The following is a 57,671-nucleotide window of genomic DNA, read 5'->3' as shown; positions in this document are numbered from 1 at the left end:
GCAGCATCAGCCCGTCGGCCGCGCGGTCGATCCAGCGCTGCTGGCCGGTGGCGACCGCTGCGAGCACCGCCTCGCCGGTCATGATGCCCAGGCGCCGCGCGTCGTCCTCGTAGTCGGTGCGCACCCCTTCCCGCCAGAATCGCGTGTACTGGCTCAGCAGCGGGAACGGGAGGGGGTCATCGGCGACGGCGAGCGCCGGCGCGGTCATGGCCTCCTGCAGCGGAGCGGGCAGCTCCGGCGGGCCCTCTGCTGCCAGACGGGGCACCGGCAGGCGTTCGCGCACCTGGCCGAAGGCCTCCGACAGCTCTGGAGGCAGCTGCGCGCGGGCCGCCGCCTGGGGACCGACGCCGTCCGGATCATCGGACTCGACCGGCAGGCCCCAGGCACGACGCAAGGGTGCGGTCGGTCCCCGACCGTCCGGGTCAACGCTCATGCGTACGGCAGGACCAACTGCTCGAAGCGCTCGGCGACGGTGCGGATGGCGTCGGCGGCCGGGGTGGCCCACACGTCCTCGTGGAAGATCTCCACTTCGATGTCGCCGTCATAGCCGGTCGCGGCGATCATGCGGGTGATGGCGGGGAAGTCGATGTAGCCATCGCCCATGTAGCCGCGGGAGAACAGCGGTTCGGCGGCCAGTGGCAGGTTCCAGTCGCACACCTGGTAGCTCAGCAGGCGGCCGGCGTCGGCGGCACGCTGGATGGCGCGCTCGAGGTAGGGATCCCACCACACGTGATAGGTGTCCACGACGACGCCGGCGGCGGGGCTGCCGGTGGCCTCGGCGATGTCCAGGGCCTGGTCGAGGGTGGAGACCACGGCGCGGTCGGCCGCGAACATCGGGTGGAGAGGTTCGATCGACAGCGTGACCCCGCGCTCCTCGGCGTAGGGGGCCAGAGCCGCGATGTTCTCGGCGACGCGGGCGCGGGCACCGGCGATGTCCTTGTCCTCCTGGCTGATGCCGCCGACGACGAGCACCAGCGTGGGGGCGCCCAGAGCTGCGGTCTCGTCGATCGCGCGCCGGTTGTCCTCCAGCGCCGCGGCGCGGTCGGCCTCGGCGGCGGCGGTGAGGAAGCCGCCGCGGCACACGGTGGACACGCGCAGGCCGGCGTCATCGACCCGGCGGCGCAGGGCCTCCAGTCCGACCTCGGCGACGTCCTGGCGCCACAGACCGACGGCTTCGATGCCGGCGGCGGCGGTGGCCTCGAGGAACTCCTGGATCGGCGTGGTGCGGCAGGTCCAGCGGTTGATGGACAGACGGGGCGTGCCGGTCGTCTCCGGGGCGGGTGTGTTCATGCGGCGGATCCTTCCGTGAGGCCGTCCGGTCCGTCGGCTCCCCCGGCGGCGGCCCCAGCAGCGCCGGCGCCAGCGGCGTCGGTCCCGGCGGCGCCGGCGCCGACAGCGTCAGCAGCGTCAGTCCGAGCCACCTCGTATCCGGCCAGGCGCAGCATGGCGTGCCAGCGCTCGGCGGCCAGCTGGGGGCGCTCGAGGTTGCCGGTGCTCGCGGCCAGTTCGATGGTGCGCGAGAGGTGGGGCAGGCTGCGGGCGGAGTGCATCCCGCCCACCATGGTGAAGGCGGGCTGGTGCCCGTTCAGCCAGGCGAGGAAGGCGACGCCGGTCTTGTAGTGGTAGGTGGGGGCGGAGAAGACGTGCCGGGCGAGCTCCTCGGCGGCGTCGAGGATGCGGCGGGCCTGATCCGGCTCTCCGGCATCCAGTGCCTGGACCGCTGCGGAGGCGGCGGGCGCGGTGACGGCGAACGCGCCGAGCAGGGCGTGGGAGAAGCTGCCCTCCGGCTGGTCGGTGCGCGCCGTCGTCCCGTCGGCCCCCTCCCCCACGATCAGATGGGAGAAGTGGAAGTCGTCCCCGGTGAGCATCTGCACGCCGCGCGGCAGGCGTTCGCGCACGGCGACCTCCGCCTCGGCGTCCAGCAGGCTCATCTTCACGCCGCGGATCCGGGCCGGGTTCGCCTCGATGATCCGCAGCAGCGTCTCGGAGGCCTCGGCGGTGTCGCCGGAGCCGAAGTAGCCCGCCAGCTGCGGGTCGAAGGCGGTGCCCAGCCAGTGCAGCACGACCGGTTCGGTGGCGGCCTCGAGCACGCGGCGGTAGACGTCCTCGTAGTCCTCGGCCGACGTCGCGGCCCGGGCGAGGTGACGACTGGCCATGAGCACAGCGCCCGCGCCGGTGGCCTCGGTCGCGCTCAGCTGCTCGCGGTAGGCCTCGACGATCTGGTCCAGGCTCAGCTCGGGCTCGCTGCGGTGGTCGGTGGAGACACCGGCGACGACCAGGTCGCGCACCTGCGCGCCGTCCCGGAACAGGCCCGCGTAGGCGGGATCGGCGAGGGCCTCGCGGGCGGCGTCGGCGGTGCGGGAGATCAGTTCGCGGGTGGCCGCGGCGTCCAGCCCCATGTTGCGCTGGGCGGTGTCCATGGCGTCGGCGACGCCGAGTCCGCGCGACCACATGGTGCGGCGGAAGGCGATGGTCGCCTCCCAGTCGATGTCGGCCGGGGCGCCGGGGGTGTTGTCCCCGTGGACGGTCGGGACCACATGCACGGCGGCGAACACGGTGCGCGAGCGCAGCGGCGCGGTGGGCGCAGCGAAGGGGACCGCCTCCCCCAGCGGCATGGTGTGCAGATGGCCGTCCTCATCCAACAGGGTCAGATCGGTGCTCGTCATGGTGCTCAGACCTCCGTGAGCGGGTCGAGGGTGATGCGGCGGCCCTCGGCGGAGCTGGCGAGGCCGGTCTCGGCCAGGCGCACCCCGCGGGCGCCGGAGAGCAGGTCGAACGGATAGGGGCGGCCCTCGATGTAGTGGCGCAGGAAGTCCTCCCACTGCACCTTGAAGCCGTTGTCGAAGGTCTCGTTGTCGGGGACCTCGATCCAGTCGTCGAAGTAGTCGTGGCCGTCCTTGACGTCGGGATCCCAGACCGGCTTCGGGGTCGCCTCGCGCGGCTGGATGTGGGCGCTGTGCAGGCCCACGACGGCGGAGCCCTTGGTGCCGTCGACCTGGAACTCGACCAGCTCATCGCGGCGCACGCGCACGTCCCAGCTGGAGTTCATCTGCACCACGATGCCGTTCTCGAGGCGGAAGACGCCGTAGGCGGCGTCGTCGGCGGTGGCGGTGTACCGGGTGCCGTTCTCGTCCCAGCGGGCCGGGATGTGGGTGGCGGTCTGGGCGTAGACGTCGGCGATGCGGCCGAAGAGGTCCTCGATGACGTAGTTCCAGTGCGGGAACATGTCCGCGACGATGCCGCCGCCGTCCTCGGCGCGGTAGTTCCAGGAGGGACGCTGGGCGGCCTGCCAGTCGCCCTCGTAGACCCAGTAGCCGAACTCGCCGCGCACGGAGAGGATCTCGCCGAAGAAGCCGGAATCGATCAGGCGGCGCAGCTTGAGCAGGCCGGGCAGGTAGAGCTTGTCGTGGACGACGCCGGAGACGGTGCCGGCCTCCTTCGCCAGGCGCGCCAGCTCGAGGGCGTCGGCGAAGGACTCCGCCGTGGGCTTCTCCGTGTAGATCGCCTTGCCGGCGGTGATGGCCTTCTTGAGGTTGTCCACGCGCAGGTTGGTCACCAGGGCGTCGAAGTAGACCTCGTAGTCCTCGTCGGCCAGGGCGGCCTCGACGTCCGTCGTCCACTGCGTCAGGCCGTGGCGCGTGGCCACGGCGGTCAGCTTCTCCTCGTTCCGGCCCACCAGCAGCAGCTCGGGCAGCAGCCGGTCGCCGTCGGTGAGCTCGACGCCGCCCTGGTCCTGGATGGCGAGCAGGGAGCGCACCAGATGCTGGCGATACCCCATGCGTCCCGTGGCCCCGTTGACGATGATCCCGATCCTGCGTGTGGCCATGTGGCGGCTCTCCTTCATGTGCGGCCGCGGCCGGCGCGGCGGCAGTCCGTGCTGGGCTGACTGAGAGGAACGGCCGCGATCCCGGCTGCTCGCGCGCCACGTCGCGCACGAGCTGCATCCGTCGTGAGCGACGGATGACGGTAACCGCTTTCCGTTCCGGGGGCTCAGTAGATCATGTCACCGCCCGGGTTTCAAGCGCTTTCCCGTCGCGCCCGGCGCCGGACGCCCCCGCGCTCTCGCGCACGCCCTCTCGCTCCCGCGTGGACCCTCGACGCAACGGCCCCTCAGACATAGGATGTTTAGCGTTGCCGAGACGCGATGCCCGGCGCGCTGCCGCTGGGACCGCGGCCCCCGACCCTGAGGAGAAACCTGTCATGACGCCGCCCGATACTCTCAGCCGGCGTCACGCCGCAACGCGCTGGCTGGAGGCATTGCCTCTGGGAAATGGTCGGATCGGTGCCATGGTCTGGGGTGACCCCGAGGTGGCGCGCTTCAGTCTCAATGAGACCACCCTGTGGTCCGGCTCCCCCAGCACCACCCGGAACAGGTGCACCTCGCGCGAGGACGCGGCAGAGCTTCTGACGCGTGCCCGATCGCAGTTCGGCTCCGGGCAGATCGTCGAGGCGCAGAACTCGATCGAGGAGCTCGGGGCCGCATGGGCGCAGGCCTATCAGCCCGTCGGGGATCTGCAGGTGCGCCTCTCTCGCGCGGACGGGACCCAGCAGCTCGTCGAGCGCACACTCGATCTCACACGGTTCGAGCACACCGCACGGACGCCCGACGGCGAGCACCGCACCTTCGTCAGCACCGCCGACGAGGTCCTGGTCCATGCCGCCCCCTGCCCCGACGGCGCCGACGTCGCGCTCGAGTTCACCTCCCCCCTGGTCGAGGAACGGCGCACCTCCGGGCCGGACGGCCTCACCCTCGTCCTCCGCGCCCCGTCGGACGGCGTGCCGACCCGCCACGGCGATGTCGCCGAGCTCGCGTGGGACGCCGAGGGCGCGAGCCGAGCGGCCGTCGTCGTCCGCACCCGGCGCGAGAGGGGCCGCATCCTGGTCGTCTGCGCCATCGTCACCACGTGGCAGGGCATGGGCCGGCACCCCGACCGCCCCCTCGCCGACGCTCTCGCCGAGGCAACGGGCCAGGCCGACGCCGCGGTGGCGCGCGGTGAGCTCGACCTCCGCAGCCGCCACCTCGAGCGTCTCCCGCTCGGGGCCGGCGATGTCGAGCTGGAGCTCAGCGGCTCCGAGCACGCGGAGCTGCTCGCCACCACCTTCGCCTACGGCCGCTACCTGCTCGCCGCCTCCTCGCGTCCGGGCCTGCCGCCGGCGAACCTCCAGGGCATCTGGAATCCCCACGTCCTGGCACCGTGGAACTCGAACTACACGGTCAACATCAATCTGGAGATGAACCACTGGGCGGCGGGGGTCGCGCACGTTCCCGGCGCAGCCGGGGCCCTGGAGGGCTACGTCGCCATGCTGCGCGAGAGCGGGAGCGAGACGGCCCGCCGTGTGTACGGCGCCGACGGCTGGACCGTCCACCACAACTCGGACCCGTGGGGCTACACCGATCCTGTGCGCGGCAATCCCAAGTGGTCCTCGTGGCCGATGGGCGGCCTCTGGCTCGAGCGCGAGCTCTCCTCGATCGCCGCCTTCAGCGGGGAGCAGCCACGCTCGATCGCCGAGCGCCGCTTCCCCGCGCTGCGCGACGCAGCGGCCTTCGCTCTCGATCTGCTGTGGGAGACGGAGGACGGGGAGCTGGTCACCTTCCCCTCGACCTCCCCGGAGAACGAATGGGTCGCACCCGGCGGCACCCCGGTCGGGCTCAGCGAGGGCACGGGCATGGACCGCTGGCTGGTGCGGGAGATCTTCGAGCTCCTCATCGCGGCATCCCGCCTGACCGGCCGCGGTGACGACGAGATCGTCCGGCGCGCCGGGGCGGCACTGGACCGGGTGCCCGGGCCGCGGGCGGGGGCCGACGGCCGCATCCTCGAATGGCACGCCGACGGGCTCGAGGAGGTCGAGCCCGAGCACCGGCACGTCTCCCACCTCGGCTTCCTCTACCCCGGCACCGATCCCGTGCCCGATGAGCTCTCCCGCGCCGCCGCCGCCTCGCTCGAGGCCCGCGGGGACGAGGCCACGGGGTGGTCGCTGGTGTGGAAGACGTGCCTGTGGGCACGCCTTCGCCGCCCGGACCGGGTTCAGGCCCTGCTGGAGCTGTACCTGCGCCCGGCCGAGACCGCCGACGGCGTCGAGCGCAGCGGCCTGTACCCGAACCTCTTCTCGGCCCATCCGCCGTTCCAGATCGACGGCAACATCGGGATCGTCGCCGCCCTCGCCGAATGCCTGCTCCAGAGTCACCGTGGCGAGCTCGAGCTGCTGCCTGCGCTGCCACCGATCATGGCCGACGGGTCGGTCCGCGGGCTACGGGCGCGGCCCGGCATCGAGGTCGACATGACCTGGGCCGACGCCGACGTCATCGCGCTGCACCTGCGCGCGGTGGGTCCGGGGGCGCTGGGCACCCACACGGTGCGTCGTGGAGAGCGACTGCTCGACGTGGAGCTCAGGGATGAACGGCCCGTGGAGATCGACCTCTCACGGCTGATCTGAGGGCGCCGCCCCATCGGGCACACTGACCGTATGAGCCCGACGGACGATCATCGCGAACTGCTGCACATCGGAGCGGTCGCCGAGCGCACCGAGCTGAGCCTGCGTACGCTGCGCCACTACGACGAGATCGGCCTGGTCACCCCCTCGGAGCGCACCGAGGGCGGGTTCCGGCTCTACTCCGAGCAGGACGTCGAACGCATCCTGCTCATCCGACGGATGAAACCGCTGGACTTCAGTCTCGAGCAGATGCGCGAGCTGCTCGATGTCGCCGACGCGGCCGACGGGCCGGGCGCCCCCGCCGAGGCCCTCCGCACGCTGCGCGAGTTCGAGCAGATCGCGATCGAGCGGCGCAGTGCCCTGGAGAAGAAGGTGGCGATGGCCGATGAGTTCCTGGCGCGTCTGCGCGAGATCGCCGGCCCCGAGGAGAGCGGGACCGCCCTGGACGCGACGAATCGGTAGACCGTCGCTGCCTGCCACCCCTCGACCCTGTACCTGTGACCCATCGCGCAACGCCCGCCGGGTGCGAGAACCACTGAACCTCCCGTAACGTGAGGGTTGGTCGTCGGCCCTCGGACTCGTCCGCTTCCTCGGGCCTCCCTCCCATCTCCTCTCCCCAAGGATGCTTCGTGACGTCAGTCAGCCCTGCCCTCGGCGGCGCCCCCGCCGCCGCGCATTCCCAGCAGCGCCCGATGGGCGTCCTCGAGGCGCTCCGTGACCCCCGCCGCCTGAAGACCGAGGTGCTCGGCGGCCTCGTCGTCGCCCTCGCCCTGATTCCCGAGGCGATCGGGTTCTCGCTGGCCGCAGGCGTCGATCCGGCCGTCGGCCTGTACGCCTCGGTCACCATGGCGATCTCCATCGCGATCGTCGGCGGCCGCCCGGCCATGATCAGCGCCGCCACCGGCGCAGTCGCCCTGGTGGTCGCCCCGGTCATGCACCAGACGGGCGACCTGAACTACCTGGTCGCCACGGTGCTGCTGGCCGGCGTGCTGCAGGTGGTCCTCGGCGCGCTGGGCGTGGCCAAGCTGATGCGGTTCATCCCCCGCTCGGTGATGACCGGCTTCGTCAACGCCCTGGCCATCCTCATCTTCATGGCGCAGATCCCGCACCTGTACGGCCAGGGCGTGGGTCCGCTGGTCTACGCACTGGTGGCCGTCGGCATCGTGATGTTGGTGGTGCTGCCGAAGATCACCACCGCGATCCCCGCCCCGCTGATCACCATCCTCGTCATCAGCGCCGTCGTGTTCTTCTCGGGCTGGAGCGTGCCGACCGTGGGCGACGAGGGCGAGCTGCCCGACTCCCTGCCCAGCCTGTTCATCCCCGACGTCCCCCTCACCCTCGAGACGCTGCAGCTGATCGGCCCCTACGCGCTGGGCATGGCGCTGGTGGGGCTGCTGGAATCGCTGATGACGGCGAAGTTCGTCGACGACATCACCGACACCCACTCGAACAAGACCCGCGAGGCCTGGGGCCAGGGCGTTGCCAACATCGTCACCGGCTTCTTCGGCGGCATGGGCGGCTGCGCCATGATCGGCCAGACCATGATCAACGTGAAGCAGTCCGGCTCGCGCACCCGGATCTCCACCTTCCTCGCCGGCCTGTTCCTGCTGATCCTGCTGGTGGCCCTCGGCGACATCGTGGGCCTGATCCCGATGGGCGCCCTGGTGGCGGTCATGATCATGGTCTGCGTGGCCACGTTCGACTGGCACAGCATCCGCCCCTCGACGCTGCGGCTGATGCCCGTGCCGGAGACCCTGGTCATGGTGATCACCGTGGTCGCCACGGTCGCCACCCACAACCTCGCCGTCGGCGTCATCCTCGGCACCCTGGCCGCGATGGTCCTCTTCGCCCGGCGGGTGGCGCACCTGGTGCGCATCGAGCCGGTGTGGGAGAGCGACATCGACGACGACGGCGCCCCGGAGATCCGCCGCTACCGCGTGGTGGGCGAGCTGTTCTTCGCCTCCAGCAACGATCTGGTCTATCAGTTCGACTATGCGGGCGATCCGGACGTCGTGATCATCGACCTCACCGACGCCGACGTGTGGGACGCCTCGACCGTGGCGGCGCTGGATGCCGTGCAGTCGAAGTACACCGACCGCGGCAAGGAGGCCCGCATCATCGGGCTGGACGGCGCGAGCCAGGAGCGCCTGGAGCGCCTGTCCGGGAAGCTCGGCGACGCGGTCTGAGGCTCAGGCCAGTCGCTCGGCCAACAGCTCCACGGACCGCTCCCCGCGGAAGGCGTGGCCGCCGTCGGTAACGACGAGCTCGGGAGGCGCGGCGTCGAGCGCCTGCCACACCGGGGGCAGCTGCGCGAACGAGGCGCGCGTCGCCTCGATCGGGAAGATCGGGTCGTGCTCACCCGCCTCCAGCACCAGGGGCCGGGGCGCGACGAGGGCGGCGATGTCCGCCATCTCCATCTCCGGCAGCAGACCGGGGATGATGTTGCAGGGGCAGTGCCGGATCGAGCACAGGCTCGCCTCGAACGAGGAGAAGTAGCTCGCGACCAGTGCGCCGGCGACCGTCGGGTCCACCGCCGCCAGCAGCAGCGAGACGGCCCCGCCTCCGGAGCCGCCCGCGACGGCCACCCGCTGCGGCTCCACCCCGGGCACCTCGCGCAGCGCCTGCACGGCGGCGCGGGCGTCAGCCACACGGTGGCCCATCACCGGCCGGCCGTGCAGCAGGTGGCGGGCTGCGTCGATGCCGCACGAGTTCTCGGTGTCCTCATAGGGTTCGGCACCGTCCGGGCGGGGGACGCGGCGCCGTCCGAAGCTGATCATCTCCGGGCACAGCACGGTCAGCCCGGCGCGCACCAGCTTGTGGGCGAGGCCGTCGTGGTACTCGTCGGCCGGGTCAGTGCTGACCAGGTCGTCGATGCCGCGGCCGTGGCCGGCCACCAGCACGACGGCGGCGCCCGTGGCCACCTCCGGAGCGGGACGCAGGAGGAAGGCGGGGATCACATCGCCCTCGGCCGTGCGGATCCGGACCTCCTGGGGTTCCGTGCCGCTCGCAGCGGGGAGATCGTCCAGATGCGGCGTTGCGGCGGGGGCCGACGTCTCCGGGGATGCCGCATCCCCCGTCGCGCCGTCGGCCGTCGCGCCGTCAGCCGCCGCGCCGTCGGCCGCGCTGCCGGCGCGGGCGCTGCGCCGGCCCTGGCGGTCCTCGAAGTGATCGGCGAGTCCCAGCAGGAAGCGCAGACGGCGGCGGGCGGTGGCGGCCTCGGCCGTCGCGGTGGTCTCCACGGTGGCCTCGGCGTCGGAGTCGGCTCCGGTCAGGGGCGGTTCCATGTCGTCGTCCTTCGCTGAGGTGGGATGCGGCGGTGCGTCAGCGGCTCGCGACGGCGCGGTCGAGCCGGCCCGAGATGTCCGCGAGGACGTCGTCGACGGGCTGCTCGGCCAGCTCCTTCATGAACGGCTCGACCTTCACCGGCCCGGTGTAGCCGGCAGCATGGACGGCGCCCATGAATCCGGCGAGGTCGATGACGTCGGTCTGGTACGGCAGGCGACGGTCCAGGTCCTGCTGCTGGTCGCGCTCGCGATCGCTGCGGGCATCGTTGATATCGACCGAGACGAGGTCGGCGTCGGTGAGGCCGACCAGGTCCTCGGCGCTCTCGCCGGCGGTGTACCAGTGGTAGCTGTCCAGGATCAGGCCGACGTTGCCCGCGCCGGATTCGGCGATCAGCTCCCGTGCCTCGCGCAGCGAGTGGATGAAGGGGAAGCGTTCGGTGGACCAGAACGTCTTCGGGCCGATGTACTCCAGGCCGATGCGGATTCCCGCCTCGGCCAGGAGCTCGGCGACCAGGGCGAGACGGCCGGCGAAGAGCCGCCAGTTCTCGCGGTAGGTGCGCTCGTCGTGCATCGGGCGGATCCAAGTCCCCACCCGGGTGACCTCGGCGGCCTTCAGCAGCTCGAGCGCGGCGGGCAGATCGGCGAGGGATTGGCGGAACTCCTCGGCGGGAGCGTCGAGGCCGATCGGCAGGCCGGTCATTCCCCACTCCAGGCCGCGCTCGCGCACCGCCGCGGCGTGCTCGGCCACAGCTGCGGTGCTGCCGAGCGACCGGAAGTAGCCGAGATCCGGGTCGACGCCGCCGAAGCCGTGCGTCGCGGCGAGGTCGACGGCGGTCGGGTGGTCCAGGGAAAGGCCGAGCGCGCCGGCCGAGAGATTCGAGAACATCCCGAAAGCCTATGCGGAATCGCGGGTCTGACCGTGATCCACGGCACGGAGTCCACGTCGTGGGACCGCGCGCTCGGCAGTGGCCGATACTCGCGCCGTGGGGCGTTCCCGCGGGAACGGCCCGTCGGCCGACAGACGTTCCCGCGGGAGGGTCCGCACGCCCCAGAAGCGTTCCCGCGGGAACGCTGCTGGGGCGTGCGATGCAGCCGGACGGAGGTCAGCAGCCTCCGTGAAGACGGCCCGGCGCAGGACCGAACTCGGGACCGGCCCAGGCATCGACCACACCGGCCACGTGCTGGACCTTGTGCTCGCAGGCCCGCAGCGTCGGCTCCCAGCTGGTGTCCTCGGCGAGTTGTTCGTCCTCATCGGCGTTGGCGTTGTACTCGGCCAGCAGGTCCACCTGACGATGGTTGACGAGGTTGCCCTCGGTGACGATGACCTCGCCGCGCAGGAAGGACAGGAGCTGCCCCGGTTGCGTGTCACCGGTGATGTCGAAGGCGTTTGCCTCGACCCACAGATGCGATTCGTGGCCGACCCCGAGTGAGTAGCCGTAGTCGACGGTCTGGTCGTCAGTGATGACGTAGTGGTTGTTGTAGACGTCGACCTGTCCCCAGCGGGCGCGCGGTGCCCGCTGGCCCACGCCCTCGTAGAGGTTGTGGTGGAAGGTGACCCGGAGCTTGCCCGGGTCCCCACGGTCGGCGCTGTCGGTCGACCCGACCAGGGTCAGCTTGTCGTGGTCGGAGAAGCTGTTCCAGCTGACGGTGACCAGGTCCGAGCCGTTGTTGACGTCAAGAGCACCGTCGTGCCGCTGGAAGGTCTGTCCGAAGTACGTCGGCAGCTTGTCGTCGGTCATCGGCTCGTCGGTGAACGCGTTATGGTCGACCCAGATGTTGGTTGCGCCGTCGACGATCCGCACGCTGTCGTACTCGCTGTTCCAAGCACCTTCGTCGCCGTCGGTGGGATCCCACGACGGGAAGCAGTCATAGGTGTCGGCGAGCACGAGGTTGCGGATGATGACATTGTGGACCCCGCTCACGGTGAGGTTCGCGCCGGTCAGCCCGGCGCCCTCCTCGGCGCCGATCAGCGTCGTGTTCGAGGGGATGCGGATGTCGACCAGGGCGCGCTGCTTCTGCTCGGCGGCCTCGCGGGCCTCCTCCATCTCACCGTCGGGCTTACGGTCACGGCCCCAGGCCTCGGGGTCGTAGGCTTCGAGGTATTCCTCCAGGGTGTACCCGGTGCCCTCGGCGATCTCCTCGCAGGTGAGGGGATCACCGTTCTCGTCGGCGTTGACCTCGATGGTGCCGTGGACCCGGATGATCACGGGCTCGTCCCCGGAGTCGGCGAGAGCGTTGACGAGCTCGGTCCGGGTGGAGACGTCGTACACGTGCTCCTCGTTCGCCTCGGCGCCGCCGGTGGTGCCGCCGTCGGCGCTGGCCCAGCCGTCGTCGTCGGGAAGGACCTGCCGGTCGGTGATCACCGGATCGCGCGGGTGCGTATCGGGCGGGCCGTGGGTACCGCCGGGGCCGGCCACGGCGGTGGAGGGAATCATCAGCATCAGGGCGGCCGACGCGGTCACGAGTGCGCGGGCCGTGCGCCGGGTTCGGGTGGATGTGGCCATCATGATCTTCCTTGATCTGTTGTGTCGGCTGCTGGTCTTCCCTGGTCAGAGGCGCGGATCCGATATCTCCCAGGGGCCGCCCGTGAGCTGGACGTCCTCGAGCCGGAGCGTGTCGTCGATCGAGCGCAGCGGATAGGCGGCGCGGTCACCCCCGGTGTCGTCCTCGTAGGCGTTCTCCAGCGTGAGGGCGGCGAGCACGACGTCCCGGGCGAACACGGTGACGGTCGCCCAGTCCGTGGCAGGTTTGCCGTAGGTGACCACGACGTCGGCGGGATCACCGGAGGCACCGCGGATCTCCAGGCCGTCGCACCCCGGCCAGACGGAGATCACCTCGCGGTAGATCCCGGGGTGGACGATGATCTCCACGGGATGGGGGCTGCGCCACGCGACCCCGACGGCGGCATGGATGGAGGAGACGTCACCGGTCCCGTCCTGGGAGACATGCAGGCGCCGCGGCGTGCGCTCCGTGCGCCCATGGGGGCCTGCATGCCGGGTGAGCAGGTCGCGCACCTGGTCGACGGGGTCGAGGTCGTAGTCGTAGTGGTCGGCGGGGTCGACGTCGATGCCCGTGTCCTCCCAGTCGCCCCAGGAGTCGGTGCGCAGGTTGCCGTTCTGCGCGACCCGGGACTGCTCGTCACTGGTGCCGATCGGGTTGCGGACGGCGTCGAACACGCTGTGCTCGATGAGCAGCTCGGTGGCACCGCGGGAGGCCATGCCGTACGAGCTGGCGCCCGCGATCCAGCAGTTGTACACGTGCCCGATCCTCACCTGATCGATGCTGCCGTTGCGCTGGTGGACGTTGGAGAACCGGTTGTGGTGCAGCGTCAGCGTGGTGACGAGGTTGTCGGTCCAGCCCACGCCGAGCGTCTTGTTGTGGTCGCGGAAGAGGGACCAGGACACGGTCACGTCGGTCGAGTCCTTGCGGATGTCGACCTGACCGTCGCCGAGCCGGGCGAACTCGCAGTGATCGATCCAGACATGGTGCGAGGTATCCACACGGATGCCGTCGTTGTCGTTGGTCTCGAACTTGCCGTCCCAGTCCCCCGCGACGAAGGAATCCCGGACGGTGAGGTTGCGGATGATGACGTTGGAGACCTCGAGCAGCCGCAGCCCGCCCCCGACGATCTCCGCCTCGCGGCCGACGCCGAGGATGCTCGTGTTCGCGGAGACGTCCGTGATGGTTCCGCTGGGGAACTCGATCGTCCCGCTCACCAGCACCACCGTCGGCTCGTCGGTCGCGATGGCTTCGGCGAGCGCATCCGCCGTGGTGACGGTGACGACGCGACCGCCGAGTCCGCCCGTGGTGCCCTCCGGCAGCTCGGGGGTGGGCACGGAGGCGAATCCCGTCGGCCGCGGCGACCAGACGCGACCGCCGCCGGCACCGGACCTGCCGGTGGGGACCCGCATCAGGGCCAGCACGCCATCCGGCGTGGTCGCGGTGGGCCGGGCGAGAACGGGAGCGGTGCCGGCGAGCACGGCGGCGGCGCCCACGGAGGCACCGGCCAGGGCAGGGAGGCTGCGGCGGGGAACTGACGGCATGATCATCCTTTATCGGTGGGGTGCGGCTCAGCCCTTGACCGAGCCGATGAGCGCGCCCTTGACGAAGAAGCGCTGGATGAAGGGGTACAGCAGCAGCATCGGCATCGTGGCCACGGTGATGACGGCCATCTTCACCGACTGCGCCGGAGGCACCACGCTCACCGAGGAGGCGTCCGCGTTGACACCGCTGGCGACGATGACGATCTGGCGCAGCAGCACCTGGATCGGCCACTTCGAGGAGTCGTTGATGTACAGGATCGCGTGCATGTACGTGTTCCAGTAGGTCACGGCGTAGAACAGGCCGATGGTGGCGATCGAGGCGATGGACAGTGGCAGCACGATGCGCGCGAACACACCCAGCTCGGAGCAGCCGTCGATCCGCGCCGCCTCCTCGAGGCTGTCGGGGATGCCCTGGAAGAAGTTCCGCATGATCACGAAGTTGAAGGCATTGACGGTCACCGGAAGGATCAGCGACCACAGCGAGTCCAGCAGCCCCAGCGAGGAGACCACGATGAAGGTGGGGATCATGCCGCCGCTGAACAGCATGGTGAACACGACCAGGAAGTTGATGGTTCGGCGCCCCAACAGGTACGGCTTGGCCAGGGCATAGGCCATCAGCGCCGTGACCACCAGGCTGAGCAGCGTGCCCGCTGTGGTCACGAAGACCGACACTCCCATCGCACGGAAGATCGTCGGGGTCGAGAGGATGTAGCGGTAGGCGTCGAGGGTGACCTCCCGCGGGATCAGCAGGAAGTTGGTCGTGGCCAGCTCACCGGGGCTCGCGAAGGAGCTGCCGATGACGTGGACGAACGGGATCAGGCAGATCAGGGAGAAGCCGCTGAGGATGATCACGTTGATCACCCGGAATATCTGCTCCCCCGTGCTGAGGCGGCGCAGGCGCGGCCGGCCGTTTCGGCGTGGCGGGCGCGTGGCCAGGACGGCCTTGCTCCCCGCGTCGGTGGGAGGGCTGGGTGGTGCGGTGGTCATGAAGGGCTCCCATCCGTGAGCGGGCGCAGGGCGAAGAGGGCGGCGGTCGCGAAGAAGACGAACGCGAGCGGGAACAGGATCAGCTGGCTCCCCAGCAGCAGGACCAGCCCCGCGGCGAAGAACCACCAGCCGGTGGTGCGGCGGGTGGGCAGCCGACGGGCGAGGAAGAGCCCGGCCGTCGACAGCAGCAGCACCACGATCAGGGTCGCGCCGAACCAGGCTCCGAGGACGCGAGCCGCCTCGAACGCCTCCTGCGGGCCCATGCCGTGATCCGCGCCGAGCAGGGAGGGCATGACGTCGCGCTCGAAGGTCGCGGCATCCACCCCGTTCATGACCAGGCAGAAGCCGCCGAGGCAGAGAATCGCCAGCGCCATCCCGACACCGGCGATCCACATCTCGGCGGTGCGACGGCGGAGCCGGCGGGACTCATGCAGAACCGTCATCGCTCCCCCTGACCTCCAGCTCGAGACCCTCGCAGGCGTGTGTGGACACCGCGGCCCCGTCGGCGCCGGCCACCCGGACCCGGCTGAGCTCGCCGCCCCGCACGAACCCGAGCTCGATGCCGGATCGGGTCCGGGCCTCCACGGCGAGCGCCATCTCGGGCGCTCCCGGCCGCGGATCGGCGGCGAAGGTGACGTCGAGGTCGTCGAGGGTGACGTTCTCGAGGGGCGCCTCGGGCAGTCCGAAGAGGTGACCCGCCGAGGCGTGGACGTTCCTCGCGGTGACATGTGCGAGATGGAGCCCGCGGATCCGCGGGGTGCCCCCGTCGACGGCGCGCGCGGAGCGGTCCCCCACGTGGGGCTCCTTGCCCTCCGGCCCGCAGAAGTAGAAGGGGTTCACCGTGATCGGGCACAGCACGTCGTCCATGACCACGTTGGTCACCCGCACGTCCTCGATCACTCCCCCGCGCACTCGGCGGGTCTTCAGACGGATCCCACGATCGGTGCCCTGGAACACGCAGTTGCTGATCACGACGTTGCGGACGTCGCCGCTCATCTCGCTGCCGATCACCACCCCGCCGTGACCGCGGATCATGGTGCAGTTGCTGATGACGATGTTCTCGCAGGCGACGCGGTCCGGCGTGTGCTCGGTGCCGGCCTTGATCGCGATGCAGTCGTCGCCCACATCGATGTGGCAGTCGCTGATGCGCACGTTGCGGCAGGACTCCGGATCGATCCCGTCGGTGTTCGGCGAGTCCGCAGGGTTGCTGATCCGGATGCCGCTGATGGTGACGTCGTCGCACAGGGCGGGGTGGAGCGTCCAGGCCGGGGAGTTGCGCAGCGAGACGTCCCTGATCGTGACCCGTTCGCAGCCGTGCAGGCCGATCAGGGTCGGGCGCGGATGCTCGAGGTCGCCGCGCCGCTGCCGGAACGTCTCCCACCAGGTCGCGCCGCCCCCGTCGACGGTTCCCAGGCCCGTGATCGAGACGTCCCTCTCCCCGTGCGCGAACAGGCACGGGGAGTGGACGAGGCCTGCCGTGCCTTCCCAGCGCGCCTCGACGGCCGGGTACAGCGCGGGATCCGGGACGAACTGCAGCAGCGCGCCGGCCTCGAGGTGCAGATCGATGCCCGAGCGGAGCCGGATCGCTCCGGTGCGGTGGGTGCCCGGGGGCACGCGCACCTGACCGCCCCCACGGGCCGCCGCCCGGTCGATGGCGTGCTGCAGCCATGTGGTCGCCAGCTCGGCGACGGGCGGTTCGGAGATGTCCAGGGTCGACACGAAGGGACCTTTCCCGATCGGTGGAAGGAGCGGAGGGGAGCGCGGCGGAGGCGAACCGTCAGCCGTTGACGGCGTCGTAGGCCTCGGTGTACTCGGCGATGATGTCGTCCAGGCCCTGGGAGCGCACGGCCTCGATGGCGGCCTCGTAGTCGCTCATGGAGGTCTGGCCGATCATGAAGGTGTTGTAGGCGTCGTTGAGCGCCTGCTCGATGGTCGCCCACTGGTTGTCGTACGTCGGGGACGTCAGCGACTGCGCCGGGTTGGTGATGGCGTACTCGGCGTTCTCGTCCATCATCTCGTTCGCCTGGTTCACGTACTCGTCGGACGACTTGTAGATCTCCACCAGGTCCGACGGGCGTGAGCCGTTGTAGGGCTGGACCTGCTGCTCCCACAGGGGCTGATCGATGATGGTCACCACCCCGTCGTCATCCATCTCGTAGTGCGTGCCCTCGATGCCGTTGGTCATGAGCTGGAAGGCGGGCTCCTCGAGCAGCTCGTCGATGAGGGTCAGCCCGCGGGCGAGGTCCTCCTCGGAGGTGAGCGACTGGGTCGAGAAGCACATCAGGCCGCCCATGCCCCCGCCGGTGTCCGAGACGATCCGCCGCGGCACGTCCGCATAGGTGATGTCGTTGATGAGCGTCCACGACACCTCGGTGTCGGGGTTGATCGACTCGGCGAGCGCCACGTAGTTCTTGGCCTCGAACAGCCCGGTGACGACGATGCCGCCCTTGTCCTGCGCGATCGCCTGCTGCTGGTTCTGCTTCTGCATCGTGATGAACTCCTGGTTCACGCCGCCGGCCTCGTAGACCTCGCGGTACCACTGCATGGCCTCCTTCCAGGGGTCGGTGGTGCAGGCGGGGACGATGTTGCCGGCGTCGTCCAGCTGGAACTTGTCGCCCGCGCCGAAGTAGCCGGCGAGCGATCGGAAGCCGACCAGGAAGCTCTCCTGACGGTCGATGAACCCGGTGGCCGCGGCGCCGGTGCCGGTCGGGTCGTCCTCGGCGAAGGCCTTCGCGACCTCGCCGAGCTCCTCGATGGTGTGGGGCACCTCGAGGCCGAGGCGGTCCAGCCAGTCCTGCCGCACCAGCACGCCGTAGCGGGCGAGCGGCTTCTGGAACGGCACGCCGTACAGCGCACCGTCCAGCCGTGCCCCCTCGAGGGTGTCCGGGTTGATCTGGCTGAGGTTCGGATAGTCGGCGAGGAACTCCTCGACCTCCCAGAACAGTCCGGAGCTGAGTGCGTCCCGGATCGACGGCATCGCCAGCTGGTTCAGGGACGTGATGTCGGCGACCGAGCCCGAGGCCAGGGCCGCGTTGACCTTCTCCTCCTTGGAGGCGTCCGGAACCCACTGGAACTGGAAATCGGTCCCCGTGTGCTCGGTCAGCGCGGTCATCACCGGGCCGTCCGCCTGCGGCGTGGACGGGGTGTGCAGCATCGACATCCAGGTCAGCGAGCCGCCACCGGCGCCGGCCGAGCCGCCGCCGCTGCTTCCGCAGGAGGACAGGGCGAGGGCGCCGGTGGCGGCCAGAGGTGCGGAGGACAGGAGAGTTCTGCGAGTGATCATGCCGGGGTTCCTTTCGGGAGAGACGACGACCGCTCGGCGGTCTTCGTCGGGCGAGGCGGGGACGCGTCGGTGCGCTCCGCCGGGTGCGCTGGCACGCGCAGCACGGGGTGGGGGTCGGCCTCCGAGGAGATCTCGAGATCACGGAGGATCCGCCGGCAGACGGCGGCGAAGACGAGGGCGGGCAGGGCGATTCCGAACATCACCAGCAGCGGCGCGGCGAAGCGCAGCATCAGGCCGTAGCCGACCAGCACGGTGGTGGTGGCGATGATGGTCCAGTGCAGCGAGCCCACCCCCAGCAGCAGGGCGCTGCTGAGCTGTGCACGGATGCCGGTCACGTCGAGGGCGGCCATCACGAAGAACACGTAGGCGCCGAGGATCCACAGCACGGCGGCTGCCGCGAGGTTCGCCGCCCTCAGGTACCAGTCCGAGAGGCTCAGCAGGTTGACCAGGATGACGGCGCCGGCGAGCAGGAGGACCGCCCCCATCACCACGGGGTGCCACCGCAGCTCCCGGGCGTACCGGAAGAAGGTCGGGGCCACCGGCGGGGTGGTGCCGTCCCGCAGCCAGTGATGGAGATACTTGGCCAGCGCGTAGCTCGCCGGACCGAAACCCACGAGACCGAGACCGGCCACGGTCACCGCGATCCACAGGATGTTCAGCCAGGCCAGGCGCCAGAGCCCGGAGAGCCGGCGGTTCAGGGCCACGAACTGCTCGAAACCGAACATCAGTACACCCCTTCCTCGCCGATCCGCTTCGCCAGCGAGTTCACGCCCATCACGAGCACGAGCCCCACGAGGCCCTTGAACAGGCCCACTGCGGTCGCGAAGCTGAGCTGGCCGTTCTGGATGCCGGCGGTGTAGACGAAGGTGTCGAAGATTTCGCCGACCTCACGGTTCATCGAGTTCAGCAGCAGGAACATGTGCTCGAACCCGAGTTCGAGGAAGTCACCGATCGAGAGGATGAACAGCACGATGATCGTGGGCCGGATGGCAGGCAGGGTGACGTGCCAGGTCTGCTTCCACCGGTTGGCGCCGTCGATCTCGGCGGCCTCGTAGAGCGTCATGTCGACCGCGGTCAGGGCGGCCAGGTAGACGATCGTCCCCCAGCCCGCCGTGCGCCAGACGTGCTGGAACACGTACATCGGGCGCAGCCATTCGGGATCGGTGAGGAAGGCGACGGGCTGCCCGCCCAGCGAGGTGATGAGGTTGTTGATGGCCCCGCCGTCGGTCGTGAGCAGCACGTAGAACAGCGACACCACGATCACCCACGACATGAAGTGGGGGATGTAGATGATCGTCTGCACGCTCCGCTTGAAGAAGCGTCCGCGCAGTTCGTTCATCAGCAGCGCGAGGATGATCGGCACCGGGAACGAGATGAGCATGAGCAGCCCCGACAGCACCAGGGTGTTGCGCAGCAGCATGAAGAACGTGTCCTGCGTGAACAGGCGGACGAAGTGCTCGAAGCCGACCCAGGGGCTGCTGAGGATCCCCAGGAACGGCTGGTAGTCCTGGAACGCGATGATCAGACCGCCCATCGGCAGGTACTTGAACACCAGGAAGTAGACGATTCCGGGCAGTGCCATCAGGTAGAGCACCCGGTGGCGCCAGAGCATCGCGGCCAGCGATCTCTTGCGCGCCTGTACGGCCGCCTTTCCCGCAGGGGGCTCAGGCACGGTTGCGGCGAGCACAGGAGACGAGATCCTGGGGTCGCGTACGGGGTCAGCCGCCATTGGCCATCCTTGTTCGTCGTCGAAGCACGGGCGGGGAACAGTCGTGTGAAACCGGTTCCCCGCGGTCTCCCCAGTGTGAGTGGCGATCTCCCGGCTGTCAACGCTGCGGGCGAACAAGATTCTGGGCAGCCTGCCGCCCTGACTCCATCTCTACTGGTCACGACCTCGCCAGGCCGCGCGACGCCAAGGGCCTCACCGCGGCCGGCCACCTGATAGTGTGCGCGCAGCAGGCTGTGTAACCGGTTCCCCGCAGGTCGCGCGGAAGCGCCCGCACGAATCGGACCAGCGCCCTGAGCAGGCCGTGCGGAGGAGTCACGTTGGAACACCGATCGAACCCTGTCCTCGATGCGGATTGGCCAGACCCGGACGTCATCCGCGTCGGCGGCGACTACTGGATGATCGCCTCCAGCTTCAATCGAGCCCCGGGACTGCCCGTGCTGCGCTCGTCGAACCTCGTCGACTGGGAGCACGTGACCAATGCGCTGCCGGCGCTGGTCCCGCTCGAGCACTATGCGCTCCCGCGGCGCGGCAGCGGCGTCTGGGCTCCCAGCATCCGGGAGCACGACGGCACCTTCTTCATCGTCTACCCCGACCCCGACCACGGGATCTTCGTGATCGACGCGCCGCATCCCGCGGGTCCGTGGAGCGAGCCCCGGCTCCTGCTCGCCGGGCACGGATTGATCGACCCGTGCCCCCTGTGGGACGACGAGGGCCGCGCGCATCTGGTGCACGGCTGGGCGCGGTCGCGCGCCGGGATCAAGAATCGCCTCTCGCTGCTGGAGGTGACCCCGGACCTCACGGCCCCGCTGACCGCATCCGAGGTGCTCATCGACGGCGCCGAGATCCCCGGCATGCTCACCCTGGAGGGCCCCAAGGCGTACGTCCACGACGGCTGGTACTGGATCTACGCCCCGGCGGGAGGGGTCGCCGACGGGTACCAGGTCGTCTTCCGCTCCCGCGACCTCCGCGGCCCCTACGAGTACCGCGTGGTGCTGGAGCAGGACGACACGCCGGTCAATGGTCCCCACCAGGGCGCATTGGTCGACGACGAGCAGGGCTGCTGGTGGTTCGTCCACTTCCAGGACCGCGACGTCTTCGGCCGTGTCACCCACGTCCAGCCGGTCCGTTTCGACGCCGAGGGGTGGCCCCACATGGGTGAGCCCGTCGACGCGACCCGCGGCCGTCCGGTCGCCGTCGTCCCCGAGGTCGGCGCCGTGGGCGGCAGCGGTCCGGTCACGGGCTACACGGAGCCGCGGCGTTCCGATGACTTCACCTCGCGCGAGCTCGCTCCGCGCTGGCACTGGCAGGCCAACCCCCGGGCCGACCGGTGGCGCACCGGGGACGGGCGACTGGACCTGGCCTTCGCGCCGAGTCCCCGCGCCGATCTCCGGCAGCTCGGTGACGTGCTCGGCCAGCAGCTTCCGGGGCAGCCGAGCAGCTGGGAGGTGGAGCTCCACCTTCCTGCTGCACCCCCGCGCCGCGATGCCGCCCCCGAGCGGGCGGGGATCGTAGTGCTCGGGCTGAGCTACGCGTGGGTCGGACTGGTTCGGGACGGGGACGGCATAGCCCTCGTCCACGGCACGATGCCGCAGGACGCGGCCGACGAGACGATCCACCGCGCCCGGCTGCTCACGGCGGACCCGACCGCCGAGGCCTCGATACGCCTGCATCTGACCTGCGATCAGGCAGGTCGCATAGCGCTGGGGGCATCGCCGGGCCGAGCGGCCCCGGCCGGTCGCCCTGCGGGGGCGGCACCTCCCCAGTGGCTGCTGACCGGATGGCAGAGTACGAAGGGACGGTGGATCGGCGCGGAGGTCGGCCTGTTCGCCGCGGCCGGGAGCATGGTGGACCATGTCCTGGACGACCGGAGGGCGAGTTTCAGCCCGGTGACCGTGCACTGCGAAGGATGTGACATCTGATGCCCCGAGGCGGAGGTGGGCCGACCATCACCCAGGTGGCGGAGGCGGCCGGGGTCTCCCGCGCCACGGTGTCGCGCGTCCTCAACGGCCGCACCAGCGTCGATCCGTCGATCGGCCTCCGTGTGAAGGAGGCGGCGCAGAAGCTGCAGTACCGTCCGAACCTCACTGCCCGCAATCTCTCGACCGGGCGCACCCTGACGGTGGCGCTGGTGGTCCCGGACCTCGGCAACCCCATGTTCCAGGCGATCCTGCGCGGTCTCTCCCGCAGCGCGGAGGCCGACGGATACAGCGTGCTGGTCGCGGAGGCCTCCTCACCGGAGCGGGAGGAGTCGATCGCCCGCGAGGCACGCCGCCGTTGCGACGCGGTGGTGCTGGTCTCGCCCCGCATGGACGACCTCGTCCTCGACGAGCTCGTCAGCACCATCGCTCCCGTGGTTCTCGTCAACCGTCGCACCACCGCGGGCCGCGCCACCACCATCAGCATCGACTATGCGGGAGGCATGACGCAGCTGGTCCGTCATCTCGAGGCGTTCGGGCACCGGGATCTGCTGTACGTGGCCGGCCCGCCCCGCAGCGCGGCCAACCGTGCACGTCTGACCGCTCTGAACAGCCTCGTCGACGCCTCCCCGGGGACGACGCTCCGCTCCATCCACGGCGGCTCGACCATGTCCGACGGGTACGAGGTGGCCGAGCAGGTGCTCGAATCCGGGGCCACCGCTGTGCTGGGGTTCAACGACCTCACGGCCTTCGGCATCCTGGCGCGCCTGAACGAGTTCGGCGTCAACGTGCCCGGAGACCTCTCGGTCACCGGTTTCGACGGCATCGAGCTGTCCCGCTTCGCCGTGCCGCGTCTGACCACCGTCGGCCAGGAGCAGCTGGATCCGGGCGCGGTCGCCTGGACCCGGCTGCGCGACCACATCGAGAGCCCGGGCGCCGACGAGACCGTCGGCGATGTCCTGCTCGAGCCGCAGCTGATCGTCGGCGACAGCACGGGGCGCGTGCCGCCGTCGAGAGTGCCCGTTCGCGACCATGCCGATGCACTGTCGGGGGCATACGATGCCGACCTCGCGAAGAAGCCGCTGGGCTGGGTGCGGGAAGGTCGGGACTGGACCCTTCTGCACGGGGGGACGCTGCTGACCGCCGCCGTGACGGGGGCGTCCATGGCCCCCGTCCACAGCCCGCGCCCTCACCTGCACCCCGTGCGCTCTCTGCACGGACGAGCGCTGACGGTCACGAATCCGGTCGTCCATCGGCATCATTTCGGTCTGTCGCTCGCCCTGCCCGACGTCAACGGCACCACGTACTGGGGAGGGCGCACCTTTGTCGAGGGCCGTGGCTCGACCCTGCTGGCGAACCAGGGTGTCCAGGAGATCCGCGGGACGGAGACCGCGGAGACCGGGCGCGATCTGCGCTCGGAGGTCAGGTGGCTCGATCATGATGGCCGCGACGTCCTGCTCGAACGGCGACGCCTCCGGGCGTTCGTCCTGCCCGAGCACTATGGGTGGGGCCTTGCCTGGCGCAGCCGCCTGTACGCGGACACCGCCGACGTGCGCCTGACGAGCCCCGCGAACCGGGGCCGGCTGGGGGCGGGGTACGGGGGCCTGTTCTGGCGTCTGCCCGACGCGGACGAGACCCGCATCCTGGTCGAGGACGGTCACGGGGAGTCGATCGCCCATGGGTCGACGAGTCCGTTCCTGGTCGTCCAGCGACGCCACGGCAACGAGTGGACCAGTCTCGTGCTCGTGCAGGACATCCAGACGCAGAGTCGTGTCGACCCGTGGTTCGTGCGCGCATCGGACTACGTAGGAATCGGCACGAGCCTCGCCTGGTCCGCTCCGCGGGACATACCCCGCGGCGCCCACCTCGACGTCCGGGTGCACGCGGCCGTGTTCGACCACCCGGTGACGGCCGATGAGGTGCCCGCGATCGTCGGGGCCATGCCTGTCAGCGACGACGAGTTCCCCGCCTCGAGCGGCGACTCCTGATCGGCGGGCGGCGTGCCGCGAGTGATGTGCCGCGACAAGACGTCGACGACCTCGCCCGGAGGCGTTCCCGCGGGAACGTCTGACGCCGAAGGGTCCGCTCGGCGATCGGGCCTGGAGGAGATCAGCCGGCCGCAGCCTCCCATCGCGGATCGCGGCCCAGGAAGGCGAAGAGCTTCTCCTGCTCGGTCGCCTCCTGCGGCACGGGCTGCTGCTGCCCGAACTGGCCGCTGGATCGCAGCATCTCCTCCATGGCACTCATCCCGGCCAGCGCCTCGTGGACCATGTCGGGATCGAGCGCGTCGTCCTGGCCCGATGAGCGAGCCAGGTCCCAGGTGTGGAAGAAGACGTCCCCGGTGAAGACCGAGTCGACGACGTCCGGGACCGGCCTGTCCTGGCCGGTGTGCGGATTCGAGTGCAGGTGCTGCGCGGCAGCCGGGTCCTCGAACAGCTCACGGACCTGCCTATCGAGATGGTTCCAGGCGCCGACGGGGTCGTCGTCCGCCGACGGCCCGGCCGAGAAGCGGACATCCGAGCCCCCGTGGATCATGGCCGGCAGCCACGTGACGAGATGGTCGACGACATCCCGGGCACGCCATTCCGCGACGGGCGTGGGTGCGTCCCAGTCCTTCACCCCGCCGACCGTCTCGGTGAACCGGTCGGAGATGGCGCGGTACTTCGCGTCGGGCGGGAGCTGGGGCAGCGGGGTGCTCACGCTGTCTGCTCCGCCGCAGGAGACTGTGCTCCCGCCGGCACGGAACCGGCCTCGAGGAGCTCGTCGAGCTTCGCGTAGCCCTCGTTGATGCCGACTTCCATGCCGGATTCCAGCATTTGACCGCGCGCCTCGAAGGAGTCGGTCAGCGACTGGCTGTGCATGCGGGTCCAGCCGTCCCCCAGGTCCTCGAATCGCATCGTCTCCAGCGAGACCCCCTCGGGCCAGCCGTCGAAGGTGAAGGTCTGGACGATGCGATTCTCGGAGACCTCGTGGAAGCAGCCGTGGAAGGAGTACTCCTCCTCACCCCGGATGTTGGTGAAGGCCCAGGAGCCGCCGGTGCGGGCGTCCCAGTGGTCGATGCGGGTCGAGAGGTCCTTGGGCCCGACCCACTGGGCGTAGAGGTCCGGGTCGGTGTGAGCGCGGACGATCTGCTCCGGAGTAGCAGGGAAGTCCCGGGTGATGCGGATCAGGGGGACGTCGGGGTCGGCTTCGATGGCGGCAGTGGTCAGACGGTCGGTGACGTTCATGGCGATGTCTCCTGAGAATCGGTGAGGCCTGCGTCAGGGGTTCCTGCGTGCTCGAGGACCTCGTCGAGGCGGGACATGCGTGCCTCGGCGGCCCTGCGATGTCGGTCGATCCAGGTGGTCAGCTCCCCCAGCGTCTCGGCGTCGAGATGCACGGGGCGGCGTTGGGCATCGCGCCGGCGGGTGACGAGACCGGCGGATTCGAGGACCGCGAGGTGTTTGCTCACGGCCTGCAGCGACATGTCATAGGGGGCGGCGAGCTCGCCCACGGTGGCGTCCCCGAGAGTGAGCCGGGAGACGAGGTCGCGACGGGTGGGGTCGGCGAGAGCGGCGAAGGCCCTCGAGAGAGTGTCGTCGTCCATACATCCCTTTCTCAACTTCTTGGTTAACAACGGCGACGCTACGCCTGCTCCGCCACGTCGTCAACCCTTCGGTTGAATACAACTGGTGCGGGCTCGGTCGCCGGGCACGCGCGGGCTGTCAGCGCGGCCAGGCTCGGTTCGTGGCAGCGCGATCAGGGGCAGGTCGAGGCGCCGCGGTCAGGCGCTGGCCGAAGCGCCCTGATCAGCGGCCCCCGCGAGCCACTCCGCGAGCGCCGTGGCGACCGGCTCGGTCGCCTCGATCGGCGCGAGATGCCCGACGCCCGGCAGCACAGTCAGCGGCGGCTCTCCCGGCAGCGCCTCCCGCAGCCGGGAGGCCTGCTCGACCGGGATCCACGGGTCCTGCTCGCCCCAGCCGATCGTCACGGGGCAGCGCACCTGGTGGAGCCGTTCCACGAGGGGCTCGGTGTGCTCGGGGCTCAGCGCTGCGATCTGGCGGTAGAACCCGGCCTGCCCCTCCCCCTCGATCCAGGGAGAGACCAGCAGCTCCGACTGCTCCGCGGTCAGCGTGCGGTGCGCGGCCCCGCTGATGTACTCGCGCACCAGGGCGGCGTGGAGCGCGGGCGGCAGGGCGGTGAAGACGTCGGCGTGCTCGGCGACGAGCCGGAAGAACGGCGACCCCCACGGGTCGAGTGTCACGGCGTCCCACAGCGCGAGCGAGGCGAACTGGCTGCCGCCACGCAGGTGGGCGCCGAGGGCGACCGCGCCGCCGATGTCGTGGGCGATCACGTGGGGGTTCGCCAGCTCCCAGTGCTCGAGCAGCCGCGCGAACCGCTCACCCTGGGTCACCAGGTCGAGCGGGACGTCGACCCCTTTGCCGGAACGGCCGTAGCCGGGCATGTCCCACAGATGCACCCGGAAGGTCGCACTCAGGGCCCGGGCCACCGGTGCCCACACCTGGGCCGACCACGGGGTGCCATGGCAGAACAGGACGTCACCGCGGGAGGCGCTGCCATCCGCTCCGAATTCGTAGATGGCGATCCGGACCCCGCCGAGGTCGATGGGGACAGGCTCGGGCAGCGAAGGAGTCGGCGCAGCAGGCGCGGAGGGAGATGCGGTCACACGCGAGAACCTACTCGATCCGGCCCTGAACTTCCGGCCCCGGCTTCGTGCATCCGATCCGGTCCGGAAATCGCGACCGAACCTACGCTCGGTCAGACCGTCTGAATACGGGGTCGAGGACTGTGGCAACCTTGGCCATCTGGGCGTCAAGGTAAGGCTCGCTGACGTCCTCGAGGCGTTCCTTGCGTCTCCAGGCAGCCCACTTCACCTGGCCGATGGCCCCGTACCCTGCGATGACAGGTGCAATCGGACCGAGGGCAATTTTGCGATACCGGGCCACGGCCTGGGCTGATTCCAGAAGCAGGTCCTCATCAACACCGTGCTTCTCGCTCAGCTGGACGATGTCGATGTAGTCGCGCCACCGGGTGCTCGCGGTCCCCCGCTCCAGAATGGTCACGCCTTTTTCGGCCACGGTGGTCTCCGGCGCGTAGCCCAGCATCTCTATGTCGTGACCGAGCACCCGAGGAACCTTAACCGGCCGCGGCAGCGGCACGATCGGGTCGCCCGTGGAGATGTCCCAGACCACGACGAGCATTTGAGGCCCGACACGACAGTTGACCCGCACCCGCATGCCGGGATACTCGGCGTCGTCGCGAATCTCCTGGATGCTGACCGCGTCCACGTCGAACCAGACACCATCCGCGACATCGACTGCCGCCACGTGACGCACAACGTCCACGATGTGCTCGGGCGTGACAGAGACATTGACCGCTTCAGAGTCCACGTCCTTCGTGGGGCGGCGTACGCCGTAGACGGCAAGCAGAATGCCGCCCTTCAAGATGAAGTTGTCCCGGTGATCCGTGCGGGCGAGCCGCTCAAGGAACGATTCAGGCACGTGACGGGTGAGGTACTCGGCCGTGGGAGTGGGCTTACCGGCCTTGGCGCCGTCCGATCGGGCTCGGTTCTGAAGCTGCCGAAAGACTGCCTCGCCTGTGCTCACGCGAGGATGTCCAGTGCCTGAAGGATTGGCCCCTCGGCCCTGGGGAGCCTGGACGCGATCTCCATGAGATCGGCCGGCCTGCCACCCCTGCGCAGCCATTCGCGAAGGGCGTCTCTGCCGAGCTCGTATCCGACGTCGCCGCGAAGGCGGAAGGCGTCGGCGATGCACCGCTCGGGCGAGTAGATGCCGATGCGTTGGGCCGTTCTCGGGACCGCGATGTCAGCGCGGCCGAGGGTGAATGTGTCCTTGGCGAACAGGTGCCAGTTGATTGCCGCCTCGGTGGCAGGGATGCGGGCTCCGCGCGGGATGGCGACGTCGAGCGCATCAGGAATCGCGTCAGTGAGGTCGTGGAAAGCGAGCGCCGAAGTCAGGCAGATCGTCGCGTCTCGACGACGGGTGGCAGCCTCGATCCAGTCCCAGTCCGCGGCTGGCGCGTCGGACGGCCGGTAGATGCCCCGAGCAATGCGCTCGTACCGCCCCGACTGGGCCGCGCGGTAGAGGGTGCTCCGGGACATGCCCCCACGCCACGCGTGCTTCGGACGCAGCGTCTCTGCCCCCATGGCTCTCACCTCCCGAAACAGACCGTATGCAGGTAACCGTACCTGTATACGCTTTGTTTCGCCATAGCCAAGCCAGGCGCGAGCAACCCAGATACGGGCTCGCCTTCGACCCGACTGCAGCGGCACCATTCAGGCCCCGGCGGTCGCGGGACCCAGCCGGGACCGCTCGTGCACCGAGAAGTACCACGTCAGCGGCACCTCTTGCGTCGCGGCGGCTGAGCGGGGGTGCGGCGGCTGCGTGAGGGTACGACGGCTGAGCGAGGGCGCAGCGTTCGTGGGGCGCCGCGGCCAGGCGCCAGCCCACCCGCGGCCCGCCCTCAGGCCAGCTGCAGCTGCACCGTCGCGAAGGAGTGCGGCGGGAGCTCGACCTCGAGGCCGCGCTCGTGCTCGCGCACCGTCGTCAGCTCCACCGGGGCCACCGCGTCGGGCTGCTCCGGGGTGTTGTGCGCGGCAGAGGACGCTCCGGTGAGCACCCGCGCCGAATGCCCGGTGACCTCGCGGCCGCGCAGGTCCAGCACGAGCGTGCGGCCCTCGGAGGCATCCAGGTTCGACAGCGAGATCAGCGCCGTCTCCCCCGTCGTCGACGCCGAGGCGGAGATCGACGGCAGGGTGCGGCCCTCGATCTCGCGCGGCTCCTCGGGCAGCAGCACGTGGGCGTCCAGCGCCGCGGCGTCCTGGTGACCGGCGTTCATCTCGAACACGTGATACGTCGGCGTGAGCACCAGCGCGCCGGAGTCCGGGTCGGTGAGGACCATCGCCTGCAGCACGTTGACGGTCTGGGCGATGTTGGCCATGACCAGGCGGTCCGCGTGGCGGTGGAAGCCGTCGAAGTGGAGCGAGGCGACCAGGGCGTCACGCACGGTGTTCTGCTGGTACAGGAAGCCGGGGTTGGTGCCGGGCTCCACGTTCCACCAGGTGCCCCATTCGTCCAGGACGAGGCCCACCTGCTTGTGCGGGTCGTAGTGGTCCATGACGGTGGAGTGGCGGGCGACGAGCTCCTCGGTGCGGGCGGCGCGGGCGAGGGTCAGGTACCACTCGTCCTCGGTGAACTCGGTGGCGCTGCCCTTGTCCTGCCACGGCCCGGACATCGTGTAGTGGTGCAGGGAGATCGCCTGGAAGGGCTTGGGCTTGGTCTCGCGGCCCTTGAGGGTGCCGATGGCCTTCATCAGCGCCTCGGTCCAGCCGTAGTCGTCATCGCTGGCGCCGGCCGCGATGCGCGTGACGTCGTTGCCCGCGTGATCGCGCACGTAGGTCGAGTACTGCCTGGCCAGGGCGGCGTAGTCCTCGGCGCGCATGTTGCCGCCGCAGCCCCAGGCCTCGTTGCCGATCCCGAAGTACGGCACCTTCCACGGTTCCTCACGCCCGTTCTGCCGGCGCAGGGAGGCCATCGGGGAGTCGTCGGCACGGGTGAGGTACTCGATCCACTCGCTCATCTCGGCCACGGTGCCGGAGCCGACGTTGCCGTTGACGTAGGCCTCGGTGCCCAGCAGCTCGACGAGGTCCATGAACTCGTGGGTGCCGAAGGAGTTGTCCTCTACCACGTCGCCCCAGTGGGAGTTGACCATGCGAGGGCGCTGCTCGCGCGGGCCGATGCCGTCCTTCCAGTGGTACTCGTCGGCGAAGCAGCCGCCGGGCCAGCGCAGGTTGGGGATCCGCAGGGCGCGCAGGGCGTCGACCACGTCGTGGCGGATGCCGCGGGTGTTGGGGATCTCGGAGTCCTCGCCGACGAAGAAGCCGCCGTAGATGCAGCGGCCGAGGTGCTCGGCGAAGTGGCCGTACAGATGGCGGGAGATGGTGGCGCCGGGCAGGTCGAGGTCGACGACCACGCGCGCGGGCCCGTCGGTCCGCCTGCTGGAGGGGCCGGTCGATCCGGTGGTACCGGTGCCGTGGCTGGGGGCGCTCAGCGCCGAGGCCAGGCCGGTGGTGACAGTGCGGGCAGGGTTGCTCATCGGAGTTCTCCTTGCTCAGGCGCCGGTGCGGCTCAGGCGGATGATCGACCACGAGATCGCGGGCAGCTCACCGGTCAGGCGGCCGTCGGCGAGCGCGATCGACTCGTTCTTCTGCGGGGTGACGGTGTCGGGGGCGTCGGCCGTGTTCGCCACGTACGGGTCCTCGTGGTGGAGGGTGAGGGCCTCGACGAGCTTGAGCCCGGCGAAGGCGGTGAGGTCCACGCCCAGGTCGAGCGGCCCCGAGGCGTCGCGATTGACGACGAAGACGGTGAGGTCCCCGGTCTCCTCGTCCCAGGTCGCGACCGCGTCGCCCGAGGTGCTGGTGCCGAAGCGCTGGTTTTCGAACGTCGGCGACTGGAGCCGCACGTCGAGCACCTCGCCCTTGGCGTGGCGGGACGTGAGCGAGAACGGATGGAAGGTGGTCTGCTTCCACACACGCCCGCCGGGCTCGGTCATGATCGGGGCGATCACGTTGACCAGCTGGGCGAGGGACGCGGAGGCGACGCGGTCGCTGTGGCGCAGCAGGGAGATCAGCAGGTTGCCGAACACCACGGCGTCCATCGCGGAGTAGACGTCCTCCAGCAGCACGGGGGCGACGGGCCAGTCGTCGCCGCTCGGCGGGCGGGACTCGGCGCGGTGCTGGTACCAGATGTTCCACTCGTCGAAGCTGACCATGATGCGCTTGTCGCGCTTCAGCTTCGCGCGCACATGGTCGGCGGTGGCGACGACGGAGTCGATGAAGTAGTCCATGTCGTCGGCCGAGGCGAGGAAGGAGGCCTGGTCGCCGTCCTTCTCCGAGTAGTACGCGTGGGCGGAGATCATGTCCACGAAGTCGTAGGCCTCGGTCAGCACGGTGTTTTCCCACGCCCCGAAGGTGGGCATCTGCGAGTTCGAGGAGCCGCAGGCGATCAGCTCGAGGTCCGGGTCCTCCTGACGCATGGCACGGGCTGCCTCGGTGGCCACCCGGGCGTACTCCTCGGCGGTCTTGTGGCCGGTCTGCCAGGGGCCGTCCATCTCGTTGCCCAGGCACCACATGCGGATGCCGTGCGGCTGGGGCGACCCGTTGGCGGCGCGCTGATCGGAGAGCTCGATGCCCTGCGGGGCGTTGGCGTACTGCAGCACGTCCAGGGCCTCCTCGACCCCGCGGGTGCCGAGGTTCACGGCGTACATCGGTTCGACCTCGGCCTTCTTCGCCCAGGCCATGAACTCGTCCAGGCCGACGGTGTTGGGCTCGGTGGAGTGCCAGGCGAGGTCGTGGCGGGCGGGTCGCTGCTCGAGGGGCCCGACGCCGTCCTCCCACTTGTAGCCGGAGACGAAGTTGCCGCCGGGGTAGCGCACCGAGCTGACGCCGAGCTCACGGGTGAGCTCGAGGACGTCGGTGCGGAAGCCGTCCTCGTCGGCCGAGGGATGATCGGGCTCGTGGATGCCGGTGTAGACGCAGCGGCCCAGGTGCTCGACGAACGCACCGAAGGTGCGGCGGCGCACGGGCGCGACGCGGAAGGCGGGGTTGACGGTGAGGGTCAGCGCAGGAGACATCGGTGTCAGGATCCTTCTGGGGAGTGGGCGCCGGTTCGCGCGACAGTGCGACGGGACACGATGCGATGACCAGGTGCGACAACCAGGTTTACATCGTTGCAAACACCTTTTCACAGCAAGAGGACCGCGTCAACGGGGTCTCACGGGCGCGTCGGGCTGATCGCCCGACCCCACCGCTGCGCGCCCTGCAGCCGCCGCGGCCCGGTTCGGTGCGAGAATCATAGGTATGCCCACGCACTCCTCGACCGGCCGCCAGCGCCCTCCGTCGCTGCGCGATGTCGCCGAGCTCGCGGGGGTCTCGATCAAGACCGTCTCGAACGTGGTCAACGACTACCCGCATGTGCGCGAGTCGACCCGGGAGAGCGTCCGCGAGGCGATCCTGCAGGTGGGTTACCGCCCCCAGGTCGCGGCGCAGCAGCTGCGCACCGGGGCCAGCCGGATGATCACCCTCGCGGTGCCGTCACTGAATCTCTCCTACTTCTCGAATCTCGCCCAGGAGTTCATCGACGAGGCCCAGCGACGCGGTCAGACCATCGTGCTGCACTCGACCTCGGGCGGCCGCGACGCAGAGCGCACCGTGCTGGAGGGCTTCAAACGGGTCTTCGGCGACGGCGTGATCTTCAGTCCTCTCGAACTCGAGGAGGAGCTGTTCGCGCGCATGGAGCGCACCAGCCAGCCCACCGCGTTCATCGGCGAGCACCTGCCCGAGACCCTCCCCCAGGGCAGCGACTACGTGCGTATCGACAACGTCTCCGCGTCCTTCGATGCGACGTCGCATCTGCTCGAGACCGGCCGGCGCCGCCTGGCCTTCCTCGGCGTGATCGACACCGAGCACGGGCAGCAGCCCCATAGTTCCGGCTCCCTGCGCCGGGACGGCTTCCTCTCCGCGATCGGCGAGTTCGGCCTCTCCCCCGACGAGGCGGTCGTGCGGACGCTCCCGAACTGGCGGCGCATCGACGGCTTCGACGGAGCCCAGACGCTGCTGGAGGAGCACCCCGACATCGACGGCATCGTCTGCGGCAACGACGACCTCGCGATCGGCGCGCTGGCGAAGCTGCGACGCCTGGGCCGACGGGTGCCCGAGGAGATCGCCGTGATCGGATACGACGACACGCCCGACGCGCCGTTCACCGCCCCGTCCCTCAGCAGTGTCTCCCCGGACAAGTCTCGATTGGCGGCCACGGTGCTGGACCTGCTGGCCGAGCGCATCCAGGGCTACGACGGCCCGCCCCGCGTGGTGGACACCCCGTACACCGTGGTCACGCGGGAGTCGACCATGGAGAGCACCGGCATCTCCGCGCCATCGTCATCAGCACGTACTCCCGCATCCCTATCCGCCCCAGATATCGAGGAGCACCCCCGGTGACCATCCCGACCCCGTACGAGGACCTGCTGCGCGAGGTCCTGGAGACCGGCAGCCCCAAGGGCGACCGCACCGGCACCGGGACCCGCAGCCTGTTCGGCCGCCAGCTCCGCTACGACCTCTCGGCGGGTTTCCCGCTGATCACCACCAAACGCGTCCACTTCCGCTCGCTCGCGCTCGAGCTGCTGTGGTTCCTGCGCGGGGACACCAATGTGCGCTGGCTGCAGGAGCGCGGGGTGAGCATCTGGGACGAGTGGGCCGACGAGAACGGCGAGCTGGGCCCGGTCTACGGGGCGCAGTGGCGCTCCTGGCCCACCCCCGAGGGCGGCGTGATCGACCAGATCAGTGACGTCGTCCGGCAGGTCCGCACCAATCCGGAGTCGCGGCGACTGATCGTGACCGCCTGGAATCCGGCCGACATCCCGGCGATGGCGCTGGCGCCCTGCCATGCCCTGTTCCAGTTCGAGGTCCACGACGGCAGGCTCTCCTGTCAGCTCTACCAGCGCAGCGCCGACATGTTCCTCGGGGTCCCCTTCAACATCGCCAGCTACGCGCTGCTGACGCACATGGTCGCCCAGCAGACCGATCTCGAGGTCGGTGACTTCGTGTGGACCGGCGGGGACTGCCACATCTACGACAACCACATCGAGCAGGTCACCAAGCAGCTCGCCCGCGAGCCCTACCCCTACCCGAGCCTGCGGATCACCCGCCGCCCGGACTCGATCCTCGACTACGTCCTCGAGGACTTCGAGGTGGCGGGCTACGAGCACCACCCGGGCATCAAAGCGCCGGTCGCGGTCTGATGGGACCGGCCGACGAGACCGCATCCGGCGCCTCAGCCCGGTCCGGTGCCCCTGCCGGCAGCGGTGGCCCCATCCGCCCGCGCATCGGGATGATCTGGGCGCAGACGCGCAGCGGCGTGATCGGTGCGGACGGCACGATGCCGTGGCATCTGCCCGAGGACCTCACCCACTTCAAGCGCACCACCCAGGGCTGCCCCGTGGTTATGGGCCGGCGGACCTGGCAGTCCTTCCCGCCCCGATTCCGCCCCCTGCAGGGCCGTACCAACATCGTCATCACCCGCGACGACGACTTCGCCGAGGACGGTGCGGTTCGCGCGCGGGACCTGCCGGAAGGGCTGCGCCTCGCGGAGGAGTCGCTGGCCGCGCAGGACGGGACGATCTGGGTGATCGGCGGCGGCGGGGTCTACCGGGAGGCGATGGACGACGCGGATCTGCTCTCCGTCACCGAGATCGACCTCGACGTCGACGGGGACACCACCGCCCCCGAGGTCCCCAGCGCCTTCCGGCAGACGTCGGCCGATCCGGAGTCCGGGTGGCACGAAGCGGCCAACGGCCTGCGCTACCGCATCCTCACCTACGAACGCTGAGGCGGGCGGGGTCCGTGCCGACGCGGAGCTCGCGCAGATGCATGAAGCGCCCGGTGAGCTCGGCATCCCACGCGTGGAACGCGATCAGGTCCTGGCCGTCAGGCCCGACGGTGCACGAGTTGTGACCCGGACCGATGAACTCCTCGTCGGTCGCCAGCAGCACGTCCTCCCCCGCCTCCGGCAGTGTCCAGGGACCCACCGGCGTGGAGGCGTGCGCCCACGCGGTGCGGTACCCGGGACCCTGCCAGGAGCCGCCCGAGTAGGTCAGCAGCAGCATGCCGTCGCGCACCACGACGTGCGGGCCCTCGAGCGTGTGCCAGGTGTACGTGGAGCCGTACATCTCCCGGTCCCGCTCGAAGATCTGCCAATCTGCGTACGGCTCCAGCACCGGGACCGTCTCCCCCAGCGTGGTCGGCGTCGGCAGCGGCGCGGCCGCCAGGTGAGTCCCCGGCCGTTCATGCTCGAGGACGTCGCGGGCGAAGAACAGCCACCACGACCCGTCCGGCAGTCGGCACGGCGAGGCGTCGATCGCGAACAGCTCGTCGGGCGTGAGCACGAGCCCCTGATCGCGGAACGGGCCCCGCGAGTGCTCGGCCCGGGCGACTCGCACCCGGTGGCCGCGGTCGTCGTGGCCCACCGAGTAGTACATCCACCAGGCGCCGTCCCGGTGGCAGACCTCCGGCGCCCAATACGAATCGCCCGCCTCGGATGGCAGGGCCTCGAGCACGTTGCCGATCCCCTCCCACTGCTGGAGGTCCGACGAGACGGCGGCGGGAACGGCCAGACCGTCCCGCACCGGACCGGTCCCGTAGGCGATCCACCCGTCGGGCGTGCGGACGACGGCAGGGTCGGCCAGCGGCACCTCCCACGCCGGTTCAGCGGTCATCACTCATCCCTTCAATCCGGTCGCGGCGATGCCCGCGACCAGGTAGCGCTGGAGCACGAAGAACACCAGCAGCACCGGGAGCAGGCTGACGGTGGCCGCCATGAACAGGCCTCCGTAGTCGAAGGTCTGCGCGGTCAGGAACGAGGACAGGTAGATCTGCACCGTCATCGCGTTCTGCCCGTCGCCCGCGACCACCAGCGGCCACAGGAACGCGTTCCACGAGCCGATCAACCCCAGCACCGTCAGCGCCGAGGCGAACGGCAGCGTGTTGGGGAAGACGATTCGGAAGAACGTGCGGAAGAACCCTGCCCCGTCGATGTAGGCGGCTTCCTCGATCTCCCGGGGGAAGTTCACGTAGAACTGCCGGAACAGGAACACGTTGAACGCGCTGAACAGGCCCGGAACGATCAGCCCCTGCAGGGTGCCGATCCAACCCAGGGAGGCGACGATGATGAAGTTCGGCACGAACGCCGTCGGCGCCGGCACCAGGAGCACCGTGATGACCAGGATGAACATCGGCTTGGCCGCGCGGTTGGGGATTCGCACCAGCGCGTAGCCGGCGAGCGAGGCGATGAGGATCGACAGCGAGGTCGAGAGCACCGCCATGATCGCCGAGTTCATCAGGGCATCGAGATACCGCGGATCCGCGAACAGTTCCGGGATGCGCTGCCACTGCGGGTCGCTGGGCCAGAACACGAACTCGCGCGAGTAGATCTCGTCGTTCGTGGACAGCGCCGTCTTGATCATCGCGTAGAACGGCACGAGGAACACCACCGCCAGCGCGGACGCCACCACGTACCGAAGCGTCAGGCCGATGCTGCCTCGTCGTTGGCCGACGATGTTGAGCTGGGCGGTCATCGCCCCTCCTTCCCGACAGCCGGCGCTGCGCCCCGGCGGCCGAGGCCCCGCAGGAACCGGAAGCGGCCCGTGCGGGCCCCGTCGTCGTTGGATCCGAAGCCCACCAGCCAGGTCTGCAGCAGCCCGGCCATCACCATGATCGCCGTCAGCACCAGGGCGCCGGCCGAGCCGGTGCCGAAGTCCTGCTGCGGGCCGAGAGCGATGTTGTAGAGATAGACCAGCGGAGGCCTGGTCTCGGGATTGTTGCCGGTGAGGTTGTAGAACTCGTCGAACGCCTGGAAGGCGGCGATCAGCAGGAGCAGCAGCACCGCGGCGGACGTGGTGCGCAGCTGCGGCAGTGTGATCAGGCGGAACATGCGGAACCCGCCGGGGCTGAGCCCGTCGACCGCGGCCGCTTCGTAGAGCTGAGTCGGGATCGCCTGCAGTCCGGCGAGGAACAGCAGCATGTAGAAGCCGACCTGCAGCCACAGCCGCACCGAGACCAGCACGATCCACCAGTACGGCGAGGCCGAGAGCCAGCTCGAGACCGCATCCAGGCCCACGACGCCCAGCAGCTGATTCACGATGCCCGATTCCAGGCCGTTGAACAGCGAGAGCCTCCAGACCACGCACGCGACGACGTAGCTGCACGCGGTGGGCAGGAAGAACACCGAGCGGAAGAACGTCTGGAACCGGGGCAGCCCGTTGATCAGCACGGCGAGGCCGAGGGAGGCGGCCATGGTCACCGGCACGATGAACAGGGCGAACACGATGAACGTGCGCAGCGACTGCAGGAACGCGGTGTCGACGAGGAAGCCCGTGAAGTTCTCGAGCCCGACGAAGCGGGTGGGCAGCACCGTCCCGCGCGCCTCGAACAGGCTCAGCGTGCCGCCCCAGATCAGGGGGAGGATCGTGAAGACCGCCAGCCCGGCCAGGAACGGCGTGAAGAACAGCCAGAAGGCGAGGTTGTTGCCCTTGATCCTCGTCGGCCCGGTGCGAACAGGGCCGGCGCCGTCGGGCCCGTGGCGGCTCCGACCGCCGCGGTCGACAGCGGCCGACGGACGGGTCCGTGGCTCTCCGGCCGAGGAACCGGCGGAGTGCGCGGACGAGGCTCCCGACGGAGTGGTGGCCTGCGTGCTCACGAGTCCAGGACCCGGTTGCTGGCCTCCTCCGCTGCGGCGAGCTCCTCGGCGGGATCGGCGCCGTTCTTGAGGATGTTGCTGATCGCGTCGGCCTGCGGGGTGCTAACCTCACCTGTCCACTCGGGGGTGCCGGTCACACCCATGTCCTTGGCCATGGTCGCGATCTCGAGGCCGTTGCCGTCCTTGAGGGCGTCTGCGGCATCGGCCACCGACGTGATCGAGGGGATGTGGAAGCCATAGCTGAGCGCCCAGTCGGTCTGGAACTCCGCCTGCTCGATCCACAGCCACTTCACGAACTCCTTGGCCTCCTCGGCCTTCTCGCTGTTGCCGGCGACCTGCTCGTTCCAGGTGCCGATGAACGCGACCTGGCGCCCACCGGCGCCGACGGCCGGGTGGGGGAAGACGCCGACGTCGTCCAGCGACTCCTCGAGGGCCGGCAGCGCCCAGCAGCCGCCCCACGCGATCGCGGCCAGGCCCGAGGCGAAGGCCGATGGATCGGCCCAGTCCGAGGGCGCACCGGTCAGCAGGACGTCGTCGGCGATCATCTGCTGGATCGCGGCGAGCCCCTCGGCGTACTCGGGCGTGTTGTACGCGACGGCGTCGCGGGCCTCGTTCATGGGGCTCCCACCGGCGGCCCAGATCATCGGGTAGGTGCACGCGTCGAAGTTATTGCCGAGGAACAGCCCCTTCTGGTCGGGCGTGGTCAGTTCGGTGGCGGCTGCGACGAGGTCGTCGAAAGTCTCCGGCGGAGCGATGCCGGCGGCCTCGAACATGCTCTTGCGGTAGTAGAAGTGCTGGGGGTCCAGCAGCATCGGGACGCCCCAGATCTGGTCACCGATGGTGACCGGGCCCAGGGAGGCCTCGTTGAACTGGTCCTTGACCGGGTCGACGATGTCGGTGAGCTCGACGTAGCGGCCCTGCTCGGCCTGGTCGACGGCGATCGCGTTGTTCTCGAACACATCCACCCCGCCGCCGGAGAGCAGCGCTGTCGACAGCCGGGAGGCGTAGTCACCGGAGACCCAGTTGACCTCCACGGTGCCCGCCTCGTACGCCTCGGCGTACTTGGTCGCGGCGTCCTGCGTGCCGTCCTCCCCGTACTGGTGGTACCACTGCGAGAGGGTCTCTCCACCACCTCCCCCGCCACCCGTCAGCCCGCCGGTGTTGCCGCCGCACGCGGTCAGGCCGGCTCCGGCCAGGGCCACCCCGCCGAGGCCCAGAGCGTGACGTCGTGAGAATCCATATCTGCCGGTCATTGCCATCTCCTTCGATGCGCCAGATGCCCCGCGTCGTCGCGGGCTGGCAGGAGTCTAACGTGAGAATCGGTGCGCCATGTCACATCTAGGACACGATCACTCGGGCGCAGCGACCCGCGACTGCCGGGCTCTCCTCGACGTCAAGACGACATATGCGGCTCCTCCTCGGCACGACATGCGCAACACGACGAACCGGTTCCACCGATATGTCTCAGGAGCGAGACGTATCGGTGGAACCGGTGGGCGTGCCGACCGTGCGAGACGCTCTCCTTCAGGTTCCGGCGATGCCGGTGGTCGCGATCCCGCGGATGATCTGACGCTGGAAGAACATGAACACCACGATCAGCGGCAGGGCCGCGAGCATCGCCTGGGCCATGCTCTGGGCGTACTGGACTCCATAGGCGCTGACGACGGTCTGCAGGCCCGTCGGGAGAGTCATCAGGTTCGAGTCGTTGATGACGATGAACGGCCACAGGAAGTTGTTCCAGGCGCCGATGAACACGAATATCGCGACTGCACCGAGGATCGGGCGCGACAACGGCAGCACGATGCTCCAGAAGATCCGCAGCCGGCTCGCGCCATCCATCAGCGCCGCCTCCTCGAGCTCGAACGGTATCTGGTCGAAGAACTTCTTGAGGATGAACACCATTGGGGCCGCGACGACCTGCGGCAGGATGATCCCCCAGTAGGTATCGACCAGATCCAGCGTCAGCATCAGCTGGAACAGCGGCACGATGAGGATCTGTGCCGGGATCATGATCGAGGCGACGATCAGCGCGATGATCATCTGGCGTCCCGCGAATTTCAGCCGCGAGAGCGCATAGCCGGCCAGTGCCGAGATCGTCACGGTGATCAGCGTGACGAGGGTCGAGGTCAGCAGGCTGTTCCAGGCCCACCGGGGTACGAGGCCCTCGGTCAGCACATTCACGTACGCCGCCAGCGTGAAGCCCTGCTCCGGAATGATCGTGACTGGCATCGCGGCGGCCTCGGCCTCCGTCTTGAACGATGTCAGTGCCGCCCACAGCACCGGCACGAGCCAGGACAGCGCAAGCACAGCCAGGATGACGAACGCGATGATGCGGGTGGGCGTGGGCGCGCGACGCCGCTTCGGCACGGCCGCGACGGCACCGGCATTCCGAGCCATGGTGGTCGGGATCCGGGCAGGGCTGGTGGGGGCAGCGGCGCTCATGCCTTCACGCTCCGGCGGGACGAGATCACCATGTAGGCGACTGAGACGATGATGATCATGAAGAAGAAGATGTATGAGATGGCCGAGGCATACCCGAGGCGGTAGCCGGTGAAGCCGGCCTCGTAGATGTAGACGAGAATCGGGCGGGTCGCGCCGCCCGGGCCGCCGCCGGTCATCTGATAGATCTGATCGAAGACCTTCAGCGATGCCAGCAGCTGCAGTACCAGCACCAGCACCGTCGTGGGGGCGAGTTGCGGCAGGGTGATCGAAAGGAACTTGCGAAGCCCTCCGGCCCCATCCAGCGATGCCGCCTCGTAGAGGTGGTCAGGGATGTTCTGCAGTGCAGCGAGGTAGAGCAGGAAGTTGAAACCGATCGTCCACCATACGGTGGTCACGACCACCGCGATCATCGCGGTGCCCGGATCCTGCAACCAGGCCGGTCCCGTCACCCCGAACCAGCCCAGGAACGTATTGATCAGGCCCAGTTGCGGGTTGTACATCCATGCCCAGAATTGGGAGACCACGGTCGAGGCCAGCAGGAACGGCAGGAAGAAGGACAGGCGCCAGAACCACTGCCCCGGGAGCCCCAGGTTCACCAGGACGGCCATCAGCATCGCTACGACGACCAGCGGGATCGTCGAGAGCACAGTGAACCAGACCGTGTTGCCCAGCGAGCGCCACACGATCGGGTCGCCGAGGGCCTCCACCCAGTTGTCCAGCCCCACGAATTCGGTGTTGGTCCCGGCCAGGCTCGCACTGGTGAAGCTCATCCACAGCCCGTAGACCGTCGGCCAGATGAGGAACAGCACGAAGGCCGCAAGGAAGGGACTGCAGTACAGCCACCCGCGTAGGTTCTCGGAGCGGCGCCGGCGTTTCCGGCCGGCTGACAGGTGCTCGGCAGCACCGGGGGCGACAGGTGGCGCGCTTCCGCCCGGAGGGGCGGCCAGGCCGTCGGTCGTCATCATCGATCGTCTCCTTCGACGGGCGAACTGAGCGGTACAGGAAGGACGCGGTGCCGGGCTCTCACACCGGGGCAGGCTTCTGCAGCAGTGCGTTGATGCGGGCGACGAAGGCGTTCCAGCCGTCAAGGGGGTCCGTGCGCCGTGCCCAGACGTTCTGCATGTCGTTGCCGAAGTAGTTGTGGAAGTCGCTGCCGGCGCCGGTGAACCACGCGGGCGGGTCGTAGACGAGGTGATCGATGGCGTCGGCGTAGTGGGCCTGCGGTGTCAGTTCCGCGTACTCCGGCGACTCGACCACCGGCGTATAGGCCGGGATGTGCCCCGCGCCCGCCCAGTTCAACGAGTTCTGCAGGACATAGGCGACCATTCGATGGACATTGCGGCGCCGCTCCTCGTCGGGGGTCGACTGGTGGGGCAGCACGAACGTATGGGAATCCGCGAAGGCGGCAGGATCGCCGAATACGCCAGGAATCACGGTCATGTCGAACGGAAGCCCCTCAAGCCCGCCGATCTCCCAGACGCCGCCGAAGAGACCGCCTGAACTGCCCGTCGCGAATTCGGAGACAGCCGTGCCGCCGTCATGACTGGGGTTGCCCACCTCGCCGTCGATCAGCGAGAGGATCCATTCGATCGCCTCGACGACGATCTCCTCCTGATACTGCATCTTGCCGCCGACCGGCAGGTCTATGGTGCCGCCCATCTGCGCGTAGTACGTCGAGAACATCCGCCACTGGTTCGAGGCGTCTGCGAGATACCCCCAGGACAGGCCGTACCCGCTGGGCGCCTTGGCCCCGAGCTCCAGAGCCATCGCCCGGAAGTCCTCCGGAGTATCTGTAGGCATCAGCAGACCGTCGCTGTCGAGCACACCGGCGGACTCGGCGATCTCGGTGTTGTAGTAGAGGACGAAGGGGTGAGAGTCCAGAGCGATCGCCGTGAGCTTGTCCTCGAAGAACATCTTCTCCCAGATCAACTCGGGGAAGTCCTGCTTCCGGACGCCGAACTCGGCGAGCAGGTCGATGTCCCACTCGTCCAGCAGACCCCCTGGCGCGTACCCGGGAACACGGGAGGCATGCATGACGGCGACATCGGGCGCGCGGCCTCCGGCTGAGGCCATGGCCAGCTTCGTGTAGTACGGAGCTCCCCACGCAAGCACTGTCTGGCTCACCGTGGCGGCACCGTCGGAGGCCATGTACTCATCCACGAGTTCGCCCATGGTCTCGCCGTCGGACCCCGTCATGAGATGCCAGAAGGCGATGTCGTCCGAGGCACGAGCGTTCGCCCCGGCGCACCCGGACAGTGCTCCGAGGCCGCCGAGCGCGCCCAGTGCCCCGGCACCCTGCAGAAGAGTGCGTCGACGTACGGGCGTTCCTCCGCGAGACGTTCCGAGCATGATCCTGTCCACCTCTTCGTGGTCGAGTGCGGGTCGGACGGTTCCCAGCGGGGCCGCCCGGTAGTCCGTGAGCCTCCCGGCCCTGGGAGACCCGCGTGCGCCATGCTGAACTTACAGCGCTGTAAAGCGGCCGTCAACATCACGCGGGCCACCTGCACTCAGGCGCACGACAAACCGGCTCCCCCGATCCGCGCCGAGCGGTATCGGTGAAGCCGGTAAGCGTGTCCTCGACAGGGCGCAGACCCTGGTGACCCGGGAGCGACGGGAATCAGCCCGCCGCTCCGGCGTGCGCTCAGCCCTTCAGGCCGGACCCCGTCACGCCTTCGACGATCTGGCGCTGGAAGAACATGTACAGCACCACCAGCGGGAGCGCAGCCAGGATCGCGCCCGCCTGGATGTCGGCGTAGCGCAGGCCGAAGCTGCCCTGGACCGTCGCCAGTCCGACCGGGATGGTCATCAGCGCCGGGTTGGACATCACGAACAGCGGCAGCAGCAGGTTGTTCCAGGTCCACACGAAGGTGAGGATCGCGACGGCCGCGGTGACCGGGCGCGACAGCGGCATGATCACGCCCCAGTAGATCCGCCACAGTCCGGCGCCGTCGACGCGGGCGGCCTCCTCGAGCTCCTTGGGGATGCCGTCGAAGAACTGCTTGAAGATGAACACGGCGATGACGGAGGGTACCTGCGGCAGGATCACCGCCCAGTAGGTGTTCAGCAGCTGCACGATCCTCAACTGCTCGAAGATCGGCACGATCAGCACCTGGCTGGGGATCATGAGGCCGACGATGATCAGCAGGTAGACCAGCGCGCGCCCTCGGAACCGGAGCCGTGAGAGGGCGAATGCGGCCATCGAGGCGAACAGCAGCGTCAGCACGGCCGTGACGACCGAGGTGACACCGCTGGCGAGGTACCAGTTCCAGATGTCGCCCTGCTGCATCAGCGTCACGTAGGACTCGAGCGTCGGCGTCCAGTTTGTGAGGATCTCCTGGGCGCCGAGCGCCGCGACGCCATTGGGTGACAACGACGTCTTCAGGGCGAACAGGCTGGGGATGAGCCAGAGGATCGCGAAGACGACGAGGATCACGGTGGTGACCACGGTGAACGAGCGTCCGCTGCCGCCGGGGCGGTCCCGGCGAGGGGCTGGCGCTGCGGCGGAGACGCCCGAGCTGCCGCTGCGGCGGGTGTCGGTGGCGGTCATGTCAGGAAGCCCCCTTGCGCTCGGCACCAGCACGTTCGACGACCTGCTGGATGATGGCGATCACGATGATGATGAGGAACAGCAGCACCGACGCGGCCGAGGCGGCGCCGATCCGGTTGTCGGTGAAGGCCGTCTCGGTGATGAGCCCCAGCGCGACCTGGGTCGAGATGCCGGGGCCGCCGGACGTCATCAGGTAGACCTGGTCGAAGATCTTCAGGCTGGCGATGATCTGCAGAAGGATCACCAGCGCGGTGGTCCGGCGCAGCAGCGGGATCGTGACGCTGCGGATCTGCTGCCAGGGCGAGGCCCCGTCGACGGCGGCGGCCTCGTACAGCTCTCGCGGGATCTCCTGAAGCCCGGCGAGGTAGAGGACGAAGTTGAACCCGATGGTCCACCACACCGTGGCGATCGCGATTCCGATCATCGCGGTGGCCGGATCGGCGAGCATCCCTGCCCCGGCCTCGAGGCCGAGGAGCTGACCGGGCAGTGACCACAGACCGGTGGACGGCGTGAAGATGAAGACCCAGATCAGGGAGATCGTCGCCGAGGGCAGGATGAACGGCAGGAAGAAGGCCAGGCGGAAGAACCACTGGCCGCGGGAGGCCCGGTTGGTCAGCACCGCGAGCACGAACGAGAGGATCACCAGCGGCGGCACCGTGTACAGCGTGAACTGCAGGGTGTGCCACAGCGAGGACCAGAAGTCGTCGCGGGCGAACATCTCGGCGTAGTTGGCCAGGCCCGCGAACGACCCGAGCCCGGTGTGGACGGTCGAGGTGTTGAAGAAGCTGGCGATGAACATCCAGACCGCCGGCCCGATCATGAAGGCCAGGTAGAACAGCCCGAACGGGGCGATGAAGAGCCAGGCCTGCGGGCGATTGCGCTTCGCGTCGACCTGACGGGCAGGCCGTTCGCTCACCCCGGCAGGCCGGGGAACAGCAGGAGACGTCGTCGTCATGAGTGTGCCTTCCGGATCAGAGCGGACTCGGGGTGGACGTGTAGATCTCGAGCTGTTCCTTGATCACCTGCAGGGCCCGCTCGGGTTCCAGGGATCCCTGCTGGACCAGTCCCAGCTGCGCGCCGACGGTGTCCTCGAAGGTCGACCCGGAACCGCCATACCAGGCCGCATCGTCATAGACGGCGTAGTCCGCCGACGGCGCGTAGTACCTCTGCGGCTCCAGGCTCTGGAACTCCTCGCTCTCGAAGGTGGGCACGTAGGCGGGCACGTGCCCGCCCTCGGCCCAGGTCATGCTCTGCTCGAGCATCGTCTTGATGAACTGCATCGCCTGCTGGCGCTGCTCGGGCGTGCGGTCCTTCCGGGGAAGGATGAACGTGTGGGAGTCGGCCTGGACAGCAGGCTGGTCGTAGAGCTGAGGGATCGGGGCCATCCCGAAGTCGAGACCCTCGATCGACTGCGCGGTGGCGATCTCCCATTCGCCCTGCATGTAGAAGCCCGCCTGGCCGGTGAACATCTGTGTCTGCGAGGTCGCGTAGTCGAGGCCCTGGTTCAGCCAGCCCTTCTCGACCCAGCTCTGCGTCCTGGAGGTGACCTCGAGGAAGGCGTCCTCGTCCACGCTGATCGTGGCGCCGTCGTCGGAGAGGAAGGGGGTGACACCCTCGATCTGGTTGTACAACGTCCAGAAGAAGCGCCAGGGCGTCGCGATCTCGGCCACGTTGGCGACGGTCAGGGCGATCCCGCCCGTGACGGCGCTGATCTCTTCGAGGGCCGCCTCGAAGGTATCCATCCCGGTGAGGTCGACGAGCAGGCCGTCACCGTCCAGCAGTCCGGCCTGTTCGCAGACATCGCGGTTGTAGAAGAGCGTGAACGGATGGGTGTCCAGAGGGATGGCGATGTTCTGGCCGTCGGTGATCTGAGCCTCCCACGGCTGGGAGGCGAAGTCGGCGCTGGAGAGACCGACGCTCGCCAGGTCCTCCTCGGTGATGGGGTCGAGGATGCCGCCGTCCCACAGCGGCTTGGCGCGGGTGAGGTGGGAGACCGCGACATCGGGCGGCTTGTTGCCCACCGTGGCCAGTGTCAGCTTGGAGTAGTACGGATTGCCCCAGGTCAGCGTGGTGGCCTCGAGCGAATCGGCACCATAGATCTCGCGGTAGCCCGCCTGCATGTCCTGCATGCGGACCCCGTCGCCGCCGCCGAAGAGGTTCCAGAACACCACGGTGCCCGGATCGAGCTCCGAGCCGAGCAGGCCGGCGGCCAGAGGTGTGGAACAGCCAGCCAGGGACAGCGAGGATGCAGCGAGCGCTCCGGCACCGAAGAGCCTTCGACGGCTGATGGCCGGTGAGCCGGGCCCGTGCGCGAGGGCGGGGCGGGGTGGACGTGTCCTCATCTCATCGCTCCATCGGGATCAGGTGTCCGTGGTGCCGAGCGGCATCACGGTGAGACGAATGCGCGGGCTCCGTGCGGAACCCGCCGGGTCGGTAGCCATGTGCGACAGGCCGACGGTGGCCTGTGCGTCGTACCGCTCGGACCGCCCACCGACGTGGATCGATGCCCGTGCACCACGAGCGCCCGCGATCAGTGCGAGTGCACTGCGTCACGTGACTACGTGTTCCCGGACTTTACATCGTTGTAGGTCGGTGCGCAACGGATCAGCGAGCGACGATTCGCCGGCTCTCGCGCGACCCTGTGACCAGCACAGACGAAGCGCGCCTCCCGGCGATGCCGGCTCTGTCCCGGCGGCATGGCACAAGTATGTAGCTGAGCGGACCGCGACCCTCTCTGCGAGGGGTCACGGTCCGCTCAGCTACACCTTCTTGCCACTGCTCAGCTGGTCGGCTGAACCAGCTGGTCAGCTTCCCGCTGCCCAGCTGCTCAGCTGCTCAGCTGCTCAGCTGCTCAGCTACTCAGCTACTCAGCTACTCAGCTACTCAGCTACTCAGCTGCTCAGCTTCCCGCAGATGCCCGCTTCTTGTTCCACACGTCGAAGGCGACGGCGAGGACGAGCACCACGCCGCGGACGACGGACTGCGTGGACTGGTGGATGCCCATGATCTGCATGCCGTTGGACATCACGGCCATGATCAGGCCGCCGATGATCGCGCCCTGGACCTTGCCGATGCCACCGGTCACGGCCGCACCACCGATGAACGCCGCGGCGATCGCGTCGAGCTCGAACATCTCGCCGGCACCCGGCTGCGCGCTGTTCGAGCGCGCCGAGTAGACGATGCCCGCCACCGCGGAGAGCAGGCCCATGTTGATGAACAGCAGCATGTTCACGCGCCGGGTCTTGACGCCGGAGAGCTTCGCGGCCTGGAGGTTGCCGCCCATGGCGTAGACGTGGCGACCGATGATGGTGCGCTGGCTGACGAATCCGTAGATCAGGATCAGCGCGGCCAGCAGGATCAGCACCACCGGCAGGCCGCGCGCGTTGGCGAGCTGCCAGGCGAAAGCCATGACCACGGCCGCGACCAGGATGTTCTTCAGGATGAACAGCCACAGGGCCTCGACGGGCTGGCTGTACTTCAGCTTCGCCAGACGCCCGCGGTACTGCTGGATCACGAAGACCACGACCAGCGCGGCCGCGAGGAACAGCGTGAAGGCGTCGTACCCGTACCCGCCCATGAGGCCGTTGAGGAAGCCGCCGGAGATGTACTGATACTCGTTCGGGAACGGCGAGAGGGACACGTTGCCGAGAACCTGCATGGTCATGCCGCGGAAGATGAGCATGCCCGCGAGGGTGACGATGAAGGCGGGGATGCCGACGAACGCCACCCAGAAGCCCTGCCACAGGCCGACCAGCACGCCGGTGCCCAGCGCCGCCAGGACGCCCATCCACCAGGGCATCCCGTTGCCGATCACCACGACGGCCGAGACCGCGCCGGTCAGGGCGACCACCGAACCCACGGAGAGGTCGATGTGCCCGGCGACGATGATCAGCACCATCCCGATCGCGAGGATCAGGATGTAGGAGTACTGCAGCACCAGGTTGGTCAGGTTGCCGGGGCTCAGCAGCGCTCCCCCGGTGAGGATCGTGAACAGCACGACGATGAGCACGAACGCGATGTAGATACCGCTCTGACGCATGTTGCGCGTCAGCAGTTCCTTGAGGTCAGAGGTTCCCGCCATGAGGCGTGTTCACTCCCTCTCCATGGTCATGAGCTCCATGAGGCGCTCCTGCGTGGCGTCCTGGGCGGGGACCTCACCGGTGATCCGGCCCACGGACAGTGTGTAGATGCGATCGGAGAGGCCCATGACTTCGGGCAGCTCCGACGAGATGACGATGATGGCCTTGCCGGCCTCGGCGAGCTGATTGATGATCGTGTAGATCTCGTACTTCGCGCCGACGTCGACGCCGCGGGTGGGCTCGTCGAGGATCAGCAGCTCGGGCTCGGTGAACAGCCACTTGCTGAGCACCACCTTCTGCTGGTTGCCGCCGGAGAGCTTGCCGACCAGGGACAGGACCGTCGGCGTCTTGATGTTCAGCGAGGAGCGGTACTTCTCGGCGACCGCGATCTCCTGGTTGGAGTCGATCCAGCCGCCCCTGCTGACCTTGCCCAGCCCCGCCGCGGTGACGTTGGTGCGGATGTCCTGGATCAGGTTCAATCCGTACTGCTTACGGTCCTCGGAGACGTAGGCGATGCCCTGCTCGATCGCGTCGGCGACCGAGCGCATCCGCACGGGCTTGCCGTGCATGTAGGCCGTGCCCGAGATGTCCCGACCGTAGGAGTGGCCGAACACGCTCATCGCGAGCTCGGTGCGGCCGGCTCCCATGAGGCCGGCGATGCCGACCACCTCGCCCGCGCGGACGTTCAGCGACGCCCCGTCGACGACGGTGCGTCCCGGCTGAGTGGGATGGGTGACGTGCCAGTCCTCGATCCGGAAGATCTCCTCGCCGATCTCGGCATGGCGCTCGGGGAAGAGGTGATCCATGTCGCGGCCCACCATCCCCTTGATCAGGCGCGGGATCAGCGTGGTCTGCTGGTCCTCGGCGACGCGCATGTCGATCGTCTCGATGGTCGAGCCGTCACGGATGACCGTCGTGGAGTCGGCGATCGCCGCGATCTCCCCCAGCTTGTGGGAAATGATGATGCTGGTGACGCCTTCGTCCCGCAGGCCGCGGATGAGACCCAGCAGGTGCTCGGAGTCGTCGTCGTTCAGTGCGGCCGTCGGCTCGTCGAGGATCAGCAGGCGGACGTTCTTCGAGAGCGCCTTGGCGATCTCGACCAGTTGCTGCTTGCCCACGCCGAGGTTGCCGACGGGAGTCACCGGGTTCTCGTCCAGGCCCACGCGCGCCAGCAGTTCGGCGGCGCGCGCGTTGGTCTCGTGCCAGCTGACGATCCCGCCCCTGGCCTGCTCGTTGCCCAGGAAGATGTTCTCGGCGACGGACAGGTGGGGCACCAGGGCGAGCTCCTGATGGATGATCACGATGCCCTCGGCCTCGGAGTCGTTGACCGAGGAGAAGCTGACGGGGCGGCCCCGGAAGTGGATCTCGCCGTCGTAGGTGCCGGCCGGCTCGACACCGGAGAGCACCTTCATCAGGGTGGACTTGCCGGCGCCGTTCTCGCCGCAGATGGCGTGGATCTCGCCCTCGTGCACCGTCAGGGACACATCCTTGAGGGCGGTGACGCCGGGGAATCGCTTGGTGATGGACCGCATCTCGAGGATGTGATCGTTCAATGGGCCCTCCTTCGGGCGGGAGGGCCCGGCCTGCCGGTGGGCATGGCCGGACCCTCGCCTCAGTGCTCCAGTGGTGGCCGGCTCAGAGCTGGCCGGATTCGACCTGCTCCTCGGTGTAGTACCCGGAGTCGACCATGATCTCCTCGTAGTTCTCGGCGAGGACCATCTGCACCTCGAGCAGGTACGACGGCACGACCTTCACCCCGTTGTCATAGGTCTCGGTGTCGTTGGCCTCGGGCTCCTCGCCCTTCAGGAACGCCTCAGCGGCGACGATGGCCTGCTCGGCGAGATCGCGGGTGTCCTTGAAGATCGTCGAGTGCTGGACGCCGTCGGCGATCAGCTTGATCGAGGCGATCTCGGCGTCCTGCCCGGTCACCACGGGCAGACCCTCCTCGATGGTGGGGCCGAGGCCGGCGTTCTGCAGCGCGTTGATGATGCCGCGGGAGAGCGGGTCGGCCGGGGCGAGCACACCGTCCAGCTCCTCGCCGCCGTTGTAGTGCGTGGTCAGCAGGTTCTCCATGCGCGTCTGGGCGGTCTCCTGCTCCCAGCGCTGGGTGGCGGCCTGCTCGATGTCCATCTGGCCCGACGGGACGACGAGCCGGCCATCGTCGAAGTAGGGCTGGAGGGTGTCGATGGCGCCCTGCCAGAACAGGTGGGCGTTGTTGTCGTCGAGCGAACCGGCGAACAGCTCGACGTTCAGCGGTCCCTCCGGGGCCTCCGGGGCCTCGTTGAACTCCTGATCCAGGAAGCCGAGCCCGTACAGCAGGGCATTGGCCTGGTTGACCCCCACCTCGTAGTTGTCGAAGGTGACGTAGAAATCGACGTTCTCGCTGTCGGTCAGCAGGCGGTCATAGGCGATGACCGGGATACCGGCCGACGCGGCGGCGTCCAGCTGGGCCGACAGGGAGGCGCCGTCGATCGAGGCGACGAGCAGAGCGGCGACGCCCGAGGTGATCATCTGGTCGATCTGCTGCTGCTGGGTGGGGATGTCGTCGTCGGCGTACTGCATGTCGACGGTGTAGCCCTTGTCCTCCAGGCCCGCCTTGATGTTGTCGCCGTCCTTGACCCAGCGCTCGTAGGTCTGGGTCGGCATCGCGACGCCGACGGTCAGGTCACTGGGGTCCGCCTCGGGGTCGGGGCCGCCGGAACCGGCGCCCTCTCCGCCGCAGGCCGCCAGGGTGAGCGCGGCCGCGGTGCCCGTCGCTCCCAGCAAGAAGCTTCTCCGGTTGTGCATGGTGTTTCCTCCTCGAAATCGCCGTCTGCAACCTGCAGCAGGTGGGTTCGCCCCGGGGCCGCTGCCATGCGGCCGCCCCGGCAGGCAGCTGCGCCGACCGAGGGAGCCGACGTGTCGTCGGCGGGGACTGTGCGGGCCCCGGACGGGCCCTGTGCTCGATGCGTTCCGACTCGGTGTGGTGCGGAACGTTTCGAATGCTAACGTTCACATTCAAGCAGATGTCAAGGAGTGTGGGGTACCAGCCGGTCACAACTCGGCAACGACCCGGCCGAGGGTGCAGGGAATGCCCTTTCCGCTGGTCAGCGGCCGGGCCGGGGTGGACCGACCGCGGCCGTCCGCATGCGGACCTCCCCTCCGCGCCGACGCCGCCCCCTCGACATCGCGGGTCGAGTGTGCCACCGGGGCGCCGGATGCTAACGTTCACATCACGGCGGACGAACCTCCGACCGGGCCCGCGATGGCCAGTGACCAGCGCATGCCGGCCGTCGTCCCCCTCGGCCGTGGCTCCGTGAGCCAGAGCTCGCAGGCCGGAGCCCGCAGAGCCCCGCGGGAAGGGCCCGCACACAGAACCCGCCGGACGGAAGGAACGAGGATGACCACCCCGGCCCGCCGCCCCTCGATGGCCGACGTCGCCGCACGCGCCGGCGTCTCGTACCAGACCGTCTCCCGAGTGCTCAACGAGCCGGAGATCGTCCGACCGGAGACCAGGTCCCGGGTGGAAGAGGCGATCGCCGCGCTCGGGTACACCCGCAATCGCGCCGCGCGAGCCCTGAAGACCACGCGCTCCTCCCTCATCGGGGTGCTCACCGACGGCTCCTCCCTCTTCGGCCCGGCCGAGACCACCACGGCGATCGAGACCGCCGCCCGCGAAGCCGGATACTCGGTGCTGCTGACGACCGTCGGCGCCGGCGATGCCGAGGACCGCTCCGTCGGCGCCGAGCTGGTGGGCTCCGGGGCCGACGGGATCCTGGTGGTGGCCGCCCATGAGGCGATGGTGCCTGCCGTGGCCGCGGTGGCCCGCCACACCCCCGTCCTGGCAGTCTCGGCACAGGCGCCCCGAGTGCCGGACGTGCGTGTGGTCGGGGTCGATCAGCAGCTCGGCGCGATGCAGATCGTCGAGCATCTCGCCGGGACCGGCGCCCGTTCGGTGGTCCACGCCGCGGGCCCCGCGGACTGGTTCGACGCCCGTGCCCGCCGGGACGGCTTCGACCTGGCGCTCGAGCAGCATGACCTCGACGGCGAGATCGTCGGCCCCGGGGACTGGACGCCGCGCTCGGGCTACGACCTGACGACCGCTCTGATCGCGCGCGGCCTGCCGGACGCGATCTTCGCCGCCAACGACATGATGGCCATCGGCGTCCTGCATGCCCTGCACGAGCACCGGCTGCGCGTTCCCGAGGACGTCGCGGTGGTCGGATTCGACAACACCCTCGGGGCCGAGTTCCTGATCCCATCCCTGACCACGGTCTCCCAGCCCTTCGCCGAACTGGGACGAGTGGCCCTGGGCCGATTGCTGGATCTCCTCGACGGCGAGGACGTGCCCGCCGGCACCCCCTGCACCCTGCCGCCGCGGCTGGTGGTGCGGCGCTCCACCGGCGCCGAGCGCACCCACTGAGAGCCCGGACCGCTGCCGCGAGTCATCCCGAGGCGGCCGGAGACGCCCGAGGGACACACCGGATGTGAACGTTGACACCGCGTGCTGGGGCTGGTTGGCTGGTGCCATGACGCACGATGCCGTGTCCTCAGCACACCACACCCCCAGCTCCGCCGCGAGCCCCGCCGCCCTCATCGCCGACGGTCGCGCCCACCTCGGCCTCGAGCTGGGATCGACCCGCATCAAGGCCGCCCTGGTCGACGATGCCGGCGCAGTGATCGGCACCGGCTCGCACGCGTGGGAGAACGAGCTCGTCGACGGCAGCTGGACGTACTCCCTCGATGCCACCTGGGACGGCATCCGCGCCTGCTACGCCGACCTCGCGCGGGACGTGCACGAACGCCACGACGTCGAGCTCACCCGACTCGCGAGCATCGGCATCTCCGCGATGATGCACGGCTACCTCCCCTTCGACGCCGACGGCGAGCAGCTGGCCCCGTTCCGCACCTGGCGCAACACCTACACGGCCGACGCCGCAGCGCTGCTCAGCCGCACCTTCGAGCTGAACATCCCGCTGCGCTGGAGCGTCGCCCACCTGATGCACGCGGTGATGCACGGCGAGGACCACGTGCCCCGGATCGACTTCCTGACGACGTTGGCCGGATACGTGCATTGGCAGCTCACCGGCCGCAAGGCGCTCGGCGTGGGCGATGCCAGCGGCATGTTCCCGATCGCCGCTTCGGGGGACCGCTTCGACCCCGAGCAGCTGGAGCGGTTCGCAGCCCTGGACGGCGTGACGGAGCTGCCGTGGTCCCTGCCCGATCTCCTCCCCGAGGTGCTCGTGGCCGGGCAGGACGCCGGCTCCCTGACCGTCGAGGGGGCCGCCCTGCTGGACCCCTCCGGCTCGCTGCAGCCCGGGGCCGTCGCCGCTCCTCCCGAGGGCGACGCCGGCACCGGCATGGTCGCCACGCAGGCGATCGAGCCCCGCACCGGCAATGTCAGCGCCGGCACCAGCGCCTTCGCGATGGTGGTGCTGGAGGGGCCGCTGTCCGGCCCGCGCGAGGAGATCGACCTGGTCACCACGCCGTCGGGCGATCCGGTGGCGATGATCCACACCAACAACTGCACCACCGACCTCGACGCCTGGCTGGGGCTGTTCTCGCGCTTCGCCGAGCTGACCGGCCACCCCGTCGGCCCGGAGGAGCTCTTCGGCGCACTGTTCGGCGCCGGCGGCCAGGGCGATCCCGACGCCGGCGGCGTGCTGTCCTACAACTACGTCTCCGGTGAGCACCAGACGGGCGTCCCCTCGGGACGGCCCCTGCTCGTGCGGGAGCAGGAAGCCCGCTTCACCCTGGAGAACTTCATGCGCTCCCAGCTCTACGGCGCCTTCGGGGCGCTCGCGGTGGGCATGGAGGCGCTGCTGAAGGACGAGGGCGTGCAGCTGGACGTGATGTACGCCCACGGCGGCATCTTCCGCACCCAGGGCGTGGCCCAGCAGGTCCTCGCCGACGCGATCGCGACCCCGGTGGCCGTCGGCGAGTCCGCCGGCGAGGGCGGAGCCTGGGGAATGGCGCTGCTGGCCGCCCACACCGCCGCGGGGCGGGACCGGGAATCCCTCCACGACTTCCTGGCCACGCATGTCTTCGCCTCCCAGGAGCTCTCGACCCTGGACCCGGACCCCGAGGGCATGGCCGGCCATGCCAAGTGGCTGGCCGGCTACCGCACCGGCCTGCAGGTCGAGCGACTGGCCGGCGAGGTCCTCGACTGAGCGCCCCGTCCCGTTCCCATCCGACCGCCTCTGACCAAGGAGTCCCCGTGCCGCTGACCCTCACCGAACTGCCGCAGCCCACCCAGGACGAGGTGGCCGCCGCCCGCGAGCGCGTCGCGGCCCTGCACGCCGAGCTGCCCCGGAACGAGCTGGTGGTCTGGACCGCCGGCAACGTCTCCGAGCGCGTCGCCGCCACCGGCCCCGACGTGCCGGGGCTGTTCGTCATCAAGCCGTCAGGGGTCTCCTACGACGAGCTGGCCCCGGAGAACATGGTCGTGTGCACGCTGGACGGCGCGAAGATCGACGACGGCACCCCGGAGACCCTGGTGCCCTCGTCGGACACCGCGGCGCACGCCTACGTGTACGAGCACATGGATGAGGTGGGCGGCGTGGTCCACACCCATTCCACCTATGCCACCGCCTGGGCCGCCCGCGGCCAGGAGATCCCCTGCGTGCTGACGATGATGGGCGATGAGTTCGGCGGCCCGATCCCCGTCGGCCCGTTCGCCGTGATCGGGGACGACTCCATCGGCCGCGGCATCGTCGAGACGCTCCGCGGCTCCCGCTCCCGCGCGGTGCTGATGCAGAACCACGGCCCCTTCACGATCGGCAAGGACGCGCGCGATGCCGTCAAGGCCGCCGTGATGTGCGAGGAGGTCGCGCGCACGGTGCACATCTCGATGCAGCTCGGCGATCCGCTGCCCATCGAGCCGGCCATCATCGACGCGCTCTACGACCGCTACCAGAACGTCTACGGCCAGCGCTGAGAGTCGACGTCACCCTGTCCCGGGTGGTTGCGCCGCCACCGGGCGCCTGTGTCCCGAGACACGCCTATCCGGGCCCGACCACCCGGACTGCGGGGGCCCGAGGTCCGCTCATCCCGTGCTGAATCCGCACGGCGTGTGACATGCTCGACGGGCGAGCGACCCCCGCTTCGCCCTGATCTGCCGCGTGACCTGCACCGGTCGCGCACTGCTTATAGCACGCCTGCCCGTTTCAGGGTTGAAGATCGACTGGGAACTGACCAAGCTGGGCCGGTAACTGACCTCGAGAGAACGGATGGACATGAGCGCCCCCGAGAACCAAGCAGGCGGAGGCGACCCTTCGCCGGCGTCCGACCCGACCGCGTGGCCGGAGGACCTGCCGGAGACCGTGCACCTGCCTCGCAGCCTCCAGATTGCAGAGGACGACAGCGACGACGCGATCACAGAGAAACTGCGTCGTCAGGGAGCGCGGATCGGCAAGGGCACCATCGCGCCCGCCGTGTTCTGGCCCGCGCTGATCATCATCCTGGCCGTGGCGCTGCTGGCGGTCCTGTTCCCGGCCACCACCGACACGGTGATGGCCGGCGTCCAGGGTTGGATCGTTGCCGATCTGGGCTGGTTCTACATGCTCATCATCGGCCTGTTCGTCGCCTTCTCCATCGTGCTGGCCATCACCCCCTACGGCGGGATCCGTCTGGGCCGCGACGACGACGAGCCCGAGTTCCCCCTCTTCTCCTGGTTCGCGATGCTGTTCGCGGCCGGCATGGGCATCGGCCTGGTCTTCTACGGCGTCGCCGAACCGCTGGGCTACACCACCAACAACGTCAAGCCCACCTGGGAGGGTGAGGGCGTCGAGCTCTCCGGTCTGGCCATGGCCCAGACCTTCATGCACTGGGGCCTGCACCCCTGGGCCGTGTACGCCATCATCGGCCTCGCCCTGGCCTACGCGATCCACCGCCGCGGCCGTCCCGTCTCCATCCGCTGGGCGCTCGAGCCCATCTTCGGCGAGCGGGTCAAGGGCTGGGTCGGCGACGTCATCGACGTCCTGGCCATCTTCGGCACCGTCTTCGGCATCGCCACGTCCCTCGGCCTCGGCGTCCAGCAGATCGCCGCCGGCCTCGACGCGATCGGCCTGGTCCAGGGCGCCGGCGACGGCTTCCTCATCGTGCTGATCGTCATCATCAGCTTCCTGGCCACGCTGTCCGTGGTCAGCGGCGTCGGCGTCGGCATCAAGTGGCTCTCGAACATCAACCTGTCGCTGGCCGGTCTGCTGATGATCGTGGCGCTCGTGTTCGGGCCCACCGTCTTCCTGGCGCAGAACTTCGTCGAGTCGCTCGGCTTCTACTTCGCCAACATCTTCCACATGACCCTCGACGTCGGCGCGTACAACCGCTCCGAGGAGGCGCAGTCCTGGTTCTCCGGCAACACCCTGTTCTACTGGGGCTGGTGGATCGCCTGGGCACCCTTCGTCGGCGTCTTCATCGCCCGCATCTCCAAGGGCCGCACCGTGCGCGAGTTCGTCGCCGGCGTGCTGCTGGTCCCCTCGCTCGTCGGCATGATCTGGTTCTCCATCTGGGGCGGCAACGGCCTGTTCCGCCAGTGGTTCGGTGCCGGTGACCTCGGGGACGTCACCGCTGAGGCATCCATGTTCCGGATCTTCGAGGGCTTCCCGCTGACCGGCCTGCTCTCGATCCTGGCCATCATCCTGGTCGCGATCTTCTTCATCACCTCCTCGGACTCCGGGTCGCTGGTGGTGGACATGCTGGCCTCCGGCGGCCACCCGAACCCGCCGGTGTGGTCCCGCGTCCTGTGGGCGCTGCTCGAGGGCTTCCTGGCCATCGCCCTGCTTCTCTCGGGCGGTCTCGAAGCGCTGCAGGCCGGTTCGCTGATCACCGCGCTGCCGTTCAGCATCATCCTGATCCTGATGTGCGTGGCCCTGATCAAGGCGCTGGGCATCGACCACGCCGTGCTCACCGAGCACGCGCGCATCCGTCGCCTGGAGGTCCTGACCACGCACCTGACCGGAGAGGTGAACTCCTCCCTGGCCGAGAGCGGCGAGCTGGAGTCGATCGTCGACGACCGCATCGACTACCGCCTGGAACGCACTCGCGGAGCCTTCGCCCGCCGCAGCGGTGGCCGGCCCGAGGGCGGTCGCGGCGGCTCCGCCCCGACGTCCCGCGAGGCGGACGCCGACACGGAGTGACATGACGTCGGTGTGAGGCCCGCAGCGGCGCCCTCGCGGTTCCGCCCGCCGGGCGTGCACGCCGACTCACCCACGTCTCGAGCATGAAGGAGGCCGGCCCACTCGGGCCGGCCTCCTTCTGTGTTCAGGTGGCGGGGCCGGAGCTGCGGTCAGGTCCGGGTCCGGTGGTCGAATCGCGAGTTATTGGCACTTCAGGGCCGGTTAACGCATATAACTCGCGACTCGATCGGCGTACGGCGTCCCAGACCGGCAGGGCTTGCCCCGCACCGCTTGACTCCCGCGATGTGAACGTTCACCCTAGAGGTATCACCTGGCGGTGCGGCCCATCTTGCGACGCATCCGCCCCGCCCCTTCTTTCTCTCCCTGGAGGAGTCACTGTGGACAACCCCTTCGAGACCCGCGAGATCTGGTTCCTCACCGGCAGCCAGGGCCTGTACGGCCCGGAGACGCTCGACCAGGTCGCCGACCAGTCCCGCACCATCGCCGAGACGCTCGACGCCGCGGGCGACATCCCCGTCAAGATCGTCTGGAAGCCGGTGCTGACCGACCGCGACGCGATCCGCGAGGTCGCCCTGGCCGCCAACGCCGATCCCGCCTGCGTCGGCGTCATCGCCTGGATGCACACGTTCTCCCCGGCCAAGATGTGGATCCAGGGTCTGGACGCGCTGCGCACACCGCTGCTGCACCTGCACACCCAGGCCAACGTCGAACTGCCCTGGTCCAGCATCGACATGGACTTCATGAACCTCAACCAGGCCGCCCACGGCGACCGCGAGTTCGGCTACATCGCCACCCGCCTGGGCGTGAACCGCAAGACCGTCGTCGGCCACGCGAGCGATCCGTCGGTGCAGGCGAAGGTGGGCCGCTGGGCCCGCGCCGCCACCGGCTGGGCCGAGATGCATTCGCTGAAGCTCGCCCGTTTCGGGGACAACATGCGCGGCGTCGCCGTCACCGAGGGCGACAAGACCGAGGCCGAGCTGCGCCTGGGCGTCTCCGTGAACACCTGGGGCGTCAACGATCTGGTCGAGGTCGTCGACGGCATCGAGGACTCCGCGATCGACGCCCTGGTGGCCGAGTACGAGGAGCTCTACGATCTCGCCCCCGAACTGCGCTCCGACGGCGAGCGCCACGAGTCGCTGCGCTACGGCGCCCGCCAGGAGCTGGGGCTGCGCTCGTTCCTCGAATCCGGCGGCTTCGGCGCGTTCACCACGAACTTCGAGGACCTCGGCGGGCTGCGGCAGCTGCCGGGCCTGGCGGTCCAGCGCCTCATGGCCGACGGGTACGGCTTCGGCGCCGAGGGCGACTGGAAGACCGCGATCCTGGTGCGCGTGGCGGCTGTGATGGGCTACGGCCTGCCCGGCGGCGCCTCCCTGATGGAGGACTACACCTACGAGCTCACCCCCGGCAAGGAGAAGATCCTCGGCGCGCACATGCTCGAGGTCTCCCCCTCGCTGACCACCTCGAAGCCCTTTCTGGAGATCCACCCGCTGGGCATCGGCGACCGGGAGGACCCGGTGCGGCTGAAGTTCACGGCCGACGCCGGC

General features: G+C 69.3%; 48 protein-coding genes (1 of these 48 running past the window's edge). 13 read left to right on the top strand and 35 right to left on the bottom strand.

Going from position 1 to position 57,671, the window contains the following annotated elements; all coding sequences use genetic code 11:
- The 4 genes in view from AC5020_RS00240 to AC5020_RS00225 are tightly spaced (at most 5 nt apart) and all read right to left on the bottom strand, a layout consistent with a single transcriptional unit that may run on beyond the window.
- Positions 1-433 carry the 5' end (the start) of a heparinase gene (locus AC5020_RS00240; RefSeq protein ID WP_464986737.1) on the bottom strand. 1,559 nt of this gene lie to the left of the window's left edge, so the window shows 433 of its 1,992 coding nt (coding positions 1-433); the start codon lies at positions 431-433; the stop codon falls past the left edge of the window.
- On the bottom strand, positions 430-1,290 hold the full coding sequence (locus AC5020_RS00235) for a sugar phosphate isomerase/epimerase family protein (protein WP_464986736.1): 861 nt from the start codon (positions 1,288-1,290) through the stop codon (positions 430-432). Before AC5020_RS00235 ends, AC5020_RS00240 begins: the two co-directional genes overlap by 4 nt.
- A complete protein-coding gene (locus tag AC5020_RS00230) occupies positions 1,287-2,666 on the bottom strand; it encodes a DUF993 family protein (RefSeq protein WP_464986735.1) in 1,380 nt (459 codons plus the stop codon). Before AC5020_RS00230 ends, AC5020_RS00235 begins: the two co-directional genes overlap by 4 nt.
- A 5-nt stretch (positions 2,667-2,671) precedes the next feature.
- Entirely contained in the window at positions 2,672-3,826 is a 1,155-nt protein-coding gene (locus AC5020_RS00225; protein WP_464986734.1) for a Gfo/Idh/MocA family protein, read from the bottom strand.
- Between the two features lie 374 nt (positions 3,827-4,200).
- Here AC5020_RS00225 and AC5020_RS00220 point away from each other — a divergent pair, with 374 nt between their 5' ends.
- The 3 genes from AC5020_RS00220 (at position 4,201) to AC5020_RS00210 (ending at position 8,618) form a co-directional block, all read left to right on the top strand.
- Positions 4,201-6,435 (top strand): glycosyl hydrolase family 95 catalytic domain-containing protein, encoded by a 2,235-nt coding sequence (locus AC5020_RS00220; protein ID WP_464986733.1) that lies wholly within the window; start codon positions 4,201-4,203, stop codon positions 6,433-6,435.
- A 30-nt stretch (positions 6,436-6,465) separates the two neighbouring features.
- The gene (locus AC5020_RS00215; protein WP_377793698.1) at positions 6,466-6,894 is read left to right on the top strand and encodes a MerR family transcriptional regulator; all 429 of its coding nucleotides are present in this window, start codon (positions 6,466-6,468) and stop codon (positions 6,892-6,894) included.
- Positions 6,895-7,124: 230 nt separating this feature from the next.
- Entirely contained in the window at positions 7,125-8,618 is a 1,494-nt protein-coding gene (locus AC5020_RS00210) for a SulP family inorganic anion transporter (RefSeq protein WP_377018612.1), read from the top strand.
- Between the two features lie 3 nt (positions 8,619-8,621).
- On the opposite strand, the gene AC5020_RS00205 is transcribed toward AC5020_RS00210, so the two are convergent.
- The 10 genes from AC5020_RS00205 to AC5020_RS00160 all read right to left on the bottom strand — a co-directional run bounded on the left by AC5020_RS00205 (position 8,622) and on the right by AC5020_RS00160 (position 19,701).
- On the bottom strand, positions 8,622-9,716 hold the full coding sequence (locus AC5020_RS00205) for a dienelactone hydrolase family protein (protein ID WP_464986731.1): 1,095 nt from the start codon (positions 9,714-9,716) through the stop codon (positions 8,622-8,624).
- A gap of 37 nt (positions 9,717-9,753) precedes the next feature.
- The gene (locus AC5020_RS00200; RefSeq protein ID WP_464986730.1) at positions 9,754-10,602 is read right to left on the bottom strand and encodes a sugar phosphate isomerase/epimerase family protein; all 849 of its coding nucleotides are present in this window, start codon (positions 10,600-10,602) and stop codon (positions 9,754-9,756) included.
- Between the two features lie 217 nt (positions 10,603-10,819).
- Positions 10,820-12,223 carry a pectate lyase family protein gene (locus tag AC5020_RS00195; protein WP_464986729.1) on the bottom strand — a complete coding sequence of 468 codons (1,404 nt, stop codon included), beginning with the start codon at positions 12,221-12,223 and terminating at the stop codon, positions 10,820-10,822.
- 42 nt (positions 12,224-12,265) lie between these two features.
- Positions 12,266-13,759 carry a pectate lyase family protein gene (locus AC5020_RS00190; protein ID WP_464986728.1) on the bottom strand — a complete coding sequence of 498 codons (1,494 nt, stop codon included), beginning with the start codon at positions 13,757-13,759 and terminating at the stop codon, positions 12,266-12,268.
- Positions 13,760-13,786: 27 nt separating this feature from the next.
- A complete protein-coding gene (locus AC5020_RS00185) occupies positions 13,787-14,746 on the bottom strand; it encodes a carbohydrate ABC transporter permease (RefSeq protein ID WP_377018499.1) in 960 nt (319 codons plus the stop codon).
- Positions 14,743-15,189 carry a hypothetical protein gene (locus AC5020_RS00180; protein WP_377018497.1) on the bottom strand — a complete coding sequence of 149 codons (447 nt, stop codon included), beginning with the start codon at positions 15,187-15,189 and terminating at the stop codon, positions 14,743-14,745. Before AC5020_RS00180 ends, AC5020_RS00185 begins: the two co-directional genes overlap by 4 nt.
- Entirely contained in the window at positions 15,173-16,465 is a 1,293-nt protein-coding gene (locus AC5020_RS00175) for a glycoside hydrolase family 28 protein (protein WP_377018496.1), read from the bottom strand. Before AC5020_RS00175 ends, AC5020_RS00180 begins: the two co-directional genes overlap by 17 nt.
- 58 nt (positions 16,466-16,523) lie before the next feature.
- On the bottom strand, positions 16,524-18,029 hold the full coding sequence (locus AC5020_RS00170) for an extracellular solute-binding protein (RefSeq protein WP_377018495.1): 1,506 nt from the start codon (positions 18,027-18,029) through the stop codon (positions 16,524-16,526).
- Positions 18,026-18,754, bottom strand: coding sequence for a YesL family protein (locus AC5020_RS00165; RefSeq protein WP_377018494.1), 729 nt, complete (start codon positions 18,752-18,754; stop codon positions 18,026-18,028). The genes AC5020_RS00170 and AC5020_RS00165 overlap by 4 nt, the downstream gene beginning before the upstream one ends.
- Positions 18,754-19,701, bottom strand: a complete 948-nt coding sequence (locus tag AC5020_RS00160) for an ABC transporter permease (RefSeq protein WP_377018493.1) — start codon at positions 19,699-19,701, stop codon at positions 18,754-18,756. The genes AC5020_RS00165 and AC5020_RS00160 overlap by 1 nt, the downstream gene beginning before the upstream one ends.
- 374 nt (positions 19,702-20,075) lie before the next feature.
- Between AC5020_RS00160 and AC5020_RS00155 the strand changes: the two genes are divergently transcribed.
- Both AC5020_RS00155 and AC5020_RS00150 read left to right on the top strand, forming a co-directional pair.
- Positions 20,076-21,677, top strand: coding sequence for a glycoside hydrolase family 43 protein (locus AC5020_RS00155; protein ID WP_377018492.1), 1,602 nt, complete (start codon positions 20,076-20,078; stop codon positions 21,675-21,677).
- Positions 21,677-23,662: a DUF6807 family protein gene (locus AC5020_RS00150; RefSeq protein ID WP_464986727.1), complete on the top strand. Its 1,986-nt coding sequence runs from the start codon at positions 21,677-21,679 to the stop codon at positions 23,660-23,662. The genes AC5020_RS00155 and AC5020_RS00150 overlap by 1 nt, the downstream gene beginning before the upstream one ends.
- A gap of 121 nt (positions 23,663-23,783) precedes the next feature.
- Here the strand turns inward: AC5020_RS00150 and AC5020_RS00145 are convergent, their stop codons facing one another.
- The 8 genes from AC5020_RS00145 to arfA form a co-directional block, all read right to left on the bottom strand.
- Positions 23,784-24,374, bottom strand: a complete 591-nt coding sequence (locus AC5020_RS00145) for a TIGR03086 family metal-binding protein (protein ID WP_377018490.1) — start codon at positions 24,372-24,374, stop codon at positions 23,784-23,786.
- The gene (locus AC5020_RS00140; RefSeq protein WP_377018489.1) at positions 24,371-24,901 is read right to left on the bottom strand and encodes an SRPBCC family protein; all 531 of its coding nucleotides are present in this window, start codon (positions 24,899-24,901) and stop codon (positions 24,371-24,373) included. The genes AC5020_RS00145 and AC5020_RS00140 overlap by 4 nt, the downstream gene beginning before the upstream one ends.
- Positions 24,898-25,260 (bottom strand): ArsR/SmtB family transcription factor, encoded by a 363-nt coding sequence (locus tag AC5020_RS00135; RefSeq protein WP_377803613.1) that lies wholly within the window; start codon positions 25,258-25,260, stop codon positions 24,898-24,900. Before AC5020_RS00135 ends, AC5020_RS00140 begins: the two co-directional genes overlap by 4 nt.
- A gap of 177 nt (positions 25,261-25,437) precedes the next feature.
- Positions 25,438-26,340: an alpha/beta fold hydrolase gene (locus AC5020_RS00130; RefSeq protein WP_464986726.1), complete on the bottom strand. Its 903-nt coding sequence runs from the start codon at positions 26,338-26,340 to the stop codon at positions 25,438-25,440.
- Between the two features lie 82 nt (positions 26,341-26,422).
- Positions 26,423-27,280: a nucleotidyl transferase AbiEii/AbiGii toxin family protein gene (locus AC5020_RS00125; protein WP_464986725.1), complete on the bottom strand. Its 858-nt coding sequence runs from the start codon at positions 27,278-27,280 to the stop codon at positions 26,423-26,425.
- Complete coding sequence (locus AC5020_RS00120; RefSeq protein WP_464986724.1) at positions 27,277-27,795, bottom strand: type IV toxin-antitoxin system AbiEi family antitoxin domain-containing protein; 519 nt, start codon at positions 27,793-27,795, stop codon at positions 27,277-27,279. Before AC5020_RS00120 ends, AC5020_RS00125 begins: the two co-directional genes overlap by 4 nt.
- A 362-nt stretch (positions 27,796-28,157) precedes the next feature.
- Positions 28,158-29,789, bottom strand: a complete 1,632-nt coding sequence (locus AC5020_RS00115; protein ID WP_464986723.1) for an alpha-N-arabinofuranosidase — start codon at positions 29,787-29,789, stop codon at positions 28,158-28,160.
- Between the two features lie 15 nt (positions 29,790-29,804).
- Positions 29,805-31,325 (bottom strand): arabinosylfuranosidase ArfA, encoded by a 1,521-nt coding sequence (gene arfA / locus AC5020_RS00110; RefSeq protein ID WP_464986722.1) that lies wholly within the window; start codon positions 31,323-31,325, stop codon positions 29,805-29,807.
- A 226-nt stretch (positions 31,326-31,551) separates the two neighbouring features.
- On the opposite strand from arfA, the gene AC5020_RS00105 reads away from it, so the two are divergent.
- The 3 genes from AC5020_RS00105 to AC5020_RS00095 are packed head-to-tail and all read left to right on the top strand — an operon-like array spanning position 31,552 to position 34,078.
- Entirely contained in the window at positions 31,552-32,691 is a 1,140-nt protein-coding gene (locus AC5020_RS00105) for a LacI family DNA-binding transcriptional regulator (protein ID WP_377803607.1), read from the top strand.
- Entirely contained in the window at positions 32,688-33,491 is an 804-nt protein-coding gene (locus AC5020_RS00100) for a thymidylate synthase (protein ID WP_464986721.1), read from the top strand. Before AC5020_RS00105 ends, AC5020_RS00100 begins: the two co-directional genes overlap by 4 nt.
- Positions 33,491-34,078, top strand: a complete 588-nt coding sequence (locus AC5020_RS00095) for a dihydrofolate reductase (RefSeq protein ID WP_464986720.1) — start codon at positions 33,491-33,493, stop codon at positions 34,076-34,078. Before AC5020_RS00100 ends, AC5020_RS00095 begins: the two co-directional genes overlap by 1 nt.
- Here AC5020_RS00095 and AC5020_RS00090 read toward each other — a convergent pair.
- From AC5020_RS00090 to chvE, 13 genes are all read right to left on the bottom strand, one after another.
- Positions 34,062-34,964 carry a glycoside hydrolase family 43 protein gene (locus tag AC5020_RS00090; protein WP_464986719.1) on the bottom strand — a complete coding sequence of 301 codons (903 nt, stop codon included), beginning with the start codon at positions 34,962-34,964 and terminating at the stop codon, positions 34,062-34,064. The genes AC5020_RS00095 and AC5020_RS00090 overlap by 17 nt on opposite strands.
- Before the next feature lie 3 nt (positions 34,965-34,967).
- A complete protein-coding gene (locus AC5020_RS00085; RefSeq protein WP_464986718.1) occupies positions 34,968-35,822 on the bottom strand; it encodes a carbohydrate ABC transporter permease in 855 nt (284 codons plus the stop codon).
- The gene (locus AC5020_RS00080; protein ID WP_464986717.1) at positions 35,819-36,943 is read right to left on the bottom strand and encodes a carbohydrate ABC transporter permease; all 1,125 of its coding nucleotides are present in this window, start codon (positions 36,941-36,943) and stop codon (positions 35,819-35,821) included. Before AC5020_RS00080 ends, AC5020_RS00085 begins: the two co-directional genes overlap by 4 nt.
- Positions 36,940-38,196 carry an ABC transporter substrate-binding protein gene (locus tag AC5020_RS00075; RefSeq protein ID WP_377793660.1) on the bottom strand — a complete coding sequence of 419 codons (1,257 nt, stop codon included), beginning with the start codon at positions 38,194-38,196 and terminating at the stop codon, positions 36,940-36,942. Before AC5020_RS00075 ends, AC5020_RS00080 begins: the two co-directional genes overlap by 4 nt.
- A gap of 271 nt (positions 38,197-38,467) precedes the next feature.
- On the bottom strand, positions 38,468-39,385 hold the full coding sequence (locus tag AC5020_RS00070; RefSeq protein WP_377793658.1) for a carbohydrate ABC transporter permease: 918 nt from the start codon (positions 39,383-39,385) through the stop codon (positions 38,468-38,470).
- Positions 39,382-40,350, bottom strand: coding sequence for a carbohydrate ABC transporter permease (locus AC5020_RS00065; RefSeq protein WP_377793657.1), 969 nt, complete (start codon positions 40,348-40,350; stop codon positions 39,382-39,384). Before AC5020_RS00065 ends, AC5020_RS00070 begins: the two co-directional genes overlap by 4 nt.
- A gap of 58 nt (positions 40,351-40,408) precedes the next feature.
- Positions 40,409-41,734 carry an extracellular solute-binding protein gene (locus AC5020_RS00060; RefSeq protein WP_464986716.1) on the bottom strand — a complete coding sequence of 442 codons (1,326 nt, stop codon included), beginning with the start codon at positions 41,732-41,734 and terminating at the stop codon, positions 40,409-40,411.
- Between the two features lie 292 nt (positions 41,735-42,026).
- A complete protein-coding gene (locus AC5020_RS00055; RefSeq protein ID WP_377018473.1) occupies positions 42,027-42,932 on the bottom strand; it encodes a carbohydrate ABC transporter permease in 906 nt (301 codons plus the stop codon).
- Between the two features lies 1 nt (position 42,933).
- Positions 42,934-43,887, bottom strand: a complete 954-nt coding sequence (locus AC5020_RS00050; protein WP_377018472.1) for a carbohydrate ABC transporter permease — start codon at positions 43,885-43,887, stop codon at positions 42,934-42,936.
- Between the two features lie 16 nt (positions 43,888-43,903).
- Positions 43,904-45,274 carry an extracellular solute-binding protein gene (locus AC5020_RS00045; RefSeq protein WP_377793653.1) on the bottom strand — a complete coding sequence of 457 codons (1,371 nt, stop codon included), beginning with the start codon at positions 45,272-45,274 and terminating at the stop codon, positions 43,904-43,906.
- A 557-nt stretch (positions 45,275-45,831) separates the two neighbouring features.
- On the bottom strand, positions 45,832-47,013 hold the full coding sequence (gene mmsB / locus AC5020_RS00040) for a multiple monosaccharide ABC transporter permease (RefSeq protein WP_377018470.1): 1,182 nt from the start codon (positions 47,011-47,013) through the stop codon (positions 45,832-45,834).
- Positions 47,014-47,022: 9 nt separating this feature from the next.
- Complete coding sequence (gene mmsA, locus AC5020_RS00035; RefSeq protein WP_377018469.1) at positions 47,023-48,564, bottom strand: multiple monosaccharide ABC transporter ATP-binding protein; 1,542 nt, start codon at positions 48,562-48,564, stop codon at positions 47,023-47,025.
- A gap of 82 nt (positions 48,565-48,646) precedes the next feature.
- A complete protein-coding gene (gene chvE, locus AC5020_RS00030) occupies positions 48,647-49,798 on the bottom strand; it encodes a multiple monosaccharide ABC transporter substrate-binding protein (protein ID WP_464986715.1) in 1,152 nt (383 codons plus the stop codon).
- A 592-nt stretch (positions 49,799-50,390) separates the two neighbouring features.
- Between chvE and AC5020_RS00025 the strand changes: the two genes are divergently transcribed.
- The 5 genes from AC5020_RS00025 to araA all read left to right on the top strand — a co-directional run.
- Positions 50,391-51,413, top strand: a complete 1,023-nt coding sequence (locus AC5020_RS00025) for a LacI family DNA-binding transcriptional regulator (protein WP_377018467.1) — start codon at positions 50,391-50,393, stop codon at positions 51,411-51,413.
- Between the two features lie 106 nt (positions 51,414-51,519).
- Entirely contained in the window at positions 51,520-53,160 is a 1,641-nt protein-coding gene (locus AC5020_RS00020; RefSeq protein WP_464986714.1) for a xylulokinase, read from the top strand.
- A 47-nt stretch (positions 53,161-53,207) separates the two neighbouring features.
- A complete protein-coding gene (locus tag AC5020_RS00015; protein WP_494564322.1) occupies positions 53,208-53,927 on the top strand; it encodes an L-ribulose-5-phosphate 4-epimerase in 720 nt (239 codons plus the stop codon).
- A 298-nt stretch (positions 53,928-54,225) separates the two neighbouring features.
- Positions 54,226-56,127, top strand: coding sequence for a BCCT family transporter (locus AC5020_RS00010; RefSeq protein WP_464986713.1), 1,902 nt, complete (start codon positions 54,226-54,228; stop codon positions 56,125-56,127).
- A gap of 377 nt (positions 56,128-56,504) precedes the next feature.
- On the top strand, positions 56,505-57,671 hold a 1,167-nt coding region (gene araA / locus AC5020_RS00005; protein WP_464986712.1), incomplete at its 3' end, for an L-arabinose isomerase.

It is taken from the genome of Brachybacterium sp. SYSU DS0246, assembly GCF_059391765.1.
This window is presented reverse-complemented; position numbering and strand designations above follow the sequence as displayed.

Coding starts and splice junctions, on each gene's coding strand:
- AC5020_RS00210 (WP_377018612.1), top strand. CDS start 7,125: ATGGGCGTCCTCGAGGCGCTCCGTGACCCCCGCCGCCTGAAGACCGAG.
- AC5020_RS00045 (WP_377793653.1), bottom strand. CDS start 45,274: ATGAGGACACGTCCACCCCGCCCCGCCCTCGCGCACGGGCCCGGCTCA.
- AC5020_RS00195 (WP_464986729.1), bottom strand. CDS start 12,223: ATGATGGCCACATCCACCCGAACCCGGCGCACGGCCCGCGCACTCGTG.
- arfA (WP_464986722.1), bottom strand. CDS start 31,325: ATGTCTCCTGCGCTGACCCTCACCGTCAACCCCGCCTTCCGCGTCGCG.
- AC5020_RS00235 (WP_464986736.1), bottom strand. CDS start 1,290: ATGAACACACCCGCCCCGGAGACGACCGGCACGCCCCGTCTGTCCATC.
- AC5020_RS00075 (WP_377793660.1), bottom strand. CDS start 38,196: ATGACCGGCAGATATGGATTCTCACGACGTCACGCTCTGGGCCTCGGC.
- AC5020_RS00170 (WP_377018495.1), bottom strand. CDS start 18,029: ATGATCACTCGCAGAACTCTCCTGTCCTCCGCACCTCTGGCCGCCACC.
- AC5020_RS00020 (WP_464986714.1), top strand. CDS start 51,520: ATGACGCACGATGCCGTGTCCTCAGCACACCACACCCCCAGCTCCGCC.
- AC5020_RS00190 (WP_464986728.1), bottom strand. CDS start 13,759: ATGCCGTCAGTTCCCCGCCGCAGCCTCCCTGCCCTGGCCGGTGCCTCC.
- AC5020_RS00230 (WP_464986735.1), bottom strand. CDS start 2,666: ATGACGAGCACCGATCTGACCCTGTTGGATGAGGACGGCCATCTGCAC.
- AC5020_RS00135 (WP_377803613.1), bottom strand. CDS start 25,260: ATGGACGACGACACTCTCTCGAGGGCCTTCGCCGCTCTCGCCGACCCC.
- AC5020_RS00090 (WP_464986719.1), bottom strand. CDS start 34,964: ATGACCGCTGAACCGGCGTGGGAGGTGCCGCTGGCCGACCCTGCCGTC.
- AC5020_RS00115 (WP_464986723.1), bottom strand. CDS start 29,789: ATGAGCAACCCTGCCCGCACTGTCACCACCGGCCTGGCCTCGGCGCTG.
- AC5020_RS00070 (WP_377793658.1), bottom strand. CDS start 39,385: ATGAGCGCCGCTGCCCCCACCAGCCCTGCCCGGATCCCGACCACCATG.
- AC5020_RS00060 (WP_464986716.1), bottom strand. CDS start 41,734: ATGCTCGGAACGTCTCGCGGAGGAACGCCCGTACGTCGACGCACTCTT.
- AC5020_RS00085 (WP_464986718.1), bottom strand. CDS start 35,822: ATGACCGCCCAGCTCAACATCGTCGGCCAACGACGAGGCAGCATCGGC.
- AC5020_RS00105 (WP_377803607.1), top strand. CDS start 31,552: ATGCCCACGCACTCCTCGACCGGCCGCCAGCGCCCTCCGTCGCTGCGC.
- chvE (WP_464986715.1), bottom strand. CDS start 49,798: ATGCACAACCGGAGAAGCTTCTTGCTGGGAGCGACGGGCACCGCGGCC.
- AC5020_RS00180 (WP_377018497.1), bottom strand. CDS start 15,189: ATGACGGTTCTGCATGAGTCCCGCCGGCTCCGCCGTCGCACCGCCGAG.
- AC5020_RS00140 (WP_377018489.1), bottom strand. CDS start 24,901: ATGAACGTCACCGACCGTCTGACCACTGCCGCCATCGAAGCCGACCCC.
- AC5020_RS00095 (WP_464986720.1), top strand. CDS start 33,491: ATGGGACCGGCCGACGAGACCGCATCCGGCGCCTCAGCCCGGTCCGGT.
- AC5020_RS00150 (WP_464986727.1), top strand. CDS start 21,677: ATGCCCCGAGGCGGAGGTGGGCCGACCATCACCCAGGTGGCGGAGGCG.
- AC5020_RS00220 (WP_464986733.1), top strand. CDS start 4,201: ATGACGCCGCCCGATACTCTCAGCCGGCGTCACGCCGCAACGCGCTGG.
- mmsB (WP_377018470.1), bottom strand. CDS start 47,013: ATGGCGGGAACCTCTGACCTCAAGGAACTGCTGACGCGCAACATGCGT.
- AC5020_RS00165 (WP_377018494.1), bottom strand. CDS start 18,754: ATGTTCGGTTTCGAGCAGTTCGTGGCCCTGAACCGCCGGCTCTCCGGG.
- AC5020_RS00025 (WP_377018467.1), top strand. CDS start 50,391: ATGACCACCCCGGCCCGCCGCCCCTCGATGGCCGACGTCGCCGCACGC.
- AC5020_RS00120 (WP_464986724.1), bottom strand. CDS start 27,795: ATGTCCCGGAGCACCCTCTACCGCGCGGCCCAGTCGGGGCGGTACGAG.
- AC5020_RS00050 (WP_377018472.1), bottom strand. CDS start 43,887: ATGACGACGACGTCTCCTGCTGTTCCCCGGCCTGCCGGGGTGAGCGAA.
- AC5020_RS00215 (WP_377793698.1), top strand. CDS start 6,466: ATGAGCCCGACGGACGATCATCGCGAACTGCTGCACATCGGAGCGGTC.
- AC5020_RS00055 (WP_377018473.1), bottom strand. CDS start 42,932: ATGACCGCCACCGACACCCGCCGCAGCGGCAGCTCGGGCGTCTCCGCC.
- AC5020_RS00065 (WP_377793657.1), bottom strand. CDS start 40,350: ATGATGACGACCGACGGCCTGGCCGCCCCTCCGGGCGGAAGCGCGCCA.
- AC5020_RS00225 (WP_464986734.1), bottom strand. CDS start 3,826: ATGGCCACACGCAGGATCGGGATCATCGTCAACGGGGCCACGGGACGC.
- AC5020_RS00205 (WP_464986731.1), bottom strand. CDS start 9,716: ATGGAACCGCCCCTGACCGGAGCCGACTCCGACGCCGAGGCCACCGTG.
- AC5020_RS00010 (WP_464986713.1), top strand. CDS start 54,226: ATGAGCGCCCCCGAGAACCAAGCAGGCGGAGGCGACCCTTCGCCGGCG.
- AC5020_RS00185 (WP_377018499.1), bottom strand. CDS start 14,746: ATGACCACCGCACCACCCAGCCCTCCCACCGACGCGGGGAGCAAGGCC.
- AC5020_RS00200 (WP_464986730.1), bottom strand. CDS start 10,602: ATGTTCTCGAATCTCTCGGCCGGCGCGCTCGGCCTTTCCCTGGACCAC.